The 57,671-nt window shown below is 54.4% G+C and carries 42 protein-coding genes and 2 tRNA genes (2 of these 44 running past the window's edge); 32 read left to right on the forward strand and 12 right to left on the reverse strand.

Going from position 1 to position 57,671, the window contains the following annotated elements:
• The 6 genes from ACLHIJ_RS00990 to ACLHIJ_RS01015 all read left to right on the forward strand — a co-directional run.
• Nucleotides 1-3,112, forward strand: partial view of a hypothetical protein gene (locus tag ACLHIJ_RS00990; protein WP_411298272.1) — the 3' portion only. 179 nt of this gene lie to the left of the window's left edge; the window shows 3,112 of its 3,291 coding nt (coding positions 180-3,291); the start codon falls outside the window, past its left edge; its stop codon occupies nucleotides 3,110-3,112.
• Entirely contained in the window at nucleotides 3,112-5,472 is a 2,361-nt protein-coding gene (locus tag ACLHIJ_RS00995) for a glycoside hydrolase family 36 protein (RefSeq protein WP_411298274.1), read from the forward strand. Before ACLHIJ_RS00990 ends, ACLHIJ_RS00995 begins: the two co-directional genes overlap by 1 nt.
• Nucleotides 5,473-5,526: 54 nt before the next feature.
• Complete coding sequence (locus tag ACLHIJ_RS01000; RefSeq protein ID WP_411295994.1) at nucleotides 5,527-6,879, forward strand: ABC transporter substrate-binding protein; 1,353 nt, start codon at nucleotides 5,527-5,529, stop codon at nucleotides 6,877-6,879.
• A gap of 94 nt (nucleotides 6,880-6,973) precedes the next feature.
• Nucleotides 6,974-7,948, forward strand: coding sequence for a carbohydrate ABC transporter permease (locus tag ACLHIJ_RS01005; protein ID WP_411298275.1), 975 nt, complete (start codon nucleotides 6,974-6,976; stop codon nucleotides 7,946-7,948).
• Nucleotides 7,945-8,826, forward strand: coding sequence for a carbohydrate ABC transporter permease (locus tag ACLHIJ_RS01010; RefSeq protein WP_411295992.1), 882 nt, complete (start codon nucleotides 7,945-7,947; stop codon nucleotides 8,824-8,826). Before ACLHIJ_RS01005 ends, ACLHIJ_RS01010 begins: the two co-directional genes overlap by 4 nt.
• A 107-nt stretch (nucleotides 8,827-8,933) precedes the next feature.
• Nucleotides 8,934-9,986 carry a LacI family DNA-binding transcriptional regulator gene (locus tag ACLHIJ_RS01015; RefSeq protein WP_411295991.1) on the forward strand — a complete coding sequence of 351 codons (1,053 nt, stop codon included), beginning with the start codon at nucleotides 8,934-8,936 and terminating at the stop codon, nucleotides 9,984-9,986.
• A gap of 359 nt (nucleotides 9,987-10,345) precedes the next feature.
• Here the strand turns inward: ACLHIJ_RS01015 and ACLHIJ_RS01020 are convergent, their stop codons facing one another.
• Entirely contained in the window at nucleotides 10,346-11,026 is a 681-nt protein-coding gene (locus ACLHIJ_RS01020; RefSeq protein ID WP_411296006.1) for a uracil-DNA glycosylase, read from the reverse strand.
• Nucleotides 11,027-11,097: 71 nt separating this feature from the next.
• On the opposite strand from ACLHIJ_RS01020, the gene ACLHIJ_RS01025 reads away from it, so the two are divergent.
• The 3 genes from ACLHIJ_RS01025 to groL all read left to right on the forward strand — a co-directional run bounded on the left by ACLHIJ_RS01025 (nucleotide 11,098) and on the right by groL (nucleotide 14,264).
• Nucleotides 11,098-11,385: a DUF3263 domain-containing protein gene (locus ACLHIJ_RS01025; RefSeq protein WP_411295990.1), complete on the forward strand. Its 288-nt coding sequence runs from the start codon at nucleotides 11,098-11,100 to the stop codon at nucleotides 11,383-11,385.
• A 9-nt stretch (nucleotides 11,386-11,394) separates the two neighbouring features.
• The gene (locus ACLHIJ_RS01030) at nucleotides 11,395-12,012 is read left to right on the forward strand and encodes a LytR C-terminal domain-containing protein (RefSeq protein WP_411298277.1); all 618 of its coding nucleotides are present in this window, start codon (nucleotides 11,395-11,397) and stop codon (nucleotides 12,010-12,012) included.
• Nucleotides 12,013-12,644: 632 nt separating this feature from the next.
• Nucleotides 12,645-14,264, forward strand: coding sequence for a chaperonin GroEL (gene groL / locus ACLHIJ_RS01035; protein ID WP_411295988.1), 1,620 nt, complete (start codon nucleotides 12,645-12,647; stop codon nucleotides 14,262-14,264).
• A gap of 493 nt (nucleotides 14,265-14,757) precedes the next feature.
• Here groL and ACLHIJ_RS01040 read toward each other — a convergent pair whose 3' ends face one another.
• Nucleotides 14,758-17,169: a hypothetical protein gene (locus ACLHIJ_RS01040; RefSeq protein WP_411298279.1), complete on the reverse strand. Its 2,412-nt coding sequence runs from the start codon at nucleotides 17,167-17,169 to the stop codon at nucleotides 14,758-14,760.
• A 96-nt stretch (nucleotides 17,170-17,265) separates the two neighbouring features.
• Between ACLHIJ_RS01040 and ACLHIJ_RS01045 the strand changes: the two genes are divergently transcribed.
• Together ACLHIJ_RS01045 and ACLHIJ_RS01050 are read left to right on the forward strand one after the other, a co-directional pair.
• Nucleotides 17,266-18,078 carry an SDR family NAD(P)-dependent oxidoreductase gene (locus tag ACLHIJ_RS01045; protein ID WP_411295986.1) on the forward strand — a complete coding sequence of 271 codons (813 nt, stop codon included), beginning with the start codon at nucleotides 17,266-17,268 and terminating at the stop codon, nucleotides 18,076-18,078.
• The gene (locus ACLHIJ_RS01050; RefSeq protein ID WP_411298280.1) at nucleotides 18,075-19,025 is read left to right on the forward strand and encodes a lysophospholipid acyltransferase family protein; all 951 of its coding nucleotides are present in this window, start codon (nucleotides 18,075-18,077) and stop codon (nucleotides 19,023-19,025) included. The genes ACLHIJ_RS01045 and ACLHIJ_RS01050 overlap by 4 nt, the downstream gene beginning before the upstream one ends.
• A 391-nt stretch (nucleotides 19,026-19,416) precedes the next feature.
• On the opposite strand, the gene ACLHIJ_RS01055 is transcribed toward ACLHIJ_RS01050, so the two are convergent.
• The 4 genes from ACLHIJ_RS01055 to ACLHIJ_RS01070 form a co-directional block, all read right to left on the reverse strand.
• On the reverse strand, nucleotides 19,417-20,901 hold the full coding sequence (locus ACLHIJ_RS01055) for a sensor histidine kinase (protein WP_411295984.1): 1,485 nt from the start codon (nucleotides 20,899-20,901) through the stop codon (nucleotides 19,417-19,419).
• 22 nt (nucleotides 20,902-20,923) lie between these two features.
• The gene (locus ACLHIJ_RS01060; RefSeq protein ID WP_411298282.1) at nucleotides 20,924-21,676 is read right to left on the reverse strand and encodes a response regulator transcription factor; all 753 of its coding nucleotides are present in this window, start codon (nucleotides 21,674-21,676) and stop codon (nucleotides 20,924-20,926) included.
• A gap of 218 nt (nucleotides 21,677-21,894) precedes the next feature.
• Nucleotides 21,895-22,650 (reverse strand): PspA/IM30 family protein, encoded by a 756-nt coding sequence (locus tag ACLHIJ_RS01065; RefSeq protein WP_411298284.1) that lies wholly within the window; start codon nucleotides 22,648-22,650, stop codon nucleotides 21,895-21,897.
• A 527-nt stretch (nucleotides 22,651-23,177) separates the two neighbouring features.
• Entirely contained in the window at nucleotides 23,178-25,109 is a 1,932-nt protein-coding gene (locus ACLHIJ_RS01070; RefSeq protein WP_411298285.1) for a hypothetical protein, read from the reverse strand.
• Nucleotides 25,110-25,384: 275 nt separating this feature from the next.
• Between ACLHIJ_RS01070 and ACLHIJ_RS01075 the strand changes: the two genes are divergently transcribed.
• The 4 genes from ACLHIJ_RS01075 to ACLHIJ_RS01090 all read left to right on the forward strand — a co-directional run bounded on the left by ACLHIJ_RS01075 (nucleotide 25,385) and on the right by ACLHIJ_RS01090 (nucleotide 29,552).
• Entirely contained in the window at nucleotides 25,385-25,759 is a 375-nt protein-coding gene (locus tag ACLHIJ_RS01075; RefSeq protein WP_411295980.1) for a cold-shock protein, read from the forward strand.
• Nucleotides 25,752-26,561: a DUF3027 domain-containing protein gene (locus tag ACLHIJ_RS01080; protein WP_411295979.1), complete on the forward strand. Its 810-nt coding sequence runs from the start codon at nucleotides 25,752-25,754 to the stop codon at nucleotides 26,559-26,561. Before ACLHIJ_RS01075 ends, ACLHIJ_RS01080 begins: the two co-directional genes overlap by 8 nt.
• A 44-nt stretch (nucleotides 26,562-26,605) precedes the next feature.
• A complete protein-coding gene (gene manA, locus ACLHIJ_RS01085; RefSeq protein ID WP_411295978.1) occupies nucleotides 26,606-27,889 on the forward strand; it encodes a mannose-6-phosphate isomerase, class I in 1,284 nt (427 codons plus the stop codon).
• A 157-nt stretch (nucleotides 27,890-28,046) separates the two neighbouring features.
• The gene (locus tag ACLHIJ_RS01090; RefSeq protein ID WP_411296005.1) at nucleotides 28,047-29,552 is read left to right on the forward strand and encodes an NCS2 family permease; all 1,506 of its coding nucleotides are present in this window, start codon (nucleotides 28,047-28,049) and stop codon (nucleotides 29,550-29,552) included.
• Between the two features lie 709 nt (nucleotides 29,553-30,261).
• On the opposite strand, the gene serC is transcribed toward ACLHIJ_RS01090, so the two are convergent.
• A complete protein-coding gene (serC, locus tag ACLHIJ_RS01095) occupies nucleotides 30,262-31,599 on the reverse strand; it encodes a phosphoserine transaminase (protein ID WP_411295977.1) in 1,338 nt (445 codons plus the stop codon).
• 242 nt (nucleotides 31,600-31,841) lie between these two features.
• Between serC and ACLHIJ_RS01100 the strand changes: the two genes are divergently transcribed.
• The 8 genes from ACLHIJ_RS01100 to ACLHIJ_RS01135 all read left to right on the forward strand — a co-directional run bounded on the left by ACLHIJ_RS01100 (nucleotide 31,842) and on the right by ACLHIJ_RS01135 (nucleotide 41,285).
• Nucleotides 31,842-32,525 (forward strand): metal-dependent transcriptional regulator, encoded by a 684-nt coding sequence (locus ACLHIJ_RS01100; protein WP_411295976.1) that lies wholly within the window; start codon nucleotides 31,842-31,844, stop codon nucleotides 32,523-32,525.
• A gap of 120 nt (nucleotides 32,526-32,645) precedes the next feature.
• Complete coding sequence (locus tag ACLHIJ_RS01105) at nucleotides 32,646-33,386, forward strand: C40 family peptidase (RefSeq protein ID WP_411295975.1); 741 nt, start codon at nucleotides 32,646-32,648, stop codon at nucleotides 33,384-33,386.
• Between the two features lie 116 nt (nucleotides 33,387-33,502).
• A complete protein-coding gene (locus ACLHIJ_RS01110; RefSeq protein WP_411295974.1) occupies nucleotides 33,503-34,429 on the forward strand; it encodes a universal stress protein in 927 nt (308 codons plus the stop codon).
• A 110-nt stretch (nucleotides 34,430-34,539) separates the two neighbouring features.
• Nucleotides 34,540-34,612, forward strand: a tRNA-Arg gene (locus ACLHIJ_RS01115).
• Nucleotides 34,613-35,011: 399 nt separating this feature from the next.
• Nucleotides 35,012-35,488 carry a hypothetical protein gene (locus ACLHIJ_RS01120; RefSeq protein WP_411298287.1) on the forward strand — a complete coding sequence of 159 codons (477 nt, stop codon included), beginning with the start codon at nucleotides 35,012-35,014 and terminating at the stop codon, nucleotides 35,486-35,488.
• Entirely contained in the window at nucleotides 35,463-36,467 is a 1,005-nt protein-coding gene (locus tag ACLHIJ_RS01125) for a hypothetical protein (protein WP_411298289.1), read from the forward strand. Before ACLHIJ_RS01120 ends, ACLHIJ_RS01125 begins: the two co-directional genes overlap by 26 nt.
• A 217-nt stretch (nucleotides 36,468-36,684) precedes the next feature.
• Entirely contained in the window at nucleotides 36,685-40,950 is a 4,266-nt protein-coding gene (locus tag ACLHIJ_RS01130) for a hypothetical protein (RefSeq protein ID WP_411298290.1), read from the forward strand.
• Between the two features lie 5 nt (nucleotides 40,951-40,955).
• On the forward strand, nucleotides 40,956-41,285 hold the full coding sequence (locus ACLHIJ_RS01135) for a hypothetical protein (protein WP_411295972.1): 330 nt from the start codon (nucleotides 40,956-40,958) through the stop codon (nucleotides 41,283-41,285).
• Between the two features lie 63 nt (nucleotides 41,286-41,348).
• Here the strand turns inward: ACLHIJ_RS01135 and ACLHIJ_RS01140 are convergent, their stop codons facing one another.
• Together ACLHIJ_RS01140 and ACLHIJ_RS01145 are read right to left on the reverse strand one after the other, a co-directional pair.
• A complete protein-coding gene (locus ACLHIJ_RS01140) occupies nucleotides 41,349-42,125 on the reverse strand; it encodes an SAF domain-containing protein (protein WP_411298291.1) in 777 nt (258 codons plus the stop codon).
• 915 nt (nucleotides 42,126-43,040) lie between these two features.
• On the reverse strand, nucleotides 43,041-43,664 hold the full coding sequence (locus tag ACLHIJ_RS01145) for a 5-formyltetrahydrofolate cyclo-ligase (protein WP_411298292.1): 624 nt from the start codon (nucleotides 43,662-43,664) through the stop codon (nucleotides 43,041-43,043).
• 96 nt (nucleotides 43,665-43,760) lie between these two features.
• Between ACLHIJ_RS01145 and glp the strand changes: the two genes are divergently transcribed.
• The 3 genes from glp (at nucleotide 43,761) to ACLHIJ_RS01160 (ending at nucleotide 47,239) form a co-directional block, all read left to right on the forward strand.
• Complete coding sequence (glp, locus tag ACLHIJ_RS01150) at nucleotides 43,761-44,975, forward strand: gephyrin-like molybdotransferase Glp (RefSeq protein ID WP_411298293.1); 1,215 nt, start codon at nucleotides 43,761-43,763, stop codon at nucleotides 44,973-44,975.
• A gap of 417 nt (nucleotides 44,976-45,392) precedes the next feature.
• Nucleotides 45,393-46,565, forward strand: a complete 1,173-nt coding sequence (locus tag ACLHIJ_RS01155; RefSeq protein ID WP_411298294.1) for a DUF6667 domain-containing protein — start codon at nucleotides 45,393-45,395, stop codon at nucleotides 46,563-46,565.
• A gap of 62 nt (nucleotides 46,566-46,627) precedes the next feature.
• Entirely contained in the window at nucleotides 46,628-47,239 is a 612-nt protein-coding gene (locus ACLHIJ_RS01160) for a hypothetical protein (protein ID WP_411298296.1), read from the forward strand.
• Nucleotides 47,240-47,718: 479 nt separating this feature from the next.
• Here the strand turns inward: ACLHIJ_RS01160 and ACLHIJ_RS01165 are convergent, their stop codons facing one another.
• The gene (locus ACLHIJ_RS01165) at nucleotides 47,719-48,360 is read right to left on the reverse strand and encodes a hypothetical protein (RefSeq protein ID WP_411298298.1); all 642 of its coding nucleotides are present in this window, start codon (nucleotides 48,358-48,360) and stop codon (nucleotides 47,719-47,721) included.
• Nucleotides 48,361-48,762: 402 nt separating this feature from the next.
• Here ACLHIJ_RS01165 and ACLHIJ_RS01170 point away from each other — a divergent pair, with 402 nt between their 5' ends.
• Nucleotides 48,763-50,115: a hypothetical protein gene (locus ACLHIJ_RS01170; RefSeq protein ID WP_411298299.1), complete on the forward strand. Its 1,353-nt coding sequence runs from the start codon at nucleotides 48,763-48,765 to the stop codon at nucleotides 50,113-50,115.
• A gap of 144 nt (nucleotides 50,116-50,259) precedes the next feature.
• Here ACLHIJ_RS01170 and ACLHIJ_RS01175 read toward each other — a convergent pair whose 3' ends face one another.
• Nucleotides 50,260-50,811: a hypothetical protein gene (locus ACLHIJ_RS01175; protein WP_411298300.1), complete on the reverse strand. Its 552-nt coding sequence runs from the start codon at nucleotides 50,809-50,811 to the stop codon at nucleotides 50,260-50,262.
• Between the two features lie 221 nt (nucleotides 50,812-51,032).
• Between ACLHIJ_RS01175 and ACLHIJ_RS01180 the strand changes: the two genes are divergently transcribed.
• The 4 genes from ACLHIJ_RS01180 (at nucleotide 51,033) to ACLHIJ_RS01195 (ending at nucleotide 54,021) form a co-directional block, all read left to right on the forward strand.
• The gene (locus ACLHIJ_RS01180) at nucleotides 51,033-51,326 is read left to right on the forward strand and encodes a hypothetical protein (RefSeq protein WP_411298301.1); all 294 of its coding nucleotides are present in this window, start codon (nucleotides 51,033-51,035) and stop codon (nucleotides 51,324-51,326) included.
• Between the two features lies 1 nt (nucleotide 51,327).
• A complete protein-coding gene (locus tag ACLHIJ_RS01185; protein WP_411298302.1) occupies nucleotides 51,328-51,870 on the forward strand; it encodes a hypothetical protein in 543 nt (180 codons plus the stop codon).
• Between the two features lie 32 nt (nucleotides 51,871-51,902).
• On the forward strand, nucleotides 51,903-52,757 hold the full coding sequence (locus ACLHIJ_RS01190; RefSeq protein WP_411298385.1) for an FtsK/SpoIIIE domain-containing protein: 855 nt from the start codon (nucleotides 51,903-51,905) through the stop codon (nucleotides 52,755-52,757).
• Between the two features lie 193 nt (nucleotides 52,758-52,950).
• Nucleotides 52,951-54,021, forward strand: a complete 1,071-nt coding sequence (locus tag ACLHIJ_RS01195) for a tyrosine-type recombinase/integrase (protein WP_411298303.1) — start codon at nucleotides 52,951-52,953, stop codon at nucleotides 54,019-54,021.
• A gap of 42 nt (nucleotides 54,022-54,063) precedes the next feature.
• Here ACLHIJ_RS01195 and ACLHIJ_RS01200 read toward each other — a convergent pair.
• Nucleotides 54,064-54,139 (reverse strand) — tRNA-Ala (locus tag ACLHIJ_RS01200).
• Between the two features lie 546 nt (nucleotides 54,140-54,685).
• On the opposite strand from ACLHIJ_RS01200, the gene ACLHIJ_RS01205 reads away from it, so the two are divergent.
• On the forward strand, nucleotides 54,686-57,671 hold the 5' portion of the coding sequence (locus ACLHIJ_RS01205; protein WP_411298304.1) for a hypothetical protein. Its footprint extends 722 nt past the window's final position; 2,986 of the gene's 3,708 nt are visible here — the first part of the coding sequence; it begins with the start codon at nucleotides 54,686-54,688; the stop codon falls past the right edge of the window.

Genomic DNA, 57,671 nt, shown 5'->3' on the forward strand with positions numbered 1-57,671 from the left:
CACCGGAGAATTCCGAGGTGGCGCAACCGGAACCTTGTATGGGCTTGGCTCAGGCGGTGCCCCAACGGAAGCAATTCTTGATGGGGCGCGAGTGGAAAACTCTGCACAAAAACCCGTATATGGTCGTCAACATCCTAGCGGCGATCCGCTTGTGATGGAAAAAGAATTCTTCAACAATGGCGGGGCAGAACTCGTCATATATATGCAGGATTACTATCCCGATTGGGCCTATAACGGTGGGCGGCGACCAGAAGATACCCGCAGTTACGTCCTTGATGTTCCGGTGGACGATCCCAGATATGGGACGTATCAGGATCAGCCGAATGGGCGTTGGGACTATGACGAAGTGATAGAGCTAGTGATGAACCAGCTACTATCACAGACGCAATATCCTGACCGCTACACATTCCTACCATTCAATGAACCCGACGCTGGAAATTGGTATGCCTCCGATGATAATGCGGAAGCCCCAATTTTTGCGCATGTGTTCCTCGCAGATTGGGATAAAGCATTCCAGACCATCCAGCGCGTATGGCAACAATATCGAAACCACGAAAAGCCCAATATATATCAGGCCTATCCGCATCAAAAGCATGCGCGTATTGCTGGACCAGGAGATGCGACCTGGCGTTCACATCGCACAGATGCTTTTCTGGCTCATACGGTCAATCATGGCACAGTTCCGGCGGTGTTCGTCTGGCATGAACTAGGGCGGGATTCACTGCGTGGGTATCAAGCGCACTACCAGGAATATCGGGCATTAGAAAAGAAGCATAACGTCGGCCCGCTGGCGATCAATATTACCGAGTATGGCGAACTGCGCGATATGGGAACGCCTGGGCAGCTCATCCAATGGCAGTCCATGTTTGAACAGACCAAAGTTCAAGCAGAAACTGCGTTTTGGAATTACGCCGGGAATCTTTCCGATAATATGGCGCGCGCTAATTCCCCTAATTCGGGCTGGTGGCAGTTCGCATGGTACGGCGATTTGCGCGGACAATATACCGTAGCGGTAACAGTGCCGTATCCTTCAACGACGGATACTTTGCAGGCGATTGCAGCATTTGATGAGAAAAATAGGAAAGCGACGGTTTTGTACGGCGGGGCGACGCAAGCTCCGAATTCCGCAGAGGTTGCTAATACAGGTGCGAATATTCCTATCGCCATTGAGCTCAAGGGCTTAGCCGCAGTCGGGTTAGATACGAAAGTGGACGTTGAGATCCGAGAAAATGCCTTCACCGGCCCAGACGCAGTTGCTAACCCACCTCGAGTGATATACGCCGAATCAGGGGTCGACGCCAGTAGTGGCAGCATAACGATTAAGACGACATCTGTTGATCGCTATGCCAGCTATCAACTCCTCGTCACTCCCCATCAGGATCGCGAACTGCTCACCGATAGTGCGCGCGGGCAGGAGAATCATGTCATTGAAGCAGAACATTTAGCCCTAGCAGGAGGTGCGCGCTCCTACGAGAAGCCGCCGCAAGCAGGAGGCTGGGATTTCTTCATGACATCCGGCAATGCTGATGTGGGTAGCTTCAAAACTGGCAGTACCGCCAGTTGGACGGTTCACATCGACACCCCTGGTCGGTATCGTCTCCAGGTCATCTCTGGTAATACTGGCGTGCCTGGGGTAAATACCCTGACGCTTGACGGTGCAGCGGCTGGTGTCGTCTCCTATGGTGCAGAATTAGCCATGAAAGGATCGGCAAAATGGCTATATCGCGGTGATGGCTGGGCAGATCTGAGCTTGCCTGCTGGGGAACATACCCTGGTTCTTCATGGCGATGACAATTTCGATAATACGCTCGATAAATTGTTCTTGTCGTACCTGGGGCCTCTAGATTCGCCGCGTACAGAGCACACAATATATCCGGCAAGTATTATGCGCCTGACGGAAAATGCAGCCTTGAACTACGCCGAACCGACGCGCGGATTCGCAGATATTTCTGCTGGGGCGGCACATGCTTTCGTGTTGGCGTGGGAGTGCGGGATGCATGAAGTGGAAATAACCTACTATGCGATTTCTGGCTCGCACCTTGACGTGAAGCTCAATGACGTTGCCATTGCCGATATTCCAGTACGAGAAAGCGGATTACAGTCAACGACGCTTCGACTAGGGCTGGCCGAAGGGATAAACAAAATTTCGTTAACTGGAAACGGGATTCGCCTGCGCGATGTGCAGACGTGGCGGGCTCAAGCAGGCAATGTGGTCGCGGTGGAGGCTGAAGATCTTCAGCTTTCTGGTGGAGCACATGTGGTTACTGACAGTCGATCCAATGCGGTAGGGCAGCGTTATGTCGTTGGGCTGGGCAATCAGTTTGAGACGCAGGAAAGTGGTCCAGCAGGTTTCGGTGATCCTACCCGAGTGGTGGTACGCGATTCGCGCAATACGCCGTCGGTACGAACAGATCAGCCTGGAACACTGACGATTCCAGCGGGTGTAGTGCCAGCCGGTCGATATCATGTGGCGATTCGATTCTCCAATGATGCCTTTATTGGGCGGCATGATTATAACCCGCAAGTTGTTGATCTGGGCCTGCAACTGCGCTGTGGTGAGCGCGAATGTGGTCGAGGTGCATTCCGATACACCTATTCTGATCTGAATTTCATGAACCGATCCGTCATGGTTGAAACTGACGAACATCCGATCACCGTCGGCAATTGGGATCCGGCTGGGACGGGAGCAGGTGCAGTGTCCTGGGGAGTGGCGCCAAATATCGACCGTTTAGTGTTCTATCCGGCGGTTGACGGGCAGCCGATAACGCGCATGTTACTGCCGGATAACCCGCCGCAACCAGCACCGGAACCTAACCCGAACCAGCCGGGCGGATCGCATGTGCCGGTTGCTCCGAACCAACCAGCCAATCCAGGGCATACTGTTCCGCCTGTGAACCCGAGTCCAACGCATCCGGGGTCAACGCCTGATGGATCGGTTAACGCGCCACATTTTACTGGTGCGCACTCGCCAACTTTGGCGGCGATGCCACATACCGGAGCGTCAACAATAGGTCTGGGAATTAGCGCAGCGATGTTCATTGCGCTTGGCAGCTGCTTGGCATATTGGGGCACACGGCAGCCGCGTCATCGTATAGCGCAGGAGCGAGTCTGATGATGAAGCAGGGAACACAGGATCGAGACGAGAGACGAGACAAAACCATGCAATCGAGATTGACCTGGGGAAACGAGCATATCCAACTGGAGTTTACCTGGGGTAGCGCACAGCCAGTTTTCTGTTCTGCGATAAGCGCCGATGGGGTAGAGCTGGGCCTCGATGGAGCGATTCCGGTAGTCGAAATACTGTGTTCGCATACGGAGCGGTGGCACGTCAGTGATCGCCTAGTGCATACCGAGATAGGAGCAGCACTACGGTATCGCAGCCATATAACGTATCACCAACAATTAGCGAACGGGGTAGAAGTTGATGTTCTCGTCTTGTCACTCGCAGCCGAGGATTATCAGATAGAAGCAGATCTCACCCTGACCCTGCCGAGTGAATGTGCCATGTTCCGAGCCGAAACGGCGGTATATAACCGTGGGCGGCAAGATATTGCTGTGGAGTCGGTGACGAGTTGGTGCTCAACGATTGGGGCGGGTAGCCACTGCGGTGAAGTGAAAGAAGCCGAGGCGCGTCAAGGTAATTCGGCATGGGCTACTGCGTGGTCAGTTATTGAGGGCCAATTCGATTGGCTCGCTGAAGGGCGCTGGCAGGAACGAAAGCTGACAGATCTTTTTCCGGCACTGAGCAACGATATGACCGGACGCTATCCGCGGGGGTCATACCATGTATCTTCCAGTAGTACGTGGTCAACTGCGGCGGCGGCGCCAATGTTTATGCTGGAGGCGTCGCCGCGGTTCGACGCTTTAACCGAGCAGCTCAGACAGATGGCAGACGGCCAGATAAAATCCGCAGGGCAGTTCGCAGAATCCAGAACTCGGCTAACGGCAGGTACCGAGTGCCAAGATCAAGGCGGGCCGGTTTGGGTTGCACAGATCGAACACTCCGGACCGTGGCGTTGGGAGATCGGCGACTTAGGCACCGACGGATATTTTGCACTCGCTGGCCCTAATCAGCTCAATCATTCCTGGATGCATATCCTCGCCCCGGAGGAAAGTTTTACGTCAGTGCCGGTATCCGTCGGTATTGCTGCCAACCGTTATGCGGCAATGCGTGAGCTGACGACATATCGCCGCAATATGCGTGAGCGAGGGAGTAAAAAAGCCTACCCGCGCGTCATCTTTAACGACTATATGAATACGATTAACGGCGATCCCACGACGGCCGCGCTCATGCCGTTAGTGCAGGCAGCCGGTGAGGTTGGCTGCGACGTCTTCGTTATGGATTGTGGATGGTATGCCGATGATGGCGACTGGTGGGATACCGTCGGGCAGTGGATTCCATCTCGGTGGCGCTTCCCCGGAAAAAATGGCTTACGTGAAGTCACAGATGCCATTCGCCGCGCAGGAATGATACCAGGGCTTTGGATAGAACCAGACGTGGTTGGGGTAAATAGCCCTATCGCGCATACTCTGCCCGATTCCGCGTTCTTGCAACGTAGTGGGCGGCGGATTGTAGAGCAGGGTCGGTACCAATTCGATTTTCGCAGTGACGTCACTCAGCAATACATGCGCCAAGCCGTTGAGCGACTCATTGCTGACTTCGATATTGGATACTTCAAATTTGATTACAACGTGACGGCGGGTGTGGGCACGGATTATCAGGCAGATTCGCTCGGCGATGGATTATTGGAGCACGTGCGCGCCTACTATCACTGGTTATCGGCTTTGCGCCAAGACCATCCAGAGCTGATGATCGAAAACTGCGCCTCGGGCGGTATGCGGCAAGATTTTGGCGTGACCTCTCGCACTGATGTGCAATCAACCTCCGATCAGCAAGATTGGCGGTTATATCCGCCGATCACTGCCAGTGCGGCGATGCTTGTTCCCCCAGAACAGGCAGGTAACTGGGCATACCCGCATGAACACATGGATCGTGAGACGTTTGCTTTTGCGACATCGGCAACTCTACTAGGGAATTTTTATCTTTCCGGATATATCAATCGGATGGAGCATTGGCAGCGAGATATGCTCCGTCAGGCGATGGACGCCTACCGAGGCTGGATCCGCCCCCTCATTGGGCAGTCATACCCCTGGTGGCCGCTGGGATTGCCGTGCTGGGATTCAGATGTTGTGGCCTACGGATTAGCAGATGGTCGCACATACGTATTAACAGTATGGGCGCGTCAGAGTGAACGCGAGGAAATCGTCATCGCACCACCGAACTTTGTCGGTGAGCAATATCAGGTTCATACGGTCTTTCCATCCGGGCCCGATCTCTCACAGTGGGATGTTGAGGTTCGGGCAGATGGGCTGCACATCCGACTTCCACGTCGGTGCTATGCCGCCCGTACCTTTGCTATTACGGTGAAAGGAGAGGACGGCACATTCTTAGCTGACACGCCGGTGTGTTAGCTCATTCCTGACGACGGGTAATAACGCAGATTGTCATTGAAGAAAGGTATGTCAATGAAGATATCCACGAAACGACTTGTGGCTGCAGGTGCTGCACTGGCCACATGTTTTGGCCTTGCAGCATGTTCGAATCCGGCTGCCGATCCAGGAGCTGGCGGGGCAGATCCCTCCGAAGCGGGCTATTGGCCTGAACCAACAGCGAAGTTGGATGGCGTTGAGCTGGATCTGTGGGTGGCACAAAATTCGAATAAGGTCCCGCTGAAAGTCGTTGCAGACTTTGAGGAAAAGACGGGTGCGAAGATTAACGTCACCACAATTCCTGATCCATACGAGCAAAACATTCAAACGAAAGTGACGACGGGAGATACGCCAGATCTGGCGTTCTGGCAGCCGACGCAATCCATGTTGAGTGGTTTTATTGCGCAAAACAAGCTGCAGAAGCTCGATAATGCGCCTTGGGTTGATAACTACACGCCAGGAATTGCTGATTCTGGTGGTGTGGTGAATGGGACGCGCTATGCCGCCATTATTTCCACCCCGCCGGTGATGGGTGTTTTCTACAATAAGAAGGTCTTTGAAGCCGCTGGTATCACCAAGACTCCGGGGAGCTGGAATGAGTTTGTCCAGACGGCTGAGAAGATTCGCGATGCAAAGGTACCCGGTGTGGAATCGCCGCTGTTTGAGATGGGCGGTTCGCGTTGGGGAACCCAATACGCTGTTCAGATCCAGTTAGCTGAGGCAGCTCGAGATGGCTTGTGGGATCGAGTCAATAAAGCAGAAGAGAAATTCTCAGACGCGACGATCCAGGGTGCAGTCAACAATTACAAGGCATTGTTCGATCAAGGCTTGTATAACTCGAATGCCGGATCGGCAAAGGATATTGATGAAGCCACGGCATTATGGGAAGGTCGCACTGGCATGATCGTCTGCGTGAACTCTCTGTTCAACCAGATTGCGGCAATGGCCCATAATGATAAAGCGGCTTTGGATGAGAAGATCGGTTTCTTCCCGCTTTCGGCACAGGGAACGATCGGGACGGTTATTCCAGAGCAAAACAATTCGGTGGTTGCCTTCAAGACGGGTGATGAGCAGCGAGAAGCTGCTGCTCGGCAATTCCTCAATTTCTGGATGACGACGGATTATCAGAACTTCGTTCAGGATCAGTCAATCATCTCTGTTATTAAGGATGTCCCCTCGCCGGCAACCGTACCGCAGGCCTTGGTTGATTCGGCTGCAGCGATCAACAACTCGGTTGGCTCTATGCAATCCTTAGCTATCGCTAACCCAGATTTGTATATCAATCTTGCGGATATGATTAACGGAACCAAGACGCCGCAAGATGTCACTCGCGCTACCCAAGAGCAATTTGCCAACTTGGCGAAAGCTCAGGGAGCGGAAGGTTTCTAAAAGGTGCATCGGCGCACATCGTTGGGAGCGTCTGTGAATATGCAGGCTATGCCACGGGTGCGCCGATGATCCGACCACGATGAGGACCTAACAAATGGCGTATAACACGAACACTGTGACGGAGCCTGCCGTCCATGAGGGAGATAGCGTGCCGCGGGTGCTCTCTGCTCGGGCGCGGCGTCGGGAACAGTCACCGGCATTGCTGTATAAAGGCTATCCGCTGAGATTCCTGATTCCGGCGCTGAGCGTGCTCCTTATTTTCTTCTTCATTCCCACGGTAATGAACCTGGCCTATGCTTTCACGAACTGGTCAGCTTACTCTACGACGATTCGTTTCAATGGTTTCGATAATTTCGTAACGCTATTCCGTGACGGGACGCTGCTTCGGGATCTGCGGGTCACGATTGTGTATGCGGTGCTCGTCGCGATATTCCAAAATGGATTCGGTTTGGCGCTGGCGGTGTTCCTGGAACGAGATACTCGGCTCAATCGCTTTGCGCGCGTCATGTTCTTTGTTCCGGTGATTATGTCGGCCCTCGCGGTGGGTTATATCTGGCAGGCAGTTCTTAAGACGGATGGTGCGTTAAACCAGATTCTCTCCGTATTATGCGGGCGTGATATTCACGTCGAATGGCTGGGATCAACAACCTGGACGATTGTGGTTGTTGCAGCGATTCATGGGTGGAAGTGGATGGGCTTGGCTATGCTCGTCTTTCTTGCAGGTTTAAAGACGATTGATCCTGACGTTTTGGAAGCGGCACGTATCGACGGAGCCTCACCGTGGCAGCTCTTTTGGCGTATCAAGTTCCCCTTGCTCGCACCAGCGTTTACCTTTAATGTTGCTACCTCGCTACTCGGATCAATGAATGGCTTTGATATTGTGCAAGCAACCACGGAGGGCGCTCCAGGTGGCACGACGGAAATTATCAACCTCTTTATCTGGCGAACCTTTGGGCAAGGTTTGTACTCGCAATCAACGACGATGAGCCTGGTGCTCTTCCTCCTCGTCATGATTATGGCGATTCCGCTGATCTGGTATTTACGCCGTAGGGAGGCAAAGATCCTATGACCGCATTGAGTTTTGATGGTGTGCGCACAAATGATCGCGTCGGGCGCGGGCGTAACTATTCCCGATTGCGAGAAACCCTACATGCTCTGGCAGTAATCCTCGTTCTGATGGTCTTATTGGGTATTCCTTTCTGGCTGTTGATTATCACTGCGGCGAAGAATCAAGGCGAAGCGATTAATCCGTCAATGAGTTTGCCGTCCTCGTGGCATTTGCTGGAGAATTTTGCCACTGTGCTGACGGATGGCGAGATGATTAAGGCGTTCTTCGGTTCGGTGCTGGTAGCTGTTCCGTCAGTATTTTTGGCGCTGTTGTTTGGCTCAATGGCTTCATGGGTGCTTGCTCGGCGTACCACGCGACCAATGGCATTTCTCTATGCGCTGTGTATTTCCGGTTTGATCCTGCCGCCGGCAGTAGTGACCGTCATGATGCTGCTGAAGATGATCGGTCTGGCTGGCACTGCCCCGGGGATGATCTGCGTGTATGTGGGGATTTATCTTTCGACGGTTATCTTTTTCGTCACGGGGTTTATTCGCACGATTCCTATTTCTTTGGAGGAGGCGGCGCGAATTGATGGCGCGAAGCCGGCGCGCATTTTCTTCACAATTATTTTGCCTTTGTTAGGGCCGACTTTAGCAACGGCAACTATCTTGGTCACGTTGTATATCTGGAATGACGTGTTCTACTCGCTGTTCATTCTTTCTGGCAAGATGGATCTGTTGCCGTTGAATTTGTATAACGTCGCATCTGCGGGGTTGTACCTGAATAACTGGCATCTGATTTTCGCGTACATCATTTTGATGAGTTTGCCGCTCTTAGGGATTTTTGCTTTCACGCAACGACGGATTATCTCTGGAATTACTGGAGGGGCCGTCAAGTAGGGAATTCTGTGTGCTCATCGGCGTGGTAGTGTTGGCGCGATGTAGGCCTATCGCGTCGGTGACTGCAGAAAACGATAGGTGTTGTTGGTAGGTAAAGGACATAATCTGTGACTTCCTCTCAGGCCCGTCAGCGTCCGCCCTCTATTAAAGATGTGGCGGCACTTGCTCGCGTCTCCGTTCCGACAGTCTCTCGGTATTTGAATGATCGGTGGAAGGTAAGCGAGGAAAAGTGCCAGCAGATAGCAAAAGCGATCGACATGTTGGGTTATCGTCCGAGCCCGATTGCCCGTGCGTTGGTTCGAGAGCGCACAAGTTTTGTTACGGTACTGTGCGCAAATACCACCTTGTTTGGGCAATCGGAAACCCTGCATGGGATTGAAGAGCAGGCACAAGAATCGGGCTACAGCTTGAATATTGCCATGTTGGCGGGTAGCTCTCGTAGTGAGGTGCGAACGTCTGTGCAGTCTGCCTTGGATCACAATCCGGCTGGGGTTATTTTGCTTAATTATGACGAACTGAGTAGCCATGCGTTTTCGGTGCTGCCTGACGGTTTGCCGGTTGTGATGATTGCTGGGCAACGCACGGAGGATGTTGCCCAGATTTCGATGTGTGAGAACGTCGGGGGATATGACGTGACGCGGCATCTTTTGGATCTGGGGCATCGCAGTGTTGTCCATATTTCTATTCCTGGTGGAGTCGGTGGGTATAGCCGCCTCACTGGATGGAAGCGGGCGCTCCAGGAGGCGGGGATTTATCAGCCGGAGCCGATTATGGCCAGCTGGGATCCGGCTAGTGGCAGGGAGATTGGCCGACGATTGGCGGAAGATCCGCACGTGACGGCAATTTTTGCTGGCAATGACGAGATCGCGATGGGTGTTATTCGCGGGCTGAGTGATATGGGTAGGCGCGTTCCGCAGGACGTGTCGGTTGTGGGTTTTGACGATCATCCTATTGCGCGGGTGTGGAATCCGGCGTTGACGACGTTACGGCAGGATTTCCGACAGGCTGGTCGGCGGGCTTTCACCATGTTGACTGACAAAATTGATGACATTGATGCAGGGCGTGGGCGAACGGAAAACTGGACGAAGTATGTGGAGATTCCAGGGGAATTGATAGTCCGTGAATCTACCGCTTGCCCGCCTGCAGGCAGAGATAGGTAATTGGGCAAAGATAGGTAATATTGCCAGAATCTTTCTGGCGGTTGAGGACGCGAGCTATTTGCGGTGGTGAACCAAAAATAATAGCGATGGCATAGTGAAATCTGTTGTTTACGCGTGCGCGGATACTGAGGAGGGCGCGGCTTCTTCTTTGTGATAGAGGTGCGGGCGTGCAGTTTTAGGGCTCACTGGTGAGGGCGGTGCTTTACTGAGCGGAGTTGGTAGCGGCTGCTATTGCAGTGGTCCGCGCCAGTTTTCGGTCACTGCCAGGGATATTGCCCCTTTATCTTTATGGAATACGGCCGCGAGCTGACGAATAGTGGGATGTGAGGATAAAGGATAAGGGAACGGACAGCCGAGGATTACGTCAGTGACCAGTCAATTGGGGTGGCTCCTTGTTCGATGAGTCGAGCATTGGCTTGGGAGAAGGGGCGCGAGCCGAAAAAGCCACGACTGGCTGATAGCGGAGAAGGATGCGGGGAGACGATCAGCGGTGTTGAGCCAAGTAGTGGCGCGAGTTCTTGTGCGTGCCGCCCCCATAGGATGGCAACCAGCGGTTGGTGGCGTTGCGCGAGTACGCGAATGGCATGGTCAGTGATGGCTTCCCAGCCTTTTCCTCGATGAGAGGCAGGCTGACCAGGTGTGACGGTGAGAACTCGATTTAGCAGCATGACGCCGCGTTCGCACCAGGGAGTCAGATCGCCGTTGGTAGGCGGGGTTATGCCGAGGTCGTCATGTAATTCTTGATAGATATTTGCCAAAGAACGGGGAATGGGCTGCACGTCTGGTGCTACGCAGAACGATAGCCCGACGGGATGACCAGGAGTGGGGTAGGGATCTTGACCGACGATCAGGACACGAACCTGCTCGAAAGGATAGGTGAAGGCGCGTAAAACGTCGGTGCCACGGGGAAGATAGCCACGGTGTGCGGCATTTTCAGCGCGGAGAAAATCTCCCATTGCGCGTATGGCAGGCTCGACGGGGGCAAGGGCACGCGCCCAACCAGGATCGATAATTTCGCTCAGTGGCTTCATAGGTTTCAGCTTAGTGGGTAGAGCGTGGGTGTTGCGAGGGGGAGAAAAATTCTTGTTGTGGCTAGTCGTACAATAGGGCTATGGGAAAAGCTGAGGAGGGTAACGAGCCGATTCGTGAACGTGGTTTAACCGAACGCGAGGAGCAGATTCTCGCTTTTGAGCGTCGGTGGTGGGCCAGCGGAAAAGGGAATCGGGAACGCCAGATCCGCACTCAGTTGAAGATGACTCCAGTTCAGTACTATTTACATTTGTCGCGCATGTTGGAATCAGAGCGGGTATGGCAGGCAGATCCGGCGTTGGTGGGCCGTCTGCGAAATATGCGCGATGCCTGGCTCGATGAATGCACACCTCGGGCTGCTTCGCGGTAGGCTAGGGGCGTGGCTCAGAAATATCCTCAAGACGAATTTGATCTTCTCGCGGCTGATTTAACAGTTCGCGGGGCGCATCGTAAACCGCGTGGGGCGCGCTCATGGGTTTTGGCAGTAATCGCTATCTTGATTCTTGCTCCCTTGTGTGGCGTGCTTATTCATCATCTGGTTAGCGGAAACTCGGCAAATGTTGCGCAATCTTCTGAGACGGAGCAATCGGCGTCAACACCAAACGATGCCAATGGGCAAAATGCACCTGCTGATCCGAATGCTGCAGGCGGTCAGGCTGATCCGAATGTTCAACCGCAGGGGCAAGCGACTCCGGCGCCGCAGCAGCCTGCCCCTGAGCCAGATAAGCAATTGCATGTTGTGGTGCTTAATGCCCGTGGGGAGACGGGGCTTGCTGCCCGAAATGCGAATACCTTAGCTCAGGCGGGGATGCCGAATATCACGGCCGCTGATTGGCGTGGAGGGGCTGAGCCAGCACAATCGACTGTTTTGTATGCGGATCCCGCTCATGAGGTGACGGCCAAATTTGTGGCTCAGACGTTGGGGATTTCCCAGGTGAGCGCTGATCAGGAATTGGTCAATGCGTACCAGGTCGCCATTGTTGTTGTGCTTCGTTAAGGGATTATCTGCGCTGCTTGGTTGCTACGTGCGCGCGGATGGGGCCTGGCACTGTTTAGTTCTCGGTTCGAGGATAGGTTTGCTTTTGTGCTAGCAACTTCGTCGTATCTTTTGCCGGTGCGTCAGTAGTGTATTGAGGTGTCCGTCGGAAAATAGCGGGAAATGAGTGCCTCTCGTTGGCGGAAATATTCAAGTTTAGCTTCGTGGCGTTTGGGATGTCGGCGTGTTGTTGGCATCGGGCAGGTTACTGGATTGCGTAGTGCTGTTGGATGGGCGGATTCGTGCGTGGTAGCCGGTTAGGATGTGCCTTTTATGCTGCGGCGTGTTCGGTGTCGTGGATGGGTGTGCGAGGATAGATCGCCGCGCGAGAGCTGAAGTGCTATCAGGGAATAAAAGTTGACCATATATGGCTCAACTTTTGCCGGCGGTGAAATGTTGGATTGCTCTGTGGAAAGAATTTGCACTCACGTGCTCCGAGTGCCAGAATCATTATTGGCACTCTTGAACTGAGAGTGATAATTCTACGGTCGATGAGGTGCGTCTTTCGCTGAGATAGGAACGGTGAAATACGTATCGTCCGTCGCGGGCATCGGCTGATGAACCAACCACTAATGTGGAGGAACAGAAAACGCATGGCAAAGATTATTCACTTTGATGAAGAAGCGCGCCGCGGTATGGAGCGAGGTCTCGATATCCTCGCCAACACGGTTAAGGTTACGCTTGGCCCGAAGGGTCGCAATGTTGTTCTCGATAAGCAGTGGGGCGCTCCCAACATCACAAACGATGGTGTCTCTATTGCTAAAGAAATTGAGCTGGAAGATCCCTTTGAGTCTATCGGCGCCGAACTGGTCAAAGAAGTTGCCAAGAAGACGGATGATGTCGCTGGCGATGGTACGACGACGGCAACCGTCCTCGCTCAGGCCCTCGTAAAGGAAGGTCTGCGCAATGTTGTGGCCGGGGCAAACCCGATCGCGCTGCGTAAGGGCATTGATCTTGCGGTGGATGCCGTGGTTAAGCAGCTCCTGCAGAACGCTAAAGAAGTAGAGACGGAAGATGAAATCGCGGCGACGGCTGCTATCTCTGCCGGCGATAAGGAAATCGGCGAACTGATCGCTGAAGCGCTGGAAAAGGTGGGCAAGGAAGGCGTCGTTACCGTCGAAGAGTCCAACACCTTCGGTACTCAGCTTGAACTGACGGAAGGTATGTCGTTCGATAAGGGCTACCTCTCCCCGTACTTCGTCACGGATCCAGAGCGCCAGGAAGTTGTGCTCGAAGATGCCTACATCCTGCTCGTCGAATCCAAGATCTCGAACCTGAAGGATATGCTCCCGCTGCTGGAGAAGATCATGAAGACGGGCAAGCCGCTCGTCGTTATCGCGGAAGATATTGAAGGCGAAGCCCTCGCTGGCTTGGTAGTGAACAAGCTGCGCGGCATTTTGAAGTCGGCCGCCGTGAAGGCTCCGGGCTTCGGTGATCGTCGTAAGGAAATGCTCCAGGATATGGCAGTTCTGACGGGCGGTCAGGTCATTTCGGAAACGGTTGGTCTGAAGCTGGAGAACGCCGATATTCCGATGTTGGGTCAGGCTCGCAAGGTGGTTATGACGAAAGACGCCACCACGATTGTGGAGGGCGCAGGCACGGCAGAGGATATTCAGGGTCGCGTTTCCACGATTCGCGCTCAGATCGAGAAGTCCACGTCGGATTATGACCGCGAGAAGCTCCAAGAGCGTTTGGCGAAGCTCGCTGGCGGTGTAGCTGTCATCAAGTCTGGTGCGGCAACCGAAGTTGAGTTGAAGGAACGCAAGCAGCGCATTGAGGATGCGGTTCTCAACGCCAAGGCAGCTATTGAGGAAGGTATCGTCGCTGGTGGTGGCGTTGCTCTTCTGCAGGCTGCGGATGAAGTGTTTAAGAACCTGAGCCTGGAAGGCGATGAGGCTACTGGTGCCTCGATCGTTCGCGTGGCAGTGGAAGCACCGCTCAAGCAGATCGCAGAAAATGCTGGTCTGGAAGGCGGAGTTGTGGCGGAAAAGGTCCGTTCGCTTCCGGCTGGTCAGGGTCTAAACGCTGCGACGGGCGAGTATGAAGATCTCCTTGCCGCTGGTATTGCTGATCCGGTGAAGGTGACCCGCTCGGCACTGCAGAATGCTGCCTCAATTGCTGGCCTCTTCCTCACGACGGAAGCAGTCGTTGCCAATAAGCCAGAGCCGAAGTCGAATGAGGCTGATCCGGCTGCCGCAGGTGGCATGTACTAAAACACATCTACTGTTGTAAAACAACGGTGGAACATCGGGGCGCGCTGCGATTACGTGCAGCGCGCCCCGATACATTCTTTTATGCGGGAATACCTGGCACGGTAACAATGTGAATGGCAAGGCTATGTGGCTGGAAAAATTGGGAGTGTAGATTTTCGGCTACGTAGACCCTACAGCTCGCCTTTTTGGCTACGCAGATCTTGCAGTGCGCCGGAGACTGCACCGGCAAACGACGCACCAGAGGCAAGGTGCAGTGCCGCCAGGGCGATGCGTAAAACGTGCGAGAGTGGCAAATGGTTACCTGCTAGGAGCTTGTGCCACAGTTTCTCGCAGGATCGCGAATAATGCGCCCTGGCGGAGCATAACGTATAAGCGCATAGCGCACATGTTCATAGTGCTACTACACGAAACCGCGAGTATTACCCTCCCAGGCGAGCTACAGCCTGTGTTTTATGCAGTGTGCCCACCGAATACTCGATGGGCACACTGCAGATTATTCGATAAACCCTGGCGGTAAATCGTCTCGTATGAGAGATTCCGGCTTAGGGTGGCGATCCGCTTTTTCGCTTTGTACCTTCCCAACTCGCATTCGTGCTTCGCGAGCGATTTCATTGCGCCGAGCCTGACGAGCTTCCTCTGGGGTGAGTGGCCGATCGGGGATTCCTGGTTCAAAATCATCATTCAGTGATTCCAAGGAAGAACGACCGAGATGGATCTGTGAGGGGGCAGCCCCTGGCGTACTCCACAGCTCATTTTCATCATCGCGCTGAATCACTGGAACATCATCGTCGTCATCATCATCGAGATCGTCAATAAAATCCGCCAATGGCATGGGAGAATCTGCCGTCGCAGGTAAATTCTCAGCATTTTCTAGCGAACGAGCAGCATTCTCTAATGACGAATGATCTGTGTTAACAGATGCGTGCGCAGGAGTTCCTGCTGCCCACCCATCCTGAGGGGCTATCGGATGCGGTTCCGAAACGTTAGCTGGTGCTGATCCCTGAGTTGCTGCTGAACTCGTCGGAGGATAGAAACCCGTCGCATTGGGATTAACAGGGGAGCTAGCGGGGCGAGCCTCAGCAGTAGAGCCAGCAGAAGCAGGAAAACCTGTCGAAAACTCAGCCGAGTTAGCGGAGCTATCAGCCTGTGCAGCTAATCCAAGGTCAGATGAAGGAGCAGGGTCAGATGAACGAGCGGGAACGGGATCGTCTATTGAGCTGGGAGAATCCGTAGAACCAGATGATCCCTGCCCACCAAAAGAAGCCGCAAAATCTGAAGAAAGCGCAGGATCAGAAGATCCCGTTGAGGCCGGAGAAGCCGCAGCAGTTCCAGCCGATCCGTGTGTTTGTGGCGCCCCAGGCGCCTCAGATGCCGATCCTGCCGAGTATGCGCCGAAAGGTGGCTGACCAGAGGCTGCTCGCTCCAGTTCGCCCTCAGGTTGCGCGGCAGGCACAGATGGCACGCCCCCATGAGCATGCTGGGATGTTGGCGCTGCAAGAGAAACTGCGGAATCTGCTATCACCGGATCTGCTGTCACTGGATCGGGCAGCGGCGGAGTGGGGGCAGTAGGCGGATTGATACGCACTGCACGCGGCTGCTGAATCGGTGCAGCCGGTGAGGGAACGTCCTCAACAGATGGCTCGCCGCAGGACTCATAAGAAGGCGTATCCACACTAGAACCAGAAGAAGAGGAGAAAATCTCCGTAGAACCGGCAATTCCCTGGCCTGCCGTGGAGGCCGCTGGATCTGCTTGTGCATAAGGAATAGCTACGCCGTTCATGCGAGCCAGAGAAGCCTCCTGCCCCTCCACTGTAAACGTATTAGGATCAGGTGCTGGGTCTGCCATGCCTGGCGTTGGCACGGTCGGATTCGCCATAGCTGACGAGGAATCCATACCAGGCGATACTGAATGAGATGCCGTACCGGTAGCTAATGGGAAATCCGTATGTGCAACTGGATGAGGCGCGTCGGCAGATAGACCCGCTAGATGAGGAGCATCGGCGAGCGGATGAGAATCTGCGCCAACAGCCGAGGAATATGGGGCCTCCGCCGCAGACGCCGCACTCTCCGGGGCACTTGCGCCACTAATACAAGCACAATCTACAGAAGTGAATGTCGGCGATAGTGAATCCTGATTGCGCACCGCTTCACCGTTATCTACGACGCGCGGCATTTCGCCCGTCGAACTGTTTGCGAGTTTGCGCAGTTCACATTCGAGACGTTTTTGCTCCGACGTTAAATTCTCTCGTGCTAGCTGCTCCCATTGCTTTGCCAGCGGTGTACTAAACAAGGCTTTGCGTGCCAGCAAGCGCGTGACAATATCTAAACGCGCAGTAAAAAAGCGCTCGTCAGGAATATGCGCATACTCCTCGCGCACGGCAGTCATATACTTGCGGTACTTCTGCGGCTGATTGGCTAAAAACCCGAGATGTGCGTCAATGAGGACCATCAGATCCATATCTATCGGCTCAATCACGCCAGTATCCGTCATGGAGGTGGGGCGGGTGCGCATGGAAAGAATCATCGTCCGAATGGCCTGGCACGTCGCCGGATCAATACCTAAGGAACGATAGATCTGCGCGGCCAAATCTGCCGAGGCTGACCGATCTTCGCCGCCATTGCGCACATAGACGTCCTTATCGGCTGACGAAAAGACGATACCGTGCCCCCACGCTGCCAACCGAACAAGCTCAGCGTTATGTGCTTCGGAGGCGAGCGTGTTAATCCGGGTCAACAAATCAAACAGATGCTGCGTATTGTGGAAACGCCGCTCCTGGCCAGACCATAGCTCAACGAGGTGCGTGCAAACAGCCGTTATATCCTTTGCGTCTACCGTCGCGCCAACAGCTACCGCTGAGCGCACGAAAGACTGGATAACCCACTGTGGAATATCAATTCGAGACATGGAACTCCATAAATTCGAGTACAGGAATGATTCTACCTAGAATGACGGTAGGATTTGAATACGCTGGAACACACGATCTATCCACAGGGTCGTTTTATGAGCACACATAATGAGGCATATATGGCATCGTCACGTTCGCGTCTGCACGGGCGCGCCTTAATCACCGGCGGGTCATCAGGACTCGGCCTAGCTTTTGCGTATTCCTTGGCGTCACGCGGAATTGATCTAGTTCTCGTTGCCCGAGATCCACAACGCCTAAGCCAGGCCGCGCAACAGATGAGGATTCACGGGGTAGACGTAGAGACGCTGGCAGCAGACTTAACCTGCGCAGCAGATCTTGCCCAGGTGAAAGAACGCCTCCTCAATGAGGAATCACCTGTGACGATCTTTGTGAATAATGCCGGCGCTGGGTTATATGCCTCCATGATTACTCGCGACGCCACGCAACTACGCCAGGGTGCAGAGCTGATGGGTTTGGCCCCGATGGAGTTAGGCGGCGCAGCGGCGGCAGCGATGGCAGACCGACACGAGGGCGTGATTATCAATACTGCTTCGGTTGCGGCGCTTGCCCCAATGGGAGCATATTCCGCGATCAAAGAGTTCATCCGCACGTGGTCAGATTCCTTGGCGATTGCCGCAGCGCCATTAGGGGTGCAGGTGGTGACTTTCCTGCCCGGATGGGTGCGCACACAGTTCCACGCTCGCACTGGAGTGTCGAATTCGTCTATCCCGAATTGGGTGTGGCTGGATGCGGATCGCGTGGTGGCTGATTGTCTGCGTGATGTTGAGCGGGGAAAGACGCGATCCGTCCCCTCAAAGCGTTTCAAAGCGATTGCTTTTGTGGCAAAACATGCGCCGGCTTCGCTGGTTAAGCGGGCGGTAGTTACATTGAATAAAGGCCGACGATGAGCTCACTGCACCCACTCGACGATTACCATTCCGAGTCCCGACGCGATGCGCGCAAGAATGTGCGTCGTTTTCTGACTCGCCCAGTTATCAAAACCCTGCTGAATACCACGGTATCGGGTCAGGAAAATGTTGAGGGCTTGACGGGGGCGTATATCGTCGTCGGTAATCATTCTTCGCATTTGGATGCGCCGATGGTTTTTACGCTGTTGCCTGAGCACATGACGGAGCGGTTGGCGACGGGGGCGGCGGCTGATTATTTTTATCGCAAGCCGACGATTTCTAAACTGACGTCTTTGTTTTTCAACACCTATCCTATTGAGCGCAAATCTCGTTCGGATGATCCGCGCAGCGGGATGGCAAAAGGCATGACGGGCAGACTATTGCGCGAAGGTATCCCGATTTTGATTTTTCCGGAAGGGACGCGCTCTCGCACGGGCGAACTGGGGGAATTCAAGCCGGGCGCGGCTGCACTCGCGATCAAGTACAACGTGCCGATTGTGCCTTTAGCGATGAGTGGCGGGCATGAGGCGATGCCGGTGGGAGCTAAGTTGCCGACCTTGAATCATCCGCCAGTGAATCTGTATATCAGTCGGCCAATGTACCCCCAGTCCTATGAGGACGCGGTTGCGTTTATGGGGCGGGTGCGCAGCCGTATTGCGGCGATGTTGGAGCAGCAAACAGCGAATCCGGTTGAGGCTGGGATGGTGGCAGATAAGGCCGATGCAGATCGGGTAGGGAGCGGGCCGATGGCTGCTGGCGAACCGATGGGCACTGGTGAGTCGGCTGATATGAGGGCAGACGCTGGGGTGAGCGAGCCATCAGCTCGTGATGCTGCACGTGCGGGCGATTCCTCAGAGGCTACTGCGCTATCTGATGGCAGTGCGGTAGCAGACCCTGGCATTGGCTCGGCTGAGTCTGCGCCGGATAGGGCCTCAGATAAGGATTAACAGCAGATGGGGACGGTGGCCAGTGCAGGTGCCTGATATTGATGGCAATGGGCGGGCTGGCAGGAACGCCAAGGGGCACGGATCGACGGGGAACGCCTTGAGGAGATCGTCAAATCCGGTATTTCCCACAGTGAGCTGGCTTTATGAGAGGCAAGCTATAAAGCCAGCCGCCGATCAACGATGAGCAGATGTGAGTACACGTAGCTCCCAATATGGGCCGTCAAACAGCTATATGGGTAGGCGAGTGGCAACGAATAGATAGCCAAAAATCTCAGATCATAACGGTTGCCAAAATACGCAGGTGACCAGAGCGTTCCAGAGTTATCACTGCCACTGTGGAACGCATGTAAGTGCGCTCATTTCGGTATGTCGTCTATTCGCCAGTGTAGCTCTAGTGAGTATTAGGCAAGACGCCAGGGAAACGTAGCCGAACGGTTAGCCCGCCACCTGAGGTTTCGTCTATCGTTGCAGAACCGTGGTGGATCTGCATAATTGCCGCCACAATAGCTAAGCCGAGTCCTGAGCCGCCAGATCCCCGCGAACGCGAGGAATCTGTGCGGTAGAACCGTTCAAAGACGCGATCCCAGTCGTCGCGGGCAATACCGGGGCCGTGGTCGCGCACTTCGACGATACCGATATGTGAATCGGATGGGTCAATCCCAACGGCGACCTCAACGGGTGTTCCGTCGGGGGTGTGGGTGAGCACATTGGAAAGCAGATTGGTAATCACCTGCGTAACACGTTCATGATCGGCTTTGACGATGACGGATTGTGGCTCGCCTCCGTCTAATCCGATGACGCGGGCACATCGGTCGGTGGCGCGCACTCGGAAGTCCGTTACGGTATCAAGGGCGATGGCAGCGAGATCTTCGGGCTGCATGTTGATTTTGCGTCGTTCGTCGAGTCGGGCCAGTTGTAGAAGATCGTCAACGAGGTGTGCCATTCGTTCTGATTCGGATTCGATTCGGGCGATGGCGGTGGGAATATCTTTTTCGGGTACGCCACCTAGCCGGTATAGCTCGGCGTATCCGCGCACAGTGGCGAGCGGGGTGCGTAATTCGTGGGAGGCATCGGAGACGAATTGGCGCATCCGCTGTTCGGAGGCCACTTGGGCGGCGAAAGATTGTTCGACGCGGGAAAGCATTTTGTTGATAGATTCACCGAGGAGGGCAACCTCTGAGCCTTCAATGCCGGTGGGTACCCGCACGGAGAGGTTTCCGGCGGCGACTTCGTGGGTGGCTCGTTCGATGTCACGCAGCCCGGTGAGGGAATGATCGACGAGGAAATAGGAGATGAGCGCCCCGAGAATCAGGATGATGATAACGAGAGTGGCGAGGGTGCGGGCCAGATTCCCAACAGTGTCTTGGATTGGCTGTAGCGGCATGCCGATAACGACGGTGCCGACGCTGGTGATTGTCGTCGGGGAAAAGTTCAGATCTAGGGTGATGATTCGCCATTCCTGATCGGGCAGGGTAGACGGGACGGTTTGCGGGGAATTGACCGGCAATTTGGCGAGCTGAACCGGGTTGGCGGGTGTGCCATGCTCGGCGGTGATCTGCGAGTTGACTACTTCGAATTTGCCGAGGGGTTTGTCGTCATCATTGGGGTTGTTGTAGCTGATGAAAAAGTAGAACTCGGAGGGCAGGACTTGGAATTGGGAACCGTTAATGAGCTGTTCGACGGTGACGGTTGCCAGGGTACGCCCCGAGGAACGCAGTGAGCGATCAGTATCATCCACGAGGGAGTTACGCAGGGTGAAGGTCGCCAGGAAGGTGACCATGATGAGGACGAGGGTGAGTAGGACGTCGAAGGCGACGACGATCCGAAAGGAAAGGGTATGCCAGACTTTCGGGGAGGGTTGGGAACGGTAGGGCACGGGATTTTGCTCCTACGTGGTGTTATTTCGCTCGCCGCAGCACGTAGCCAATGCCGCGTTTGGTGTGAATTATTGGTTCGAGGAGGCGGATTTCGTCGGGGTCGCTCATGCCGAGAGCTTCAGGGCTGTCAATCTTTCGACGTAGGTAGGAGATATAGGATTCGACGATTGAGGCTTCGCCTTCCCAGTTGTAATCCCATACGTGTTCGAGGATCTGCATTTTTGATACGACTCGTTCGGCGTTAATGAGGAGGTAGCGCAGGAGTTTGTATTCCGTGGGGGATAGATCGACTTCGTGACCGGCGCGTCGGACCTCGTAGGTATCTTCATTCATTTCAAGGTCGTGATAGCGCAAGATGGCCGATTCGTTGGTTTCTGGGCTGGTGCGCCGCAAAATGGCATGGATTCGGGCGACGACTTCTTCGAGGGAGAAAGGTTTGGTGACGTAATCATCCCCACCGACTTCTAGGCCGCGCACGCGATCGTGGACGTCATCGCGGGCGGTAAGGAAGATGACGGGGAGGGAGGGTTCGCGCTGTCGGAGGTGTTTGAGCACCTCAAAGCCGTCCATATCGGGGAGCATAATATCGAGGACGACGAGGTCGGCTTGGAAACGTGATTCGACGTGGAGTGCCTCATTGCCGTCTGCGGCGGTTGCGACGTCGAAGCCGGCGAAGCGAAGTGAGGCAGAGAGCAGCTCGCGGATGGTTGGTTCATCATCGACGACGAGGATCTTTGCTTCTACATTTGCGCTTGTATTGGGATGTAACACCATGTTCTCATCTTGCCTTGCTGGAGCGGGACGTGCCAAGGTTTCCCACATTGCGCGTGTGGGGCAGTGTTGGGTGAGTGGACGTCAGAGGGTGGATAAGGCCAGCTTGTATGTGGGGTGCGTGTGGGCGGGGAAAATGTTGCGTGCCGGTGCTCGCCTGACATTATGCGAGCACCGGCACATCTGCTAGATCGCATGAGCTATGCAAAGAGCGGAGCTCTTTAGTAGCTCATGAATTCCTTTCCTTCGATCTGCTCGGGCTTGCTGCCGGATTGCAGGGCGGCAAGCCGTGCTTCGACTTCAGCCGAGAGGGAGGAATCCTCAAGCTGGGCGAATTGCTCTTCGATAGAGGAGGCAGAAACTTCAGCTTGACCAGCGGCGAGGGCTTCTTCGCGGCGTACCCGATCTTCGAAGCGGGATAGCTCGGAGGTGGGATCAAGCACGTTGATTGACGATAGGGACTTGTTGACCTGGCTCTGCGCGGTGGCGCTCTTCTGGCGGGCAACGAGTTGATCGCGCTTGGACTTCAGCTCGGTGAGCTTGGAGCGCATCATGTTCAGGCCGTCCTTGAGCTTGGTGACGACTTCCTCTTGGGAGGCGATCATCGGCTCAGCGGTGCGGGCTTCGTTTTCGTGCTGGATTTGACGCTCAATGGCAACTTTGGCGAGGTTGTCGAATTTGGCGGCGTTGGTTTCGTCGCCGGCTTCGCGCATTTCCTTGGCTTTTTCCACAGCAGCTTGGGCTTTTTGCCCCCATTCGCGGGCAGAGGCGATATCTTCGTTGTAGTCAGCTTGTGCCAGGCGCAGGTTACCGACGGTGACTGCGACGGCGTCTTCAGCTTCAGCGATCGAGTTCGTGTAGTCGCGAACGATCTGATCGAGCATCTTTTGGGGATCTTCTGCTCGGTCAATCAACGCGTTGATATTTGCCTTGGTGAGCTGTGCGATCCGGCCGAGGATCGACTGCTTTTCTGCCATGTGATGTACCTTTCTATGAGGATGATGTTTTAAGAATATCGAATGTGGGCATCCCTCGGGTGGATTCTGGTGAATCGCTTTGGGTTCTTGCTTTGTTTTGGTTGTTGCTGGTTCGGTACTTTCAGTGGTTTTAAGGTGGATCTGGCGTGATTCGTGCTGTGCTTTTCGTCGGTCTACCTCAGCGCGTACGCAAAGACGGTTATATCTGCGTTAAACGCGGCTTCGGCGGGGAGTTATCTGCTCTCGCGTTTAGCTCTAGTTGCCTGGTTTTACATCAGTTACCGGATTCTATCACTCATTGCTGTGATTCCATAAGGCCTGACGAGTTAGCTTTCAGGAGGGGACCAGCGTCAGTGATGAACTAGCGCTTGGCATCTGAGGTGGCCTCTTCCCACACGAAGCGCTACACGTCAGTATTGCGGGTGGGGCGGAAGAATATGCGCAAACCGATGAACGCTGAGGAATCCTCATAAAGCTACGGTTCTGGTAGCTCTAGATACTGCTAGGCACGGCGCCTAGCAGCGCGCTTAGAATCCTCGATGGCCGGTGCTGCCTCCTCCGCTGCTTCCAAATCCACCCGAGCCAAAACCACCGGATCCGCCAGATCCGAAGCCGCCAAATCCGCCAGAGCGACGCCCATATCCACGGTATGCACCGGAGATCGCGCCAGAGACGATACCGTGCACTAACCCGCTAATGATGGTTTCTCCCAGCGATTGCCCCCCGCTTGAGCCGCCCATATCTGACCACATCATGTCGCGAGCAGCTTGTGCTCCCTTGCGGGCTGCCTCGTAATACTCCAGTTTCGCTGCTGGTTCTTGTGCTTCGTCTCCTTGTGCGACGAAGGAACGTGCGCGGGAAAGCTGTTCGCGGGCTTGGCCGCGCACGCCAGCGCGGTATCGCGAAATCGTCGCGTCAACATCGTCTATTGCCTGTACCGCCATTTGCCGAGCTTGTTGTGCGCGATCTTCCAGCTTTTGACGATTCTCGTCGGCTTGCCGGAAAGGTGCGAGCGCCTGGTCGATACGGGTTTCCGTCTCGTGTAGTTCCACTGAGATAGCGAACGGGTCAATCTTCTCGGTGCGGGCACGCTCCAATACCTGCGTTGCCTGCTGGGCAAAGGGCTGAACGCTGGGATCATCCGGCGCTAAACGTTGCGCATCGCGAACATCTGCGCTGAGGGAGTCGATCTGCTGTTGAACGGTGGCACGTTGCTTATCTAGTTCCGTCGGGGCGTTAATCAGTAATTCCGCCAAGGAGGAGGCTTCGTCAATAGTTTTGTTAGCCATTGCCACATACGGCACGGCAGCATTGCGATCCCCCGCTTCGAGTTCCTGGCGCGCGTGTGTTAAGGATTGATCGGTTGCCGTTAACAGCGTGGTGATTTGCTGGGGATACGTCTCCAGTGTTTTCAGCACTGAGGGTGGGTACTGGATTGCCAGGTTATCCAGGGCGTCTGTTCCGAGTTTCAGGCGTGCTGTGATTTCGCTGGCGCGTGTGGCGATAGTTGACATGGATTTTTCCACATCGGATGCCAACTGACGCAGGGTGGAAAACTCTGTGGTGTGTTTTTCTAAGGCGGTGCGAGCCTGCCCGACGAGTTCAGTAATATGCTGCGATAGTGCGATCTTTTCGGTGTCGGCAAGCGGAATACTTGTATCGTGGAGTCGGCTGTGAAGCTGAAATGCCTCACTGGTTGCCTGTTGGGCTTTCTGTAGGGTGGCAGAAAAACGTCGGGTAGCTTCCACGCCAAATTCTGCTTGAGCAAAATCGAGTTCATTAGCGGCAGCGCGTACCGCATTGTCAATATCCAGTAGCTCTGAGGAGGCGTCGCGGATTGTCTTTTGCGTGGCCTGCTCGTGGGATTCCTTGCGCTTTTTCCGAGTGATGACGGTATATGCGCCAAATCCAACCAGCCCGCCAGCGCCTATGCCAATAAGCCCTTTGGTGACGGCGGAATTGACGGGATGTGCCTGGGAGGAAGACGTGGAGCTGCCGCCATCTTTTACCTCATCATGGACGTTTTTCGCTAAGGCGATAATGGCTTTATCCCATTCATGATCGGTCATAAGCGAGAGCACGTGATCGTCCGTAGCGGCGTCAATTGCTTCGTAGGAGACGCCAGAGACGTGCTTGTGGGCGTACCACGCAACCTCGGAAGTATCCACCGAAATGACGTAGAGCGCTTCGGATTCGTCCAGGTGAGCACGTTCATGCGTTTTTCGTGCCCATTTTTCCACATCCATTGATCCGGTATTTGGCACGATGACGACCCACAGGTTCTGCCCTGGTACCTCGTCGATAGCATCGCGGACGGAGGAAGCGTCGGTGATAACTTTGGCCCGATCATCCAGATGCCCGTTGAGTTCGTCGAGTGGTTCAGCGGCTAGGGCTGTGGTCGGAAAAATCAGTGCGGCAAAGACGAATACTATTCCGCTAAGGATACGACGGGCGTTCACACAGGCCTCCAAGAAGTTCTGGTGCTCAGGGCACGAGCGGGAAAGGACGCGCCTCTTTGCATGTGTATCATGCGCTAGCTGTCATCCTGTGCTCAGTATATCGAGGTGCTGCGGGAGAATATGGGGAACTCTCATGCCAAAGCTGGAATGTATTTGGCTGGTAGTGAAGAGATTTTCGCCGGCTCGACTGCCATTTTTGCACAGAAAAGTGCGATACTAGGTAAGGATTAATGTATGTACAGTTGTGCCGAGTGTCGGCAGAAAGCGAGTGAGTCGTGCCAACCGGAAAGGTGAAGTTCTTCGATGAGAAGAAGGGCTTTGGTTTTATTGCAGGTGACGATGGCGCTGAGGTCTATCTTCCCGCAAGCGCAGTCCCGATTGGTGCGCGGTTACGAGCAGGTATGCGAGTGGAGTACGGCGTGGGTGATACCCGACGTGGCCCGGCGGCATTGCAACTGACGATTGTGGAGAAGAAGCCGTCATTGGCTGCGGCAAATCGGAGATCTCCGGAAACGATGGTCCCGATTATTGAGGATCTCATTAAGATCCTTGACGCGGCTTCGACGTCTTTGCGGCGTGGTCGTTATCCCGATGGAGGGCCGCGTATTGCGCAGGCGTTGCGCGCATTAGCTGAGGATTTTGATGTCTGATCGGTTGGTTCCCTCTTCGGCAGCGATACGGGAAAAGGTGTTGGCCGCGGCGGTTGAGCAGGCTCGGGAGGCCTTGCTGGATGTCACGCGGGCTGAGAATATCGGTGAGCATGCCGGTGTCGTGCAGGAAGCGGAACGGGTGGTTACCCATACGTTCACGTGTTTATTGCCAGGGTATCGCGGTTGGCTGTGGGCGGTGACCTTATCTCGGGTGCCGCGTGCGCGGCGTGGCTGTGTTGATGAGGTGGCATTGTTGCCTGGGCCGGAGGCCTTGCTTGCTCCGGAATGGGTGCCGTGGGCGGATCGGTTGCGTCCGGAGGACGTCAGCGATACCGATCGTCTCCCATATCAGCCTGATGATGCGAATCTGCAGGCGAATACGGATCCGTTATTGGATGAAGGTTTTGAAGCGACGGGTGTTGACGCCGACGAGTTAGCACAATTTGAGTTGGGGCTTGGGCGTGCGCGGGTGTTATCTGCGCATGGGCGCAGTGCGGCTTTCCAGCGTTGGTATGCCGGGGATGCTGGCCCGCGTAATAAGGCGACTCGGATGGCGAAGGCGGCGTGTGCGACCTGCGGGTATCTCATGCACATGGGCGGATCTGCTCGGCAGTTGTTCGGGGTGTGCGCGAATGAGTGGTCGCCTTTCGATGGGCGTGTAGTCTCGCTCGATCATGGCTGTGGTGCTCATTCGGAGACGGATACGAAACATCCAGAACAGATATGGAAGCAGTCTGAACCTGTTTTGGATGAGGGCTATGAGGTGCGCCGTGATCGCTCCTCAAGCGCGGGGGATGACTAGCTAGATTTTGCGGGCTGTGGGATCAGAGACGGCACAAGGCACACATGCATATTATTCAGGGGCGAGTACGCGATTATGAGTGGGGTTCTCCAAGCGCTATCCCTCGAATGTTTGGCTTGCCACCGGCAGATTTTCCGGTAGCAGAGTTGTGGTTTGGGGCGCATCCGGCGGCTCCAGCGCGCATTGGTGTGGGGGCGCGTGCGCTCGCGATTAATCCGTCAGATATTCGTGATCGAGGGCATCTGTTTTCCCCTGTTTCTCCTGATAGTGAAGCGGGATCTGCAGTAGATTTGCGCCAATATATTGCGGGTGATCCGCAGGGGGTGTTGGGGGCGAATCTGGTTTCTGGTGGCGGGGACGCGGAGTTGCCGTTTTTGTTGAAGGTTATTGCGCCGGCGCAGCCGCTTTCTTTGCAGGTGCATCCGTCTAAGGCGCAGGCTGAGCGGGGTTTTGCGCGTGAGGAGCAGGCGGGTATTGATCGTGCTGCGGCGCATCGGGCCTATCGCGACGCCAATCATAAGCCGGAGTTGGTCTACGCTATCTCGACCTTTGAAGCGCTCGTCGGGTTTCGCACTCCGCGCCGAATTCTTGGTGTGTTATCAGGTTTGAATACTCCGGTGACGGATCGAATTGCCCAGCAGATCCGGCTATCGCCGAATGCTCATGGGGTGCGTTCAGCTTTTGCAGGGCTGCTGTCGGTTAATGAGCGCCCCGATGCTGAAGCAGTGATGCGTGTGGTTGCTGCGTGTTGTGCGCGTGATCCGCAGGTGTCTCCCTCGCCGCGTGCTGACGCGCTGGTGGGGAAGTTGGCGCAACATTATCCGGGGGATCCTGGGGTGGTGGCGTCCTTATTGCTTAATCCGGTGACGTTGAAACCTGGTGAGGCGATGTTTACGCCAGCCGGAACGGTCCATGCCTATGTTGCGGGTTTGGGTGTGGAGATTATGGCGAATTCGGATAACGTTTTGCGGGCTGGTATGACGCCTAAACATATTGATGTTCCAGAGCTGTTGTCGGTGATTGAAACAGTGGCGGCTCCGCCAATCCGGATCGCTCCCGAGGCGCTCAGCCCAGTACAGGCGACGTATTATGCGCCGGTTGACGATTTTGAATTGTCGATTATTAGTTTGCGTAATGCCAATAAGCGGGTTCGGCTACGTGGGAGTGGGCCGCGGATCGTATTGTGCTTAGAGGGGGCAACTGAGCTGTGGGCGGATAGCGGTGAGTATGGGTTGCTCAATACTGGGCAAGCGATATTTGTTCGAGCTGATGATGGCGGGCTGCTGGCTCGTGGGGCAGGGCGTTTTGTTCTCGCTGGCGTCCCGTAATCGGAAGATAAACCGCGATAAGGATAAATTCACCTGAGCCATCTCAGTATGTGTCGAAAATCTTAAATATTGAGATGGATATGGGCGAGATTACGTCCAGATTTTGAGATTCATCTTGTGACCGGCTGTTTTGCCATGTGAGACTCAAAGGGTGAGCATTTCCAATGGCACTGCGACCGTATCGCAGCACGAGATTCACGATAAGCACACCACCCCGATCGCCGCCGAGGCAGAACTTGGCTGGTTAGATCGCACCTTCCGAATTACCGAACGTCGATCAACTCTCGCGCGAGAAATTCGCGGAGGATTCGTCACATTCTTCGCGATGGCGTACATCCTGGTACTCAACCCGATTATCCTGTCTGGCCCCGACTCCACCGGCAAATATCTCGGTGGCGGTACGACACCTAATATGGTGGCTGTTGCGGCAGGCACGGCACTGGTTGCCGGTATCTTATCTATCCTGATGGGAGCCGTGGCAAACTTCCCACTGGCCCTGGCCGCCGGTTTGGGCTTAAATTCGATCGTTGCCTACACCATCGTTCAGCTCCCGGGTATGACCTGGGCTGACGGCATGGGAATCATTGTTATTGAAGGTATCGTCATCGTCTTGCTCGTCCTGACGGGGCTACGAGAAGCAATCTTCCGTGCGGTTCCCCGCGTTTTGCGCACCGCTATTTCGGTTGGTATCGGCATGTTTATCACCCTCATCGGGTTACTCAACGCCGGTATCGTCGGAGCAGGGGCCACCCCGCTGGCATTTGGCGTCAATGGCTCTATCTCGGCCTGGCCGCTAGTTGTATTCATCGTTGGTCTAGGTATCACGATGGCTTTGATGGTTCGAGGCGTCAAAGGCGCTATCTTGTGGGCAATCCTGGCTGGTACTGCGCTATCCCTCGTCGTGGAAGCAATTGGCAAACTTGGCGTGAAAAGCGCCGAAAATGCTGGCGGTTGGAGCTTGACCGTTCCTGCGCTGGCTGGCTCTCCCGTCCAAATCCCAGATTTTTCAACGATCGGGCAATTCTCAGTTGTCGGCCCCTTCCACAAGATCGGCGTACTGGCAGTAGTTGTGCTGGCGTTCTCGGTTATGCTGGCCGACTTCTTCGACACGATGGGCACGATGGTTGCCGTTGCCAGCGAAGGAGATCTCTTGCAAGCTGACGGGAATCCGCCGCGCACTAAGCACATCCTGCTCATTGACTCCATTGGTGCAATTGCAGGTGGTGCAGGTGGCGTATCCTCAAATACCTCTTTCGTGGAATCCTCCACCGGCGTAGCAGACGGAGCGCGCACTGGTCTGGCAAGCATTGTGACGGGTGGCTTGTTTATTCTGGCCACATTCCTCGCCCCACTGTTTGCGATGGTGCCCTCTGAGGCGGCTGCTCCAGCGCTGGTTGCCGTCGGTTTCCTGATGATGCAACAGGTGACGGAGATTCGCTGGAATGATCTAGCGATTGCGATTCCGGCTTTCATGACTATCGTCTTTATGCCCTTCGGCTACTCCATCACGGTGGGTATCGGGGTAGGGTTCATTACCTACGTATTCATGCAGCTAGTGACGAAGAAAGCGAAGTCGGTACACCCCTTGATGTATCTGACTGCAGCCTTATTCATGATCTACTTCGCGCTTGAACCAATCAACCATTTATTAGGGGTGGCATAAAAGGTGAACGCCCGTTGCGGGCAATGCCTGTCGTCGCCGGTGAATGTGACTGTCTTATCGTGCGGTCTATGAGCGGGCGTGGGCATTACGCCGCAGATCAGTGAGCTAAAAAGGCTGATTCTATGATGGCCGGTATGCGCAATATGAGCGCATACCGGCCATTGATACATGTGGGGTATCCGTGATGAAGTAACTGCGGCAGTCGAATGGTCCGCCGCGTGCATCCACTCTAAAAAGTGCCACTTTCTCGGGAGGTGCAGGTTATTGCTGCCCGATACGTACCCGTAGTATGCGCTGAGATAGCTACTGGCAGCCCAACCGCTGTGCTTTTTCGATGGTGGCGTGGTGGCAGTTTTTTGATGGTGCGATTTGTTCTGGTGCGGCAGGAAAGATTTCCAGTGTGGCAGGAAAAAATCCAGTGCGGCAGGCATTTTCGTTAACGGGAGAGCGGCTACTAAGCGCGCGTGCGTTCGCGGGCGATAGTGCGATGTTTCCTCTTTGAGATGAGCGGCGCGCCTTGCAGACTGGGCACGGCAGGTATCTGCCCAGCAACGAGCATGATTCTGCGAGTCACCGTCCATGCCGGCCTGGGTAACACAATCGAGAGTTCCCTGCTCTGAGCCGGTAACGGACGCCGAAATCCTCCGTCGGCCCAAATGAACCGCTATCTCATACGCTATAAATCCGCCGGAAGGAATTCAACGTCAGCTCAGGAGCGAAGAATCCCGCTGGCGATAATCGAATCAATCGTTTCTAACAATGCCTGGATATCAGCTAGCTCAATCGCTGGGAACGCGGCGATCCGTAACTGGTTGCGCCCGAGGCTACGATACGGTTCAATATCGAGAATTCCACGCTCCCGCAATATCCGTGCCATCTGCTGGGCGTCGATTTCGGGGTGAAAATCAACGGTACACACAACTGGAGAACGGTAATCCGGCTCAATGAATGGGCGAGCGTAGGCGTGATTCTCCGCCCAGGTATAAATAGCTTGCGAATTACTCTGGCAACGCTGAGCCATTGCAGCTAAACCACCGCACTCATGCATCCACGCGAGCTGGCTATGAATAAGGAGCAGCGTGGTGATAGCCGGAGTGTTCAAGGTTTGGTTTTTGCGCGAATTCTCGATAGCTAATTGCAGATTGAGGAAATCAGGAACCCACCGCGAAGCACTGAGGCGTTCGATTCGCTCACGTGCTGCTGGAGAGGCAATCGCCAGCCACAAACCCCCGTCAGCCCCAAAACATTTTTGGGCGGAGAAATAGTAAAAATCTGTGGTGCTCAGATCGCACAGCGCGCCACCAGCAATCGAAGTGCCATCGACAACGGTGAGTCCGTCAGGCATAGAGACGAGGGGAGAGCATACGCCCGTGGACGTCTCATTGTGTGCGTATATATAGGTATCGACCTGGGCATCTGGCACGCACCCAATATATTGCCCTGGCTCAACTCGGCGGATCTGTGGGCGATCAAGCCAAGAAGCGCGCTCCACTGCTCGGGCGGCTTTTGCGGAGAACTCCCCGACGACAGCACATTGAGCGCGACCTTCGACCAGGGTAAACGGGATAGCATCCCAGATTGCAGTTGCTCCACCATTGCCAAGGATGACCTCATATCCATCGGGAAGATGGAACAGATCAGCGATGTGTTGGCGGATCTGACCGACGATTTCTCGGACGCCGCTCTGGCGATGTGAAGTGCCGATAGGGCTGTGTGGATCGGTGAGGGCGAGCAGATGTTCGCGTCGAACTTTTGACGGGCCCGAGCCGAAGCGTCCATCGTGGATGTATGGCAAGGCAGAGGCAGGCGTTTCCTCGCAATACTGAGCGGAGCGAGGTGAATACCTGGCGGAAGCCATAGTGCCATCAGCGGTTGTGGCAGGTGACGTTTCCGTGTGATTGTTGGCAGTGTGCGAACCTGCCGAGGCGGTGGCGCGCGGCGGTGCTGAGGGCAGCAAGGAATCGCGCTCGGTCTGCTCCGATTCGGGTGCGTGCGGGTTTTGCAGATTCGGTGGATTCGGTGGTTCGGGTGAGCGTGCAATAGCCATGTAGCTATCGTCTCATTCCTGGGGCGTATGCGCAGGTGGTGACCGGCTAGCGAACACATCGTACTGTAGCGGTTTCCCGCTGTAACGGTTGGTTATGCGAGTGGCGAGCGGGAAGCGTATGGCGTGAGGGTAAATACGCGGCGGTGAGGGTAAATAAGGGATAGTTGGCTTGCGAAATCGCACGTCGTCGATTTGTGCAGAGGTGTTCGATAATATGAACAAAGAAAGAAGCGGGAGGCGTCGTGAGTCAACTGATTGATACCACTGAGATGTATCTCAAGACGGTCTATGAGTTGTATGAAGAGGATATTCCTGCTTTGCGCGCCCGAATTGTTGAGCGATTAGAGCAGTCTGGCCCGACGGTTTCAGAAACCGTCAGCCGTATGGAGCGCGACGGTTTATTGCACGTCGGTTCGAATCGTCATATCGAATTCACTGCGGAGGGATTGCAGCAAGCGCTTCATGTGATGCGTCGGCATCGGCTGGTTGAGCGATTGTTGAGTGATGTTATCAAACTTGATTGGCCGCAGTTGCATGACGAGGCCTGCCGCTGGGAGCACGTCGTTTCTGAAGATGTGGCGGATAAAATCGCGCAGTTGCTTGATGATCCACATTCTGATCCTTACGGTAATCCCATTCCTGATCGGGAGGCTCAGGAGATCTATACGGTGAGCCAGGATGGCGTGACTGCGCTCAGCACTTTAGAGGAATCTGCTCACGGGCGTATATACACAATTGCGCGGATTGCCGAGTCGGTGCAATTGGATGTGGATATTCTTGAGATGCTTTATGACGAGGGAGTGCTGCCGGGGGCAGATATCGTCGTTAATGAAGTGCGCGACGGGGATGTATTAGTCTCTTGCGGGGAACATGCAGTCCGTCTGTCGGGGGATGTTGCCCGCGGTATTTTCATCCGTGAGCGGTAGTGAGCTATTCCATTGTTATCAAATTGTGACAATCTGAGATCTAATCGTTATGCTTGTGTCAGGTCGATTTTCGCGACCGCATAAACGTTACAGAGATAAGCAACAACGACGGAGATATTCATGGCGGGACGTCACGTACTGATTAAGCAGCGTGAAACTTTCTCGAAACAGACTCTCGCAACGATTGCGACCGCTTCTGCGGCTGGAATGGTTATGGGTTTAAGTGCGCCACTGGCTTTTGCTAAGTCCACGGACGCTGACGCAGCAGCAAACACAGCCACCACAACGTCAACGCACACCGTCCAAGCTCCCCAAGCAGTTTCCGTCGAACTGAACACCCAATCCGATGCTCAATGGACGATGCACACAGTCTCCCTGGATGCCCATGCGCAGCAAGCTGCGGCAAAGGCAGACGAAAACAAGGATGAGAAAGCGCAAACTCCGGCAGCTACGCAAAATGTTGATCGTAGCTCCCTCGTCGGAGAAGCTGCTTCAGTTGAAGTCTCCTACGATTCGGCTGCTGGCGGATCTGTTCTGGGCACGGCGATGGCTCACACTGGATCTCCGTACATCTGGGGTGGCACGACGCCAGCCGGTTGGGATTGCATCGGTTTCGTCCGGTGGGTATATGCCCAGCATGGTGTTGCTATTGGCGGGTCAACGACTTCGGTTCTCTCCGTCGGTCATCAAGTTCCGTATTCGGAGGCGCAGCCAGGCGATATTCTTTACTGGCCAGGGCACGTCGCCATCTCCGTCGGTGGCGGGCAGAACGTCGCTGCATGGAATCAAGCAATGGGAACCCGCGTTGGTCCGGATTCGTGGGCAGGTTACACGCCGACGGTTATCCGCGTCTTTGGCTGATATTTTTCGCAACGCACTGGCAAAAGCGTAGATTTTCGAGAAGGAGTCCGAAAGGGCTCCTTTTTCTATGTTCCACCTCACAAAATGGTGACATAATGAGGGGTGAGGAGGATGCTATGGCACACGAAAACATTGTTGTGGTAGGAATTGATGGATCTGACGCCGGAAATTCCGCTCTGCGTTGGGCACATGCTCAGGCGCGGGCGCGGGATGCGCGGCTACATATCGTCTGCGGGTACGAATTGCCCTCGCAGTACATGTTCCCTGAGTTCCAGGCTTCCCAAGGGAATGTTAACTATCTTTATGAGGCAGCAAAAGAGATTGTTGACGCCGCGGTATCTCAAGTTGACGGGCAAGGGGTGGAAGTGACCTCAGCCCTAGAATTTGGTGATCCCACTGAGGTGCTCGTCGAGATGTCAAAACGGGTGGCACTGATCGTTGTCGGTGGGCGTTCGCAGAAGAAAGGGCGGTTAGCAGATCGGCTCTTGCGAACGGTATCCTCGGCTGTTCCGGCAAATGCGTATTGCCCAACTGTTGTCGTCCCAACAGATAGCGACGAAAAGTGTTTACCCATAAAGCGCGTGGTATGCGGGGTGGACGGCTCAGACTTTGCCAAGATCGCCTTACAGCGGGCGGTGTGGGAGGCTGAGCGATGGCAAGCCCACCTGCAGGTAGTGACGGTTGTGAATCCAGCGGCGGCCGGATGGGTGCCGATGGTGAATTTCCGGGAAGAACACCTGGCGGAGATGGAGGACGCTGTTACGCAACAGCTTAAAGAGGTAGCGGGCGATACCCAGATTTCGTACAGCGTGACGGCAAGCGAAGGCAGCCCGGCGCATATTCTTGCGCAACTATCCGACGAAAACGATCTGGTGGTGCTAGGAACGCGAGGGCGAGGCGGCTTTACTGGGTTATTGCTCGGGTCAACATCACAGACGTTGCTCGGGTATTCAGCATGCCCGACGATGGTGGTTCCTCGGCGTGTGCGCCCCGGTGACGACGTAGGGCCACTACCCGCACAAATCGTTGATGACGAAGAGTGAAACAGGGTAAAGCTAACAGGAGATGATCTGCTGATGTAACCTCTCATGATCGGATGGGCTGCGGTGATAAATGGCGACACCGCAGCCCATCCGATAAGATCAACAGGCTGGCCCTCGTAGCTCAGTGGATAGAGCACGGCTCTCCTAAAGCCGGTGTCGTAGGTTCGATTCCTATCGGGGGCACTACCGATTTTTCCTTGCTATCACAAGGATTTTGTGGCTCACTCCCAGTCATTTTTATCCTCTCACGCTCGGCACGTAACCACTTTTTACGGCTCATTCATTGCCGGTAAATCTTGAAATAACGCGGAAATCTCGGCTTGCCATAGAGTTTGCCGAGTGGTGTTTTCATGTGAACGGGTGGCAGTGTAGCTAGCTCTGCTTATCGGCAATGCGTCGTGCTCAAGATCTGATAATAAAATGGGTGTTAATCCTGCGGCTTAGGCACTGAAGCGCTGAAAGTACCCTGAGTAGGCTGGTAATTCATGGAATATCGCCAGACGCGATATGACCGATGAAGAGTTGTTTATTATCCAATGAGAACCAGGTAAATACTCTGATTTCTACTGTTATTCTTCTGTTATGGGTGTAATACTGATTATTTTTGCAGCGCTATTATTGCTTGGCGCTTTGGTGTTATTGATTCTCAATATGTTGAGAGTGCGAAAATTTCATAACGAGAAACGACCAGAATTACAAGCTCTAGATCGGGCTAATAATCGTTATGCCTCGGAAGTGAAATCAGCAGAAAAGGCATTGTCTCAAGCAGAACGGTCGTATCGCAAACGGGTTAAGCAGCTTCAAAAGCAGAAAGAAGCTGCGGAAATTTGGGGTACGAAAACGGTCAATTCGATTAAAGGTAAAAGAGGAAAGTTTAGCTTCACTAGGTTTGAGATTTCGGTGTCATCGGGAACCTTTAAGTTTGATGGCACACTGACAGGGCGGGTTGATACCGCTGGAAACATATATGCAACGTCTCGATCAACACTTACCCGTATTGCAACGGGGGGGGGTGCTCCTCGGGCAGCTAGGTATGCTGGTTGGTGCCACTGCGCGTAAGAAAGAAGTTCATGATGAGCGGGAGCTGTATCTATTATTGGAAAGCTCATCTTTCGCTGCGGTCTTGACACTAGAACCAGATAAAGGGCAAGAAGCGCGCCGTTTTCTTCAGTCGGCAATCCATGCTGATAGAAATGCCCAACAAAACCAAGAGAAAAAAGAGGAGTCTATCAAGACTGCCACAGCGGAGTTGGAAGCTGCAGAGAAAGACACCCAGGCGATCGAAGAAGCGCAAGATGTGCTTGCCCGAGCCAGAGCTAATACCGGCGAAGTTGAACAGGCTCATGCGATTGTTATGCAGAATCTAACGGAGGAAGAACGTAACCAGACGCCAACTCTTGTTGTTAAGACGCCGTGGATTGCTGCAATGGCTGCGTCGGCAGTGGTATTGATGATTGCTGCTGGCGCATTTTTACAGCCAGATACTTCGGAGGAGGCTGAGCGTGCTACCGGAGAGAAGGATCATTCCATTAGTTCGGCAACATCTTCTCCGAGTGATACCTCATCTGCTTCTCCTACCCCAACGGCGAGCGCAAGTTCTGCTCCGACAGCGGAAACCTCAGATCCGCCTGTGGCAGCGCCATCTGCACAACCTACTGTTTCTCCATCGCCGGCACATGATTACAGTGTTCCGCCGACGGATCAACAGGTTCTGGCTGCTTTCCAAGCGTGGCGCGATGAACGTGCAGGGTCAGGAGTCAGATTTGCTCAAGCGATCACAGAGTTTCGGATGGAAAATGGGATGCTTACGGCAATCGTCGATCCTGCTGCGGGTAATATGACTTCGATAGCCTTTGATGAGGCGAATCCATTTGAGAATTTCGCTGAATTTGTTGGTGTGCCTATCTCTATGTCAGATCCTGAGTCTGAGTGGCTGAGGAAGTCGGTGTCTGCAGTGCAAGCAGTATGGGCTGATGGTTCTCGGGTGGATAGTATGACGGCAGACGAAATTCATTATTTGGGTACGCGCGGCATGTGAGAATGATTGTTAATCAAGCTGCTTATTACTAATGAAATAGTTATATGAATTGGCTATCGGCGCATTGTCCTCATGTGCTGATAGCCAATTCGCCGTAGTACCCGAGGTTTATTCATAAAGGCTGGAAGCGTCGGTACTACACAGAATATGTGTGATAAGCGAAGGCGATAGGGCGGCGTTCTCCCCGCTGAATCGCTGAGATAGGTACTGTAAAGACGTGACTCCTTTCTTTAGACGCAAGAATAAGAATCAAAGTGCCGATACTGAGCCGCATCCCGATAGCGCTCCGAGCGTTGAGGACGAGCCGGTATCTGACGCGCAATCTGCCCTCTCGGCTGACAGTGCCGCAGAGAATAACGAAGCGCCTGCAGAGGCAGGAGACGAGCCAGAAGCAATGGTGTCGATTCCTGCACCTGAACCGACGCCAAGTCGTGAGCAGCTCCTCGATACCGCCTATCAACAGTGGCATGAGGAGCTATCGGCGCGGGCACGTCGGGCTGAAGAAAAACAGTCGGACGCAATGAATGGAGTCATTGATCTGACCCACCCCCACCCAACGGGGTCAGCGACGTTCTACTCGGGTTCGCCAGTTCGGATCACCTCGCTAATTCGGGAGTCTTTTGCGCAAAAACGCGCCTTAAATAATGTGGCTCGGTTGCATGCCACAGTGCAGCGCATGACGGAGATATATGGCAATGCGCCGGTTGCGATGAGCGTCGGGCGGCTAACCTGGCAGGGATGCCCGCGTTCCGGTTCCGCCCCTGCGTTGATGCGTTCTGTCTCCTTGACTTTTGAAGAAGGCGGCGACGCGACGGTGCGCCAGCTCAACCGGATCTCAATTAATCCGGTTGTTATTGAAGCCTTGCGCGATCATGGTGCTTCGCATGAGCATGTGGCGCAACTGAATCGGGCAGCGGCTGAGGAAACCAGCACGGACCGTATCGTGGATATGGTGGCGACGATTGGGCGGATGTATCTGCCGTCTTTCGCTTATGAGCCGCAAGTACTGCTGGGATGTTTTGAACGTCCCGAGCGCACCATCGTTGCGGATTTGGAAGCGATGGAGCCGTATATTCGCACCTCTGGCATTATGATGGCCTTGGCTGGGGATGAAGAGACGCGAAAGCTATCAGCGGCACCTTTGCCCCCTGGGGGTGATGAGGATCGTGCGCCGGAAGTGGAGCGCGGTGCGGGGGATCTTGACGTCGCGGAATTGAATGCAGTTGAAGCGGTGGCCTCGGGGCGTTCAATCGTTTTGGATTGCCCGCCTGGTTCGAAGCGCACACAAACCGTCGCGTCGATTTGCGCGGATGCGGCGGCGTCGAATCGTTCAGTTATTGTCGTTCCCTCGCGTCGTTCAGCAGCGGATTCGGTTATAGCTGAGCTTGATCGGCTCGGCTTGGGGGAGCTGGTTTTAGATTTTTCAGATATTGACGCTGTACCCCAACGGATTCGTACTGGGCTGCGGTTAGCGCGCCCGGATATGCCAACCGAATCAATGCTGCAGGTGCGGGAGGAATTAGTTGCGGTTCGGCGGCAACTTCGCCAATTCGTTCACGATCTTCACCATCACGATGATGTGTGGCAAACCTCGGTTCACGATATTTTGGAAAAGTTGGCTACGCTCACTAGCCAGGCAGACGCCCCGCAGACTCGGGTGCGCCTATCGTCGCGTGCAGTACGGACGATTCGCACGCAGGGGCTGGAGGCTGTTGAAGAGTCTTTCAAGGAGGCTGGCGAGCTAGGAGCTTTTGATCCGCAGGTGACGCGCTCAGCGTGGTCGAATGCGCGGATCGATAATGTTGCTGATGGTGCTGACGCTTTAGATCGCGCTCGCCGGTTGGCAGAGATTCACGTTCCGCAGGCGATTTCGCAGTCCTCTCGCGCGGCTGGGGAGACGGGGCTGAAACAGTCCACCACTTTGGCGCAGTGGTTTGAACAGATTGATGTGCTTGACGGAATTTCAGATTCTTTGGATACGTTCTTGCCTCAGATTTTCGAGACGTCTCCGATGAATATGGTTATTGCAACGGCTTCGCGGGAATGGCGCGATTCTCAGGGGCACTCAATGAAATCGGCGGATCGGCGCCGTTATAAGAAACAGGCAATGGATCTGGTGCGTCCGGGGGAGTTCCCAGAGGATATTCATGCCGAATTAGTGAAAGTTCATGAGCGACGCGAGGTGTGGCGTCGGTACTCACCTGATGGTGGATGGCCGTCGCTACCTGATGGGATGGCTCAGATTCGCAGTACCCGCGAGGATGTGGAAGCGGATATTGATGTGCTGAGTGGCTACCTCGGCGGGGTGGATCTGCGCACTTTCGATTTCACGGATTTGCAGGAGCTGCTTTCTAGGCTGACGGCAGACGCCGACCATATGACGACGTTGCCGCAGCGCAATGCCGCATTGGCGGATTTGCGGGATAGTGGCTTTGAGGATTTCTTAGATGACGTTATGCGCCGGGCGGTGCCGGCGGATCGGATTAACGGTGAACTGGAGTTGGCGTTAACTGCTGCGCAGTTTGAGCAGTTGATTTCAAGCTCGCCGGTGCTGGCCAGTTTTGGTCCGCGTGATTTAGAAGAGCTATTAGGGCAATTGCGCCGTTTGGATCGTGAGCACACGGCAAGTCTGGCAGGGCCGGTGTTACGGGCGGTTATTAATAATGCGCGGTCAATGATGTTGTCGCGGCGTTCGGAGACGTTGAAGCTAGACGCGGCGCTCAGTAAAGGCGTATCGCATCTGGGGGATATTATCGCGACTCATTCGCGCTTGGTACAGGTTGCCCGTCCGGTGTGGGTGATTCCGCCGACGGTGTTGGCGCAGTATATTCCGCCAATGCCGTGGGCAGATCTGGTGATTGTGGATGCGAATGAGTCGGTTGCTCCGCTGATTTCTTCGATGATGCGCGGGCGTCAAGCCGTGGTGGTAGGGGATACTCGACGGCCTGGGGCAGGAGCGATGACAGCGTTCTCGCAGGTCCTTCCGGTTGCACAGTTGCCGACTTTTGGGGCGGAGTATGACGAGTTAGCCACTCAAGCCTTGACGGAGATTGGTTACGAATTGCAGCCGATTCCCTCGGTTCATCGGGCGCGCTCCTCGCGATTTATTGCCGTGGATGGCCGTGGTGTGCCGAGTAGCTCTGGTGATGGGGCGGTGGAGACGACGCAGGTTGAGACGGACGCGGTTGTGGACGCGGTTCTCGAACATGCGATGACTCGTCCGGAGGAATCTTTAGCGGTTATTACTGTGTCGGTTCGCCATGCGGAGCGAGTGCGGGAGGCTTTGGCGAGCGTCGGCTCAACGGATGTTTCTCGGTTAGCGGGTTTCCTCGTCACGGATATTACTCGGGCCAGTGGAATTCGCCGCGATCACATCATTTTAAGTGTCGGCTACGGCAAGACGGTTCATGGTCGCGTATTGCATACGTTTGGTGCTTTGGCGACGCCGGTTGGTCTAGCGGGGTTGATCGATGCGATTGCTGCTGCCGGTTCGCAGTTGACGATTTTCTCGGCTTTAGGCCCAGGAGATATTGATATTCGACGAGTTTCCACTCCGGGGCCGCGGTTATTGGCAAAGCTGATTGACCAGGCAGGGCGTGAGCAGCGTTCACGGGTGGTCAGTGGCGAGGTGACGGATCCGCTGCTTGTTGATGTTGCGTGCCGCTTGCAGGAACGCGGCTGGGATGTCCGCGGCGCATACGGCTATCCGAATTCTCGTCGTATTCCACTGGTCGCAGGTCGCGATGGTACTTTTGCGGTTGCGGTTGTGGTAGATGATGCTGATTATGTTGCGGAACATTCGTTGCGCCGACGAGATCGGTTCTGGGTGGAGGCACTACAGGCGCGAGGATGGTCAGTATTCCAGACGTTCTCGTCATCTTTGTTCGTTGATCCAGATGGTCAGGTTGCGCGTATTGAGGAGCTGTTACTCAGCCGTTATAGTGGGCCGGATCAGATTCCGGTGGTCGTTCCGCATTTAAGCGATGATGGAATGGATGTTGTGGGCGAGGAAAGTGCCAGTGAAGAGGCTGGTGGTGCGGAAGTGCAACTTCCGGATTCGAGTGCGCCCAGCGCGGTGATTCCGGCAATCCGCCCGCGGGCGCGGCGTCCGGAGATTGTTTCCGGATTGCGGTTAGCTGCTTACACTGACGATCAGCTTGACGATATGGTCACGTGGATTGCGACCGACGGAGTGGCACGAGATGAGCGGGAATTTATCGCTGAATTGCGCGCCGAGCTGGGTATTGAACGCCGTGGAGAACAAGTGGAGATAATCTTGCGCAATGTTGTGCGGCGTTCTGGGCTGATCGGAGTATCAGGGGCATACGGTGATGATACTCGCGCTGATGAGGATCATAGTAGTGATGATCCGGCTGATGGCGAGGGTGTTTTGAGCCGCCATACGGAGAATGTGGACGCCCCAGAATCTGCAGATGGCATGTTCGATAGCCAAAAGGCTGGCCTGGAACGGGCAGAGGACTAGCTGCCGTGGATTGTGACGATTTGCCTCAGCTATCCCAGAATATTGATCCGGCAAAGGAGCTTCTGGAAACGGTGGTTCCGGAGCAGCCGGTGCGTCAGGGCAATTCTCGCCGAGTTGTGCGGTTATCGCGCGTTGACGCACAGCGTATCCAATCGGGAGAGCTTGCTGGTATTGAAGCGGCAGTCCATGCAACGGATGCTCGCCCGATGGGTTCGCAGGTTGCGTCGGCCTCTGCAGGGCGCTCTGGGCGCCCAGCGCGTTCTGCTGAGGCTGAGTTATCCGCCCGAGATCGAGAGATCTTGGGGGATCTACCACCGCATTTTGGCAAGCTGTAGGGGAACGCTGTAGAGCCGTTGTAGGGTCGTTGTAGCTATGGTATTGCTGCCTACGGATCCGATTTAGGGATCCTTCTTTGAGGATGGGGCGGTCAGATCGCCAGATTCACCCCGATATGCTGAGGTATTCACAACGGCATATAGCGGCGTATGCGTTGCGTAGCCAATCACGTTCTCGATGGATTGGCGTGGGATTGCCAGATAGTAGGTGTGGGTATCGGGAGTTTCTGAGAGGAAATTCTTGGTGTGCTCGTCGGTGGCTATTCCGGCAACGAATACCTCGGTGGCGATTTGGGTGGCCTGCCCAGCTCCGGAAAATTCATCTGGAGGCGCGTATAAATCAATTGTTGCGCCAGTTTCGATAATGACTGCACTTGCGGCTGCTAACTCGACGGCGGCAATAACAGTGCCTGGCGGAGCATTATGGAAAAACTGTGCAGTTAGCAGGTGGCGCGTCAAAATGGGGGCGCCTTCGGAGAGCGGGGCGACGAGGTAATGCCCAGTAGCAGCTTCGATATCTGTGACGGCATCAGGGATAACCTCAGTGCTCATACGTAATTCGAGATCGTCAGTGCTGAGTTTGCGTCCGCCAAAAATCTCATGGCTAGCAACGACGATAGGATAGCGCGCTTCAGGTGCAGAACGAGGAATGAATGTGTAGATGGTTGCTGCCAAAATGACGCTGGCGATAACCCAACGCCATCTCCATAAGATGGCACGTAACGGGCTAGATCGAGCAGAACGGGCAGCATGAGGAGACTGACGCGTGCGGGATGAGCCATGAGAACCCGAGGAATGTGCGTTCGCGGAGGAATTGCGGGCGGAAAAGATAGGAGCCATGTAACCCAGTCTTACCGTCAGCGCTATTGAGAATGAGCGCGGGCGCTAGCCTGTGGAAAAGGATGACAGTAAAGAACATGTGGATAACGTTTTTATTTCGCCTGTTCGCCCCCATCAAGCTGACCATGAATCTTGTGTATATTCTCTTTCAGCCCATTGAGTGCTCTGCGTTTAGCGCATCTTGCCAATAGCAACAGCGCTCATCAGCTCCGCCATATCATCGGCAGCGGCGAGAGCGATAAAAGGCAACAGTAATGAAAGCGATAGAGATAAATTGGGGTCCTTCTTATCGTGCCTCCAAACGCTACCAACTGCACGGTGAATCGCTACTATTGAGTGCCTAAGAGAACTTGAAATACTGCAGTTTTGTTTTCCCAGCCCTAGTTAGTGCTTATTTGTTTTTGCTGTGCCCTAGTTCGTGTTTTCCTCTGGGGAGTGCCGCCATGTGCCACGTTATGAGGCGGATCTTAACTGCGAGAACAGATAAAGCGGGCGTGCAGCGCCAGGGATGTGCATCTGGATTAAACGGGATGTCTATCCGGGGTAAACGGGATGTGCATATGGATTGAATATGCAAGATCGCAGGCTACTGCCAAGCTATCCGAGATTGCCTACACCCAGCTGGGCTTTCTTCGGGTAATTCCTGGATGAGGTTTCCCGATTCATCCTCGGCGGCCGCCGTAGAATTACCCATCTAAGGAGTAGTATCAGGCGGATAATGCCGACAAATAGCCGGTGGAATACCTCATGGAGCTGTGCCATCCAGAGCGAACCTGGAACTGCCAGATTCAGCATTAGCCAGCAAAATCAAACACTTTTACGGCGCAGCAACCCGCCAACGAAAACGGCATGCTGCGTCAGTTTCGTTCAGATCCGCGTGAAACAATCTCTGAAATATGGCGGCGGATGTAGAAATTAAGCCGTTGCCGTGCGGATGACCTGCTCGGGGTGGAAGACGTAGGGGACGCGCACATCCATCTCGTCTTGCGGAATCTCCTCGCTCAACAGCTCTTCGTCGAAAATCATCGCCCCAATGAGTGCATTCGGATGCGCTTTCTTCAAGGCGCGGTCGTACCAGCCACCGCCTTGCCCAAGGCGCGCACCCTGACGCGATACCGCCAACGCTGGAATAATTAGTGCGTCAACGTCATGCAAAATCTCATTCGGATATGCCGGACCATCTGGCTCTGGTGGGCGACCTGGGGCCATATTCACTAGCGAATCCACGTCGGTAAATATGCCCCAGCACCGAGATAGCCCAGGCCCAAGTTTAGGGAGCAGGATTTCCTTGCCGCTTTCATGGAGGACCAGAATCGTTGGCAATGATGGCGGTTCAAATCCAGTACTGACGTAACACGCAACGCGATGCCGCCCGTCAAGCAGCGGTAGGATCGTCTGTGCCCAGGACTGCCCTAAGCGTTCCAGGAGTTTGCGACTGCGCTGTTTTCGGTGCTCTCGAATCGCCGAACGCAGCAATTGTTTTCCTTCTTCAACATCGGCGGCTGCTAAATTCGGGATTCTCAACGTTGGGATCGACATAGCTCCATTCTTTCATGGATCGCAACCTCACAGTGCGCTGTCAGCTCTCGGGTAAACTGAGAACGTCATCTGTGGATAACGGGGTTTGGAGATCACATGAAGAGCGTTGCCCAGCATCTTGATGAATGTATCAGCGTTGCCCAGCCGTTGCGCGCTTTCGACGTTGCCTTGAGCGATGCTGTGGGATGCGTGCTCGCGGAGGACGTTCGCTCTTTCGTGGATGTGCCGCAGGCTAATTTGGCAGCGCGTGATGGGTATGCAGTGCGGTGTGCTGATATTGCGGGGGCGAGCGCGGAAAATCCGGCTATCGTCGCAGTGGCGGAGGATGTGCGGGCAGATACGATCGACCCGCCGCTCCTGGTTCCGACCACGGCAGTGCGGATTTCCTCAGGGGCGGTTCTTCCTGAGGGGGCACAAGCCGTCGTTCCTATCGAATCGACCGATCAGGGTCGAGCGCAGGTGCGGATTACCCGCGGGGCGAATGCTGGCGAAAATATTCGTGCGCGCGCCGAAGATCTGCAAGCCGGTCAAGTCTTTTTGCGCGCTGGAGTGCGAATTGGTGCGCGGCAGATTGCTTTACTCGCGTCGGCTGGTCATGCGACGGTGCGCGTCCATCCGGCTCCGCGGGTTGTGATTATGGCGATTGGTGACGAGCTGCAAGAGCCGGGAATGCCAGCCACAAAAGGGAAAATCTATGACGCGAATTCTCATGCGCTCGCAACGGCGGTGCGAGATGCGGGGGCGGAAGTATTTCGCGTCGGTGCAGTGCCTGACGATAAACGGCAATTGCGGGAGCTGCTGGAAGATCAGCTTGTGCGGGCTGACATTATCATCACCACAGGTGGGCTTTCCTATGGTGGGGGCGACACCTTAAAAGAGGTGCTCTCACCGCTGGGGACGGTGCGTTTTGACAATATTGCCATGCAGCCGGGGCGGCAATTAGGCGTGGGAACGTTGGAATCGGATACGACGGTGTTCTGTTTGCCGGGTTCGCCAGTTGCGGCGCTGACAGCTTTCGAGGTCTTTATTCGTCCGGCGTTATTGCATATGGCGGGCTATTCTCGGATTCATCGGCGTTCCGTGGAAGCAGTGGTTCAGCGGGGTTGGGAGTCGCCAGCGCAGTCTCGGGAATTTGTGCGAGCGCGTGTGGTGGGCAATCCGAATGATGGCTACATTGTTGAGCCGGTTGGCGATCCGGCACGGCCGCTTCTTACTGCACTGTCGGAGGCGAATTGTTTGGCGGTTGTTCCGGAACAGCAGCGCATTGTTCAGCCTGGCGATCGCTTAGAGTGCGTGGTTTTGGATCGCTAGGGCTGGTATGAGGCGCAGTTAAGACGCAGGAGCTAAAAAGATAACCGCCGGCAGTTTTGGCCGGTTGCGTTGTCGCGCTGGTGGTCTTGGTGTTGTGTGTGCAGTTGTAGTATCTGCCGAGGGTCCTCTGATAGCCGTTTTGCGTCAGTTGTGAGATGTATGGGAAGTCTCTGCTCGATTATCGGTGTTACTCAGTGTTTCTTAACTGAGTGGCTCCTCAACTGTGCATCCTTGCTGTGCCTTTCTTCCTAATGCGGCGCTGATAGGCGCGGTGTGACGCACTTGTCATGTGCAGTATGGTGATCCTGTTATTAGTGCCCGTTTTGTCGCCGTGTGTATGTTGGGTATTTTCCTATGAAAAAGCAACACGCCCCGCGAGATACCGCGATTAAAGGAAGTCTTGCATAGCTTTGAAGCATGGGTGTTGATGGGGCGGTACTCGCGTTAGGAGTGTTATTTCTCCTGGCATACGTCGTTCCACAAATCACCCGAAAGCGATCCGTCATGGCTGACGCGCCAATTGAAGAACGCTACAGCGGCAACCTCAGGCTCCTACAGGAGCGGCAATTGACGCAAACCGGCGGAGAGCATGGACGAATCTATTTAACGGAGCGGAAAATGGTGCAGGCAACGACGCGGACCCCAGAGGCAACAAAGATGCGCAGCGTCGCACGTGACCGTTCGCGGGCGCGGGCGCGAATTGCTCGCCGTGACGCATACCAGCAGCGTGGGCTATTGGGCGGGATTGTATGTGCCGTTATCACTTTAGCGTTATGGGTCGTTACCAGTTTGACGACTATGCCTGTCGTGCTACCAATTCTTGCTACCGTGATTTCCGGGGCGTATCTCTTTGGTTTTGGCTGCCTGGTATCAACCTGGACGAAGCTCAACGACGAGGACCGCACGCGTATTGCGCGGGCAAACAACCTGTTGGGCGCGGCTAAGCCATATCGTGCGACCTTGCAAAACAAGATTCGTTCCGAAGCCGATCGTGGAGCAACGGATCAACGTGCTGAATACGCTGAATGTGCGGATACGGAAGCCGCTGTTGCTCACGCGCAAGCGGTAGCCAATGAAGCCAATGATGAGGCACAACAGCCGTATGAGCGCGTTGTGGCTGCCGGTACAGCTCAGGTTTCCCGCGATTCCCAGGGTGTTGACGGCGATCAGTCAGCGCTTGCGCGCCGTGCCGTGGCGTCACATCATGCTCCGGCAGATAATCTGCGCCATAGCGCAGCGCGTATGCGTCAGATTCGTGGTGCGGCGGCGCAGGCGAATGATGGGAAGGCGTCGCGTAGTATGGAATCGGCTGGTACCTCTGCCTTTGCCCAGTCCTCTGCTGTTGCTGATATGCCGAGCTACACGGTTAAGCCCGAGATTACTAAGCGCGCGGTCAAACCGTATGTTGCGCCAGAAGCGCCGACGGCTGATGTTCCTTTCCGTCCGACTCGCTTAGGGCAGCGGCTAGGAGACGCACAGCTTGACGCGCCACATGCTGCTCCGGAAGCAACTGGCGCAGAGGAGATGCGTCAGGATCTTCTTGGGGGCGGATCCACGCTTGATGCCTTGCTGGATCGCCGCCGCGCATAGTCATGCATAGTTATCTGTGCTGATCTCGACCCGGTGATACTGGATACGATAAGGGCAGCGTAATGGTCGCAGTGGTTTTTGCGCATGGTCGGATCTATGGGCCGATGGTGTGGCGAGCAGTTGCTGATTATTTGCCACCAACCTGGGCAGTGGCGGCGCCGTTCCTCGCACAATCACAGCCAGTGCAAGCTATTGCCCGCGATATTGCAGCGACGGGTATTGACGAGCCGATCTATCTCGTTGCTGAGGGGTTAGGGGCAATCCCTGCGCTTGAATTTGCCGATAGTGGGATACATCCGGTGGCGGGCATTTTTCTTAGTGGTCCGTCGTTAGAAATATCTGGGCGTACCGCGCGATACCTCAAAGCAACCGCACGTCTGGCTCGTCATGCCGGTCATCGGCTGGAACGCACTCACGCTGTGCAATTCCTGGATGCGGTGAGCGGGAGAGATGTGAGAAGTCTGGCCTGCCAGCCAGAGGTGGGCTATCGGCGGCATGTCGTCGTCGCAGAAAAGGATAGCGGAGCGGTATCGACGCTGGACGCACTGGAGAAAGCTGGCTGGTCGGGAGCAGAGATTGCCCAGGCGCAGTGGGATTGGTTTGACTATGCGCCGGTGAATTTCGCTGCCCATGTGCGGGCGTTTATTACAGATGGGTTCAGCGAAACCGCGTAACGCGATCATGCTGTGGCTGGCATACCCGAGGTGGTGCGCCCTAAGCCGGGGTGGATTATGTGGATGAGCGAAATCCGAAGAAACTCAAATCCGTGCCTGCCATCACGCCCGACTATCGCATCCACCACCGAAGCATGAACGACTTCATCAATCTATCACGCGCATCGGATATGGATTCACCGACTGTGAAAACCGCCGAATCAGGGATACCTACTCCGTATAGTCGAACCCAACTGGCGGCTGCTAGGCATTTTCTCTCCCTCTAACCCCTAATACCGCCAGAATCCAAAGAGCCGGTTTGTGCGTCTGTTTTACCCTGATCTGTGCTGGAAATCTATACTTCGATCCTGCTTTGCGGTGGAAAGCTATAGAAAATTTAACGGATGTAATTTCTCATGTTTCCCTAATTTATCAAGGGAATGTAGTAGGTGTGTGGTGTAACCACATCGTCAAGACGATGACCTCGAATTAAAGTGAGATCATGTCTCATTGTTGCTCTCATAGCTAGGATGCCCCGAAAAAATTATCGGGATAAACATTGTAATAAAATGCATAATGGCGATGAGTAGTTGTGTAAGGTCGAGCATGAATCTACATTTCTTGCCTTTAACAAAAAGCCGATTACGAACTTCGTAGTAACCCCAGAGCAGACCGAGCCATAGCAGCATCAAATGAGAGTTTGACCAAAACTCCCCTCTGATGTCTGTCTGTATCGCGGTCGCGTATGCGATCCACCATGTAGATGCTTGAACGGATGGTGCAGGCATTGGGTTACGATCTATATCCGGCGTCAAAACGAAACTCACTGCCACCCCCAAAAGTAATGCTAAAACTCCTATTACTTGAGCACGTTGAGCACTGGCAGCTATGTATGCCGCTACGGTTTCTATCCACCCTGTTGGGGCAGAGAAGAACTCTAAGAGCCTATATAAAACAGCGAGTGGGGTTCCTTGAAGTGATAGAAAGGCCTCCGTTTGGATTGTATCTGAGGGGTGTACTACGCCCTGACCAAAATATGCTGCGAGAGTTAGCACCGCCACTAAAGAGGCAAAAATCCGGTAGACCCCCTGCGCTCGAAGGGTGCTTATTATATTGTCAAAGAGCTTTTCTAGAATAGCCATCCGTTCTCCGCATACCACTCAAGTCACGTCTTGTCACTCTCAATTTTCGCTCAAATGGCTCAATCTCAACATCCAAACCATATTTCTTCTGTGCTATTGAAGCTGATTATAACTATGCGACTTCTATCCGTGAGAGTGCAGTTCAGAACAAGATGCCACGCATCGTCGCTGTATTCGAGTGGTGGCTAAGTAATCGCGGGATACGACTACTTGTGAGGTTGGCAATCTGGTCGCCGTAGCATTTTGTGGAGCTAGGGGGATTCGAACCCCCGACCTTTTCATTGCGAACGCATTGCTGACCTGTGAAATCCCTTGTTATCAGGTGTTTTTACGCCGATATTGGGTTTTTTCGATTATGAAAATCCTGTTGGGGGTACACAGGGGGTACACGCGAATTTGATTATGTCTAGTGAAGTTTTTGTTTCTGGGCATGGACGTGTTGAGGGCCCGGAGCGGGTCGAGCACGGAGCAAGCCGCGCGCAGGACTGCGCAGGGCCGGGGCTTGTTATATCTCCCATATCTACACGCTCTACCCGAGAGCAGGCGTTACGGTCTTTGTCTGCTCCTATTGAGCGGGCTCATGCGAGGTTGATTGTTTCTCCGGGTACTGTTCAGGTGAGCGTGCCTCGTAAGGGATTTAGCCGGTCTTTGCCTGCAAAGCCGGTTGATTTGCGTGCTCGGGCTAGGGAGTCGGTACGCCTTGATGTTGTGGTGGCCGAGTTGTTATTTGCTCCGAGTCCGTATCCTGACCAGGCCAGTTTTGACGCTGCTATTGAGGTGGAGTATGCCCGGTTGTTTGCGGAAGATGAACGACTTCAGCAGAGGAAGGTCAAGAGTGTTAGGTCGCGGTCGAAGATTGTTAAGTGGTCGCGTAAGTCTCGTGCGCGGATGTGTAAGCGTTTGGCTGAGTTGGATTATTCGCCACTGTTTGTCGGGGGTGCTTCTGCGCCGGTTATGTTGACGTTGACCTTGCCTGGTGATTTCCGTACTTGCACGCCAGATGGGGACGTGTTTAAGAGGCAGGTGAGTCGTTTTCGTGAGCGCTGGTTTAGGAAGTGGGGCACGCGTCTTGTCGGAGTGTGGAAGTTAGAGTTCCAGCGCAGAGGGGCGCCGCATTTGCACATTTTGACTACGATCCCTGTCAGTGCTGGTCGTGGTTTTGCGCAATGGTTTTCTAGAGCGTGGATGGAGTCGGTGAATCATCCGGATGAGTCTGAGCGGGCGAAGCACTTGATAGCCGGTACTGGTATTGATTGGTCGTATGTGCGTTACGCGTCTAATCCTGCTTTGGTGGCTGCTTACTTCACTAAGCATGGCATGTTTTGGGCTAAGGCGTATCAGAATCGTGTTCCTGAGGGTTGGGAAAATGTTGGCAGATTTTGGGGGTATTGGGGGTTGAAGCCTGCTTGTGCTGAGACCGCTATTGATAAAGCTACTAGCACGTATTTAGCGCGTATGTGCCGCAAGATGGCAGAGCGTAAAGGTCGCAGGTTTGGTACTCGGGCTTCAGGTTCAGCCGGTTACATAATTACAAGTGAGGTTGAGAAAACCCTAGAATATGCGCGGCGGGGGATCGCCATTTTGAATACGCGTGGTGGGGTTCCGTCTACTCGGCAGCGTGTAGAGATGGTGGAAAATGGTGATTATCGTAGAGTTTTTAGCCCCATTGATTGTCGGCTGATCGATTCATTTCGCAAAGAATCTGGGAAATATGAGGCTGCTTATTGGGTTGGAAAATTGTGGATTAGTAAGTAATGACGTGCCCTTACTGATCCGGGAATGCACTACTAATTTTATTCCACTAGGCAGATATGTAGTTTTAATTACTCACTGTCTTGTAGGTATTATAAGCGTCTTGTGTGAAATATTAGCTGGGCTGACTGAAATATGGATTTGTCATCATTTATTAAGAGTAAATGTTGAAAGATATGCGTTTTTTGGATCCCTTGTAGTTGTGACGCTCATGTAGGCCAGGCGTGGGTTTTCTTGAATAGTTGGGACGTGCCGGTTCGTGTAGGTTAGGCGATAGTCTCCATTTTCTTTCTTTTGGACGGGTCGGTTTATTTCTCCACCGTCTTCCGCACAGAGTTTGAGTGCTTTGGTGGTGGCTGCAATGATCCGTGTCTCTAAGTTATTTTCCTCGCAGATGGCAACGTGGCAGTAGGCGGGGATTGCTTGCAGTTTTTCACTTAGGGCTTCGACGTCTGCTAGTGCTTTTTTGGGGACGAGTGACGATGAGCTGTCTTTTTTGTGATAGCGACTTCCGACGAGAAACAGAATTCTTTCACCACTTGCTTCGGCTAGAAGATAGCAGCGACCTTCGTCTTTGATTTGTAACAGCTCGAACCCGTATGCAGTACGTAGTGCGTTAGTTGCGACTACCTGGGCATAGATAGAGGTATCAAGCAGATTAACTCCGTCTACTAAACCAAGATTTGCCTGTTCGCTCACGTTGACCTCTTTCCCTTCGAAGAGCGTACATCACATGACACACATTGTACACCATTTCGAGATCGAGCCTCCTTCTCGATTATGACGGTAGCTCGAGCTAAGAAGAGTAGGAGGGTGACCCTCCAAAGGTCTTGCGGAATGAAAGAGTGTCTGCTATCTTGGTGCTTGCGAGCGTACGTAATGACTGGGCGCCGTGCTCGCCGGCGCCGCAAGGAGGAAAAATGCTGACTGTTTCGTTACTCGATATCGAGCGTGTACAAGCGCTGCTCGATTCGGACGCTTTCAGAGTTGAGGAGGGGGTTGACTTTGTGCCTGCTCCTGTGTTTGCGAAGGGTGCAGATGGCTGGCGCCCGACCGGTGACCAGCTCACGACGAAGGACGGATTACCGCTGTGGTCCCTGTCAGTTCGGGTCTCGGTGCCGGCCTTTGGCGGCGGGCTCCGTTGGATCGACGGGGCCCTGCAAGTTCCCGCTGCTGAATGCCCTGAGATTTCTGATTTAGCGAAGGAGGGTTGAAATGTTAAGGAAAGTGATTCAAATCGTTTTGCCCTTTGAGAACGTGATTTATGCGGTGACGGCTCTCGTGCTCATCGCTGCGTTCTTCTCAGGCAGTCCCGCACTGGCGGTGCTTACTCTCGCCTTGGTGGTCGGCGGCGGCGGGTCTCTGGCCGTGGCAGTCGCACGCTCGGGAATATCGCTTTCCCAGATGCGTGAGTTAGAGCGTCAGCGCCGGCTTAAGGCAGAAAGCCGAGCGGCGCAAGCGGCTCGCGGTGAGATTATTAAAAACGCGCTGGCTCTGGCACTGACCGACGTGCTCGGTCTTGATTTCACCCCTGATTTGCATGGCAAGTTCGCCGCTTTTGGGTACGTTTTCGGTTTTCCGCTTGGCACGCGTGCTCTGGCTGATTTGGACGCCCAGCGGCTTCTGACGGGCGTCCAAACCTTTGTTCCCGCGGCTGACATTTGTGACGTGCGCGTTCGCGAACGCCCAGATCGTGGGTTCGCGATTATTGAAGTCCACACTGCCGATCAGCTCGCGGGTGTGCGGGGTGCGCGGTGATTCGGGCTGTTATTGGCCGAAGTCGGTCAGGGGTGGACATCGCTCTGCCCCTGGCTAGCCCGCATCATCTCTTGATCTCCGGGCGTACGCGTTCTGGTAAATCGGTGCTGCTCTACTCGGTTTTGGCTCAGTTGGCTGCGCGTGATGAGGTTCTAGTTGGCGGGGTAGACCCGTCAGGGATCGTTTTTAACGCTCTCGGTTCTTTTCCTGGTGAGGAGTTTCGAGCGTTAACGCTTCGTGATCCTCACCGATGCCTAGCAGTGTTAGCTGGCTTGGTTGAGGTGATGGATCAACGGATTCAAGCCCTACTGCGCGACAAGCTGGACAAATTCACCACCTTTTCTAGGGAATTTCCGCTGCTGCTAGTGGTGTTAGAAGAATATCCCGGTCTTTTGGCTGCCTTGGAGGGGATTGATCGGGCATCAGGGGTGAAGCCTGCAGAACGCATCGAGCCGCAGGTGCGTGCCCTCGTGCAACGCTTGGCTCTTGAGGGAGCGAAGGTCGGTGTGCGCCTTGTTGTTGTTACGCAACGCGCGGACGCAACGATTTTGACTGGCGTATTGCGCTCGCAGCTATCGGTGAAGTTTGCGTTCGCCCAAGACGCCGACGGTTTCCGTATGTTGTTCCCAGAACTGCCCGAGGATCTCAAAGCGCGTTCTGTCCGCCTTTGTCCCGGTGAAGCTTTGGTGGAGTTGCCGGGGGCGCCTGTGGGGTTGTTCAAAGCTGACTTCATTGACTATCCCGGTTTGGTTGATCGTTTTGCCGCGGCTGGCTGGGGAGAGGGGGTGAGATCGGATGATCGAGAATCTAGCACCATTATTACGCGAGAAAGAGGCTGCAGCGTTACTGGCGGTTGCGCCATGCACGCTGGCGCGTCTAGCCCGTGAAGGGAAAAGCCCGGTACCGCCTGTCTATATAACTGAGTTTTCCAGACGGTACCGGGTCAGCGACCTGGAAGAATTCTTGAACCACGCCAATGGTTCAAGAACACCATCATCACTGTAAGTAAGCGATACCCCTCCCTCACCTTGGGATTGGGACGGGAGGGGCTTCGCTCCTCTTGAAAGGGTAACAATTCTTATGGCTGTGCAAAAGCTGCCATCAGGGCGATGGCGTGGCATTGTTAAACAAGGCCGGGTTGCCGTTGCGACGAAAACATTTGACCTTAAACGTGACGCTTGTGCCTGGGTAGAAGCTGAGAGAGCCAAAATGAGCCAAGGCTACGACCCTAAACTTGGCAAACAAGTCTTGCGTAGGGTCATAAATGATTACCTGGCGTGGCGTAAACAGGCAGTGCGTTCTACCACCTACAAAACAGACCAACACATGCTCGCCCTCATAGCGCCAAATATTGCGAACAGAACAATCGGATCAATAACAGCACGTGAGATCGAACATTGCTACACGCGCCTTGTCAATAAGGGCTATAAACATGCCACTATCAAACGGTTCCGTGATTCCTTGCGCGCGTTTTTTACCTGGGCGCAACGACAAAACATAGTCACGGTTAACCCGGTCAGTGTTGCTAGTCTACCCAGACGCCAAGAGCCGGAACACCAAATGCATCCGTGGACTTTCTCCGAACTCATCCACGACTACCACCGCTGGCAAACCCTGAATCCGTCCAGTGCGTTAGTCGCACTCTTCCTCGGGCTCACCGGCTTGCGTTGGTCTGAAGCACGTGCATTAACAGTCAGTGATGTCACCCTTGACACAGATCCATCGGTGTTCGTACAAAAAGCGCAACCGGAAGGGGTTAAAGACCCTAAAACAACAAAATCTGGGCGGACAAGAAGAGTTCCCCTAGCCGAGGCCATCGTGCCGTTCATCCAGCAACAAGTTAGCGGGAAACAATCCACGGACAAGCTACTGCCACCCATGCATCAATCTCGTTTCAGACGGCAACTGCACTGGAATACGACAGCAGGTGGGCGCACTATTCACGATCTACGCCATACAGCAATCTGCTTGTGGCTATCAGCCGGAATAGACCTTGCCACAGTGAGGGCATGGGCAGGGCACGCAGACCTTGCAACAACATCTCGCTACACTCATTGGCTTGGCACAGAAGCGGACCGAGCTTCAATCAACAAATTAAACCACGCCCTACGACGGGGTACACAAGGGGTACACGAAAAGGAGAAAGCGTAACCCATGCAAAAAGCCAAAACCCTATTGGCCAGGCAAAACACGTGGTGGAGCTAGGGGGATTCGAACCCCCGACCTTTTCATTGCGAACGAAACGCGCTACCAACTGCGCCATAGCCCCGCTGTACTCGGACGATTCTAGCAGAGAACCAGTGTATTTGCCGTGTCGATATTTTCGTTTACTGCGTCACGTTTATTGTCGCGGTAATCTTTGTCAGCCAATTGCGGGCTTTGAAGGCGTAATTGCAGGTCTGCAGGGCGGTCCTATTAAGCCTGTGATGTTTTTAATTCAAGGTTTAAGTGAATGTGATGATCTGGATTTTTCAGATCGCGCAGAAATAATATTTTGGCGTCAAATCGAGGAAAACTTCCCTTTGTCTTATATGGAGGGGGTAGGTTATCTGTTATGTTGCCAGTTCAGCGCGGGTGTCAGTTATGAAAAATCATTTGACACTCTAGGGGGGGGATGTCATCCTAAATAGTGGTTGTATAAACCAACACGGCAGTGACAGCAATCTCAGCCGTACTCCTACAGATCCTCACCAATCCGTTCGGAGTTTTACATATGAATACAAAGCGAGGGTATTCCCGTCGCTCACACAGCGATGGTACCTCCCGTTCCGCGCGGCCTCGCCGGGTAAGATCTCGGTTTGTTGCAGCGTGTCTCGTGTCCTTGGCGACCTGCGCTCTTGTTGCGCCATCAATCGCTTATGCTTTTCAGCCAGCGCAGTTTGATACTGCTATTGGCGAGGGTGGAACTGCGGCTATCGCGCCAAGCGTGACGCACTCTGAAGCGAAAGATGCCAGCGGCAATGCGGTATCGCCAGTGCGTCAGCCCACCTGGGGAGATTACGTCGATTACACCTACACCTGGGAGTTCGCCAATCTCAACGAGCCGGGCAGTGCGCAAAAGCCAGTAGATCTTGTTATTAGCTTTCCGCAAGGTCTTGCTCCGACGACGGATGTTACCGAAGCTGATTTCACCCTTCCTGATGGATGGCAGATTACCAATCTTACGAAGCAGACAGCGCTCAATTACACTGCCTCAATCCAGGTACCATCTTCGGCCCACAATGGCACAGTTACCTTAGTTAAGCGCACAAAGATCCCAGCAAAGGGGGCCGCAGGCGCTCCGGCTGAAGGCGCTACGCTCTGGGCATCCTCAATGGCGCAAACCTCAGCGGCGCCTGATATTACGCTCATGCCAGGTAATTACTATTTCGTTCCAGACAGCGGTAATCCGTGTGTAGGTACTTTTACGTATCAGTGGAAGACGACTTCGGGCGCGTGGCTAGCCGATATTAAAATTGGCGACGCGGCTGGGCGCGGCAAGATCGTCCTCGATGATGCTGCCCCAACAGCAGGCACGGGGCCGAATTCGCTATCAGTAACGGACGCCCAGGGTCGCGATATTAGTGCTCAGGTTGTGGGCAATATGGCTTCCTGGAAATCGAATGACAATTCTGCGCCATTCCAGGGCAATCCCTACCAGGCCCAGTACCCCAATACGAAATGGAAGCAATCGGCTAACTGGCGGATTGATACCTCCACGTTTACCGGCGATACCTGGATTCCGGCGAATTCCACAGTGACGTTACGTAAGCACGGTCAGCATTTGAACTGTGTGGCTGGAATCGCAACGGATTGGCAGTCAGATCGCCCAGTGATTGCGGCGCTTGAGGTTACCCGCCCTATCCTTGATGTTCAGGAGACGGCTACTGATCCATTACAGTTGCCAGGTACGCCACCGGAAACCGGCGCGTGGTGCCAAAACGACCTGTATTACATTGATCGTTTTAATATGAATCCGCGTGACTGGGGAACAATTACGCTTACCGGCGACGATAAAGCGGTTGTCAAAGCTGTTGATACAACGAAAACCCCCAAGCAGGCCGGCAGCACAACGACGGTCGATGCCTTCTACACTTCGGTCGCTGCTTCAGATAAGTTCTATAAGAAACTCTATTTTGTTGGTAGCGCGACGAAGGGCGCGAACGCTGGTTTTACGGGGCTTATTGAATACGATATGCAGACCAAGAAATATCGTGCAGTAGCTTCGAGCCCAGAATTTAACCCGCGTTCCCAAAACACTCTCGCTATTGGTTTTGATAACCATGGAACGATTTGGGCTACCTACGGAACCCACGTTGGAACGGCTGATGCTATCCGGGCAAACAATGTTCAGGTCTACAAGATTGACATGACTAAGCCTAATCCTCGGTGGGAATTCTCCCACACTATCAAGGAGATGGGCATTGGCAACATGGAACCGCTTGATATTGCCTTTGATGCTTGGGATAACGCCTACGTCACCACCTCCTCGCCGACCTCCGATGGTCAAGGAAAGCTTGTGCGCTGGACCAAAGACGAATGGTATGGTGCGTCAGCTTCGCATGGTTCCATTGATGTTGGCAAAGGATTCCAACCGAAGAACTGGAATAAGTCCATGTATGCCGGGACGTGGAAAGGCGATTACGTCGTCATGCGTGACTACGAAAAAGTCGTCGCCTCGGTGAATATCTCGGGAGGTCAGAACTATCGTGGTCTAGCCTTTGGCCCCGACGGTAATCTCTACCTTGGTCAGCAAGGTAAACAGCTATGGCGCGTTGACCTCATTAACCATGACACTGGCGAGTTGCTGCCAGAAGATCAGCGCATCGTTCATCCGGTGACGATCACGCAACGCTCCACGATCCTGGCGCCGGTTCAATCAGGAAATGTTTATTCTGGTGACGATTTGGCTGGATGCCACTTCGGTAAGATCGCTGGCCAGCCCGACCAGCCGAAGTTCAAGTTACAAAAGTCAGTGATTGATCCAGCAACCGGCATTGTGGTTACCCCAGGGCGTCCGGCAATGAATCCGCTGTCGCTCAATGGCCCACAGCCTTTTACGGTTCGCTACGTCGTCACCGTCTCTAATATTGGGCAGGCTGCCGGTACTCCTGGTCAGATCACGGATTCCATCTCCATTCCTGATGGCTTCACGATTCGCGATGTCCTGGTAGATGGGAAATCACAGGGAACTTCCGGGCAGTTCACGATCACCCCAGGGCAGATTGCCGCCAGCGGGGTAGAAAAGCACGATATTGTGCTCAAACTCAGTGCCGATATTCCGTCAGTGAACTGGGAACAAGCCCAAACCTGTGGTGCGATGAACGGAACCTACGGGGGCGGCTTCTATAACCAGGTGGCAATGGATGGGGATTCTGATGGTCCGTCTAACAACTACGCCTGTGTGCCCACGCAACCCTCAGCGCATCTGGCTCTCAAGAAGTTTATTCGGCTGCCGGGTACTACCACGGACGTTGATCCCTCCTCGCCATTTGCCGCTGATTCAGCAGCCTTTACGCTGGGTGCTGGTCTAATTGGCGGCGGGGCACAAGTCACCGGAAGCTCTGCATACTCGGGAGAGCTTGCAGTGGATACGAACGTTCCCGCGGGCACGTATCAGCTCTTTGAGACTCCTAATGACGACGGGAAAATCACCGGCGCATACACGTGGGGAACAACCTGGAGCTGTACGGATCAAAATGGAGCTGCCGTCTCCGTCACCGATAACGGGCAGGTTGCGGTAAAGTCTGGGCAATCTGTCACCTGCGAGATCCGCAATCAGCCGCCGACGAAAGTCCACGTGGTTAAGACCCCAACCCAGA

This window comes from Trueperella sp. LYQ141 (assembly GCF_046599555.1).
In the GTDB taxonomy this organism is placed as follows: Bacteria; Actinomycetota; Actinomycetes; order Actinomycetales; family Actinomycetaceae; genus Trueperella.

Bases quoted from the DNA above. Each gene is read 5' to 3' on its own strand.
- ACLHIJ_RS01145 (WP_411298292.1), bottom strand. From the start codon at position 43,664: ATGTCGATCCCAACGTTGAGAATCCCGAATTTAGCAGCCGCCGATGTT.
- ACLHIJ_RS01025 (WP_411295990.1), top strand. From the start codon at position 11,098: ATGGGAAAAGCTGAGGAGGGTAACGAGCCGATTCGTGAACGTGGTTTA.
- ACLHIJ_RS01160 (WP_411298296.1), top strand. From the start codon at position 46,628: ATGGTCGCAGTGGTTTTTGCGCATGGTCGGATCTATGGGCCGATGGTG.
- ACLHIJ_RS01105 (WP_411295975.1), top strand. From the start codon at position 32,646: ATGGCGGGACGTCACGTACTGATTAAGCAGCGTGAAACTTTCTCGAAA.
- ACLHIJ_RS01140 (WP_411298291.1), bottom strand. From the start codon at position 42,125: ATGGCTCCTATCTTTTCCGCCCGCAATTCCTCCGCGAACGCACATTCC.
- manA (WP_411295978.1), top strand. From the start codon at position 26,606: ATGCATATTATTCAGGGGCGAGTACGCGATTATGAGTGGGGTTCTCCA.
- glp (WP_411298293.1), top strand. From the start codon at position 43,761: ATGAAGAGCGTTGCCCAGCATCTTGATGAATGTATCAGCGTTGCCCAG.
- ACLHIJ_RS00995 (WP_411298274.1), top strand. From the start codon at position 3,112: ATGATGAAGCAGGGAACACAGGATCGAGACGAGAGACGAGACAAAACC.
- ACLHIJ_RS01125 (WP_411298289.1), top strand. From the start codon at position 35,463: ATGCTGGTTGGTGCCACTGCGCGTAAGAAAGAAGTTCATGATGAGCGG.
- ACLHIJ_RS01120 (WP_411298287.1), top strand. From the start codon at position 35,012: ATGGGTGTAATACTGATTATTTTTGCAGCGCTATTATTGCTTGGCGCT.
- ACLHIJ_RS01185 (WP_411298302.1), top strand. From the start codon at position 51,328: ATGTTAAGGAAAGTGATTCAAATCGTTTTGCCCTTTGAGAACGTGATT.
- ACLHIJ_RS01065 (WP_411298284.1), bottom strand. From the start codon at position 22,650: ATGGCAGAAAAGCAGTCGATCCTCGGCCGGATCGCACAGCTCACCAAG.
- ACLHIJ_RS01155 (WP_411298294.1), top strand. From the start codon at position 45,393: ATGGGTGTTGATGGGGCGGTACTCGCGTTAGGAGTGTTATTTCTCCTG.
- ACLHIJ_RS01080 (WP_411295979.1), top strand. From the start codon at position 25,752: ATGTCTGATCGGTTGGTTCCCTCTTCGGCAGCGATACGGGAAAAGGTG.
- serC (WP_411295977.1), bottom strand. From the start codon at position 31,599: ATGGCTATTGCACGCTCACCCGAACCACCGAATCCACCGAATCTGCAA.
- groL (WP_411295988.1), top strand. From the start codon at position 12,645: ATGGCAAAGATTATTCACTTTGATGAAGAAGCGCGCCGCGGTATGGAG.
- ACLHIJ_RS01005 (WP_411298275.1), top strand. From the start codon at position 6,974: ATGGCGTATAACACGAACACTGTGACGGAGCCTGCCGTCCATGAGGGA.
- ACLHIJ_RS01045 (WP_411295986.1), top strand. From the start codon at position 17,266: ATGAGCACACATAATGAGGCATATATGGCATCGTCACGTTCGCGTCTG.
- ACLHIJ_RS01180 (WP_411298301.1), top strand. From the start codon at position 51,033: ATGCTGACTGTTTCGTTACTCGATATCGAGCGTGTACAAGCGCTGCTC.
- ACLHIJ_RS01000 (WP_411295994.1), top strand. From the start codon at position 5,527: ATGAAGATATCCACGAAACGACTTGTGGCTGCAGGTGCTGCACTGGCC.
- ACLHIJ_RS01195 (WP_411298303.1), top strand. From the start codon at position 52,951: ATGGCTGTGCAAAAGCTGCCATCAGGGCGATGGCGTGGCATTGTTAAA.
- ACLHIJ_RS01060 (WP_411298282.1), bottom strand. From the start codon at position 21,676: ATGGTGTTACATCCCAATACAAGCGCAAATGTAGAAGCAAAGATCCTC.
- ACLHIJ_RS01050 (WP_411298280.1), top strand. From the start codon at position 18,075: ATGAGCTCACTGCACCCACTCGACGATTACCATTCCGAGTCCCGACGC.
- ACLHIJ_RS01110 (WP_411295974.1), top strand. From the start codon at position 33,503: ATGGCACACGAAAACATTGTTGTGGTAGGAATTGATGGATCTGACGCC.
- ACLHIJ_RS01165 (WP_411298298.1), bottom strand. From the start codon at position 48,360: ATGGCTATTCTAGAAAAGCTCTTTGACAATATAATAAGCACCCTTCGA.
- ACLHIJ_RS01010 (WP_411295992.1), top strand. From the start codon at position 7,945: ATGACCGCATTGAGTTTTGATGGTGTGCGCACAAATGATCGCGTCGGG.
- ACLHIJ_RS01040 (WP_411298279.1), bottom strand. From the start codon at position 17,169: ATGTCTCGAATTGATATTCCACAGTGGGTTATCCAGTCTTTCGTGCGC.
- ACLHIJ_RS01170 (WP_411298299.1), top strand. From the start codon at position 48,763: ATGTCTAGTGAAGTTTTTGTTTCTGGGCATGGACGTGTTGAGGGCCCG.